General features: G+C 42.0%; 50 protein-coding genes, 1 rRNA gene and 1 other annotated feature (1 of these 52 running past the window's edge). Of the genes, 30 read left to right on the top strand and 21 right to left on the bottom strand.

The features are described from left to right. The 4 genes from prfB to L4C54_RS18420 all read left to right on the top strand — a co-directional run. Positions 1 to 409 (top strand): peptide chain release factor 2 gene (gene prfB, locus L4C54_RS18435; protein WP_428803266.1) (it extends 690 nt beyond the left edge of the window). Within the gene, positions 1 to 409 belong to an annotated coding region that runs on past the window's edge; the region does not span the whole gene. A gap of 30 nt (positions 410 to 439) precedes the next feature. After that, positions 440 to 1,972 (top strand): lysine--tRNA ligase, encoded by a 1,533-nt coding sequence (gene lysS, locus L4C54_RS18430; RefSeq protein WP_428809310.1) that lies wholly within the window; start codon positions 440 to 442, stop codon positions 1,970 to 1,972. Between the two features lie 327 nt (positions 1,973 to 2,299). Further along, positions 2,300 to 3,637: a cyclic-di-GMP-binding transcriptional regulator VpsR gene (gene vpsR, locus L4C54_RS18425; protein ID WP_428809309.1), complete on the top strand. Its 1,338-nt coding sequence runs from the start codon at positions 2,300 to 2,302 to the stop codon at positions 3,635 to 3,637. A gap of 510 nt (positions 3,638 to 4,147) precedes the next feature. After that, positions 4,148 to 4,399 carry a DUF1127 domain-containing protein gene (locus L4C54_RS18420; protein ID WP_428803269.1) on the top strand — a complete coding sequence of 84 codons (252 nt, stop codon included), beginning with the start codon at positions 4,148 to 4,150 and terminating at the stop codon, positions 4,397 to 4,399. A 41-nt stretch (positions 4,400 to 4,440) separates the two neighbouring features. On the opposite strand, the gene L4C54_RS18415 is transcribed toward L4C54_RS18420, so the two are convergent. Then, positions 4,441 to 5,475: an NADP(H)-dependent aldo-keto reductase gene (locus tag L4C54_RS18415; RefSeq protein ID WP_428809308.1), complete on the bottom strand. Its 1,035-nt coding sequence runs from the start codon at positions 5,473 to 5,475 to the stop codon at positions 4,441 to 4,443. A 144-nt stretch (positions 5,476 to 5,619) separates the two neighbouring features. Here L4C54_RS18415 and L4C54_RS18410 point away from each other — a divergent pair, with 144 nt between their 5' ends. Continuing rightward, complete coding sequence (locus L4C54_RS18410; RefSeq protein ID WP_428803271.1) at positions 5,620 to 5,931, top strand: DUF6482 family protein; 312 nt, start codon at positions 5,620 to 5,622, stop codon at positions 5,929 to 5,931. 8 nt (positions 5,932 to 5,939) lie between these two features. Here L4C54_RS18410 and mutH read toward each other — a convergent pair whose 3' ends face one another. Continuing rightward, positions 5,940 to 6,605 carry a DNA mismatch repair endonuclease MutH gene (gene mutH, locus L4C54_RS18405; protein ID WP_428809307.1) on the bottom strand — a complete coding sequence of 222 codons (666 nt, stop codon included), beginning with the start codon at positions 6,603 to 6,605 and terminating at the stop codon, positions 5,940 to 5,942. Between the two features lie 622 nt (positions 6,606 to 7,227). Here mutH and rppH point away from each other — a divergent pair. From rppH to L4C54_RS18380, 5 genes are all read left to right on the top strand, one after another. Beyond that, positions 7,228 to 7,746 (top strand): RNA pyrophosphohydrolase, encoded by a 519-nt coding sequence (gene rppH / locus L4C54_RS18400; RefSeq protein ID WP_428803273.1) that lies wholly within the window; start codon positions 7,228 to 7,230, stop codon positions 7,744 to 7,746. A 7-nt stretch (positions 7,747 to 7,753) separates the two neighbouring features. Next, positions 7,754 to 10,000 (top strand): phosphoenolpyruvate--protein phosphotransferase, encoded by a 2,247-nt coding sequence (ptsP, locus tag L4C54_RS18395; protein WP_428809306.1) that lies wholly within the window; start codon positions 7,754 to 7,756, stop codon positions 9,998 to 10,000. Between the two features lie 8 nt (positions 10,001 to 10,008). Then, positions 10,009 to 10,800, top strand: coding sequence for a sulfite exporter TauE/SafE family protein (locus L4C54_RS18390; protein WP_428809305.1), 792 nt, complete (start codon positions 10,009 to 10,011; stop codon positions 10,798 to 10,800). An 81-nt stretch (positions 10,801 to 10,881) separates the two neighbouring features. Continuing rightward, the gene (gene lgt, locus L4C54_RS18385) at positions 10,882 to 11,697 is read left to right on the top strand and encodes a prolipoprotein diacylglyceryl transferase (protein WP_428809304.1); all 816 of its coding nucleotides are present in this window, start codon (positions 10,882 to 10,884) and stop codon (positions 11,695 to 11,697) included. A 9-nt stretch (positions 11,698 to 11,706) separates the two neighbouring features. Further along, positions 11,707 to 12,558, top strand: a complete 852-nt coding sequence (locus L4C54_RS18380; RefSeq protein ID WP_428809303.1) for a thymidylate synthase — start codon at positions 11,707 to 11,709, stop codon at positions 12,556 to 12,558. Between the two features lie 200 nt (positions 12,559 to 12,758). Here L4C54_RS18380 and L4C54_RS18375 read toward each other — a convergent pair whose 3' ends face one another. After that, a complete protein-coding gene (locus L4C54_RS18375; RefSeq protein WP_428803316.1) occupies positions 12,759 to 13,904 on the bottom strand; it encodes a Na/Pi symporter in 1,146 nt (381 codons plus the stop codon). Between the two features lie 401 nt (positions 13,905 to 14,305). Here L4C54_RS18375 and nhaR point away from each other — a divergent pair, with 401 nt between their 5' ends. Together nhaR and L4C54_RS18365 are read left to right on the top strand one after the other, a co-directional pair. After that, positions 14,306 to 15,193 carry a transcriptional activator NhaR gene (gene nhaR, locus L4C54_RS18370; protein WP_428809302.1) on the top strand — a complete coding sequence of 296 codons (888 nt, stop codon included), beginning with the start codon at positions 14,306 to 14,308 and terminating at the stop codon, positions 15,191 to 15,193. Between the two features lie 147 nt (positions 15,194 to 15,340). Then, positions 15,341 to 15,643 carry an ArsR/SmtB family transcription factor gene (locus tag L4C54_RS18365; RefSeq protein ID WP_428809301.1) on the top strand — a complete coding sequence of 101 codons (303 nt, stop codon included), beginning with the start codon at positions 15,341 to 15,343 and terminating at the stop codon, positions 15,641 to 15,643. Positions 15,644 to 15,799: 156 nt separating this feature from the next. Here the strand turns inward: L4C54_RS18365 and rpsT are convergent, their stop codons facing one another. Continuing rightward, a complete protein-coding gene (gene rpsT, locus L4C54_RS18360) occupies positions 15,800 to 16,060 on the bottom strand; it encodes a 30S ribosomal protein S20 (RefSeq protein ID WP_248009945.1) in 261 nt (86 codons plus the stop codon). 257 nt (positions 16,061 to 16,317) lie between these two features. Here rpsT and murJ point away from each other — a divergent pair, with 257 nt between their 5' ends. The 6 genes from murJ (at position 16,318) to ispH (ending at position 23,950) form a co-directional block, all read left to right on the top strand. Further along, positions 16,318 to 17,880 (top strand): murein biosynthesis integral membrane protein MurJ, encoded by a 1,563-nt coding sequence (murJ, locus tag L4C54_RS18355; protein ID WP_428809383.1) that lies wholly within the window; start codon positions 16,318 to 16,320, stop codon positions 17,878 to 17,880. A gap of 68 nt (positions 17,881 to 17,948) precedes the next feature. After that, positions 17,949 to 18,884, top strand: coding sequence for a bifunctional riboflavin kinase/FAD synthetase (gene ribF / locus L4C54_RS18350; RefSeq protein WP_428809300.1), 936 nt, complete (start codon positions 17,949 to 17,951; stop codon positions 18,882 to 18,884). Between the two features lie 63 nt (positions 18,885 to 18,947). Next, on the top strand, positions 18,948 to 21,788 hold the full coding sequence (gene ileS / locus L4C54_RS18345; RefSeq protein WP_428809299.1) for an isoleucine--tRNA ligase: 2,841 nt from the start codon (positions 18,948 to 18,950) through the stop codon (positions 21,786 to 21,788). A gap of 81 nt (positions 21,789 to 21,869) precedes the next feature. Further along, positions 21,870 to 22,391 carry a signal peptidase II gene (gene lspA / locus L4C54_RS18340; protein WP_428809298.1) on the top strand — a complete coding sequence of 174 codons (522 nt, stop codon included), beginning with the start codon at positions 21,870 to 21,872 and terminating at the stop codon, positions 22,389 to 22,391. Between the two features lie 128 nt (positions 22,392 to 22,519). After that, entirely contained in the window at positions 22,520 to 22,951 is a 432-nt protein-coding gene (gene fkpB, locus L4C54_RS18335) for an FKBP-type peptidyl-prolyl cis-trans isomerase (protein WP_428809297.1), read from the top strand. A gap of 36 nt (positions 22,952 to 22,987) precedes the next feature. Then, positions 22,988 to 23,950 (top strand): 4-hydroxy-3-methylbut-2-enyl diphosphate reductase, encoded by a 963-nt coding sequence (gene ispH, locus L4C54_RS18330; RefSeq protein ID WP_428803284.1) that lies wholly within the window; start codon positions 22,988 to 22,990, stop codon positions 23,948 to 23,950. 82 nt (positions 23,951 to 24,032) lie between these two features. Here ispH and L4C54_RS18325 read toward each other — a convergent pair whose 3' ends face one another. Further along, a complete protein-coding gene (locus L4C54_RS18325) occupies positions 24,033 to 24,464 on the bottom strand; it encodes a DoxX family protein (RefSeq protein ID WP_428809296.1) in 432 nt (143 codons plus the stop codon). Positions 24,465 to 24,640: 176 nt separating this feature from the next. On the opposite strand from L4C54_RS18325, the gene L4C54_RS18320 reads away from it, so the two are divergent. Continuing rightward, a complete protein-coding gene (locus tag L4C54_RS18320) occupies positions 24,641 to 25,522 on the top strand; it encodes a LysR family transcriptional regulator (RefSeq protein WP_428809295.1) in 882 nt (293 codons plus the stop codon). 35 nt (positions 25,523 to 25,557) lie between these two features. Here the strand turns inward: L4C54_RS18320 and L4C54_RS18315 are convergent, their stop codons facing one another. Both L4C54_RS18315 and L4C54_RS18310 read right to left on the bottom strand, forming a co-directional pair. Beyond that, complete coding sequence (locus L4C54_RS18315; protein ID WP_428809294.1) at positions 25,558 to 25,860, bottom strand: hypothetical protein; 303 nt, start codon at positions 25,858 to 25,860, stop codon at positions 25,558 to 25,560. Positions 25,861 to 26,053: 193 nt separating this feature from the next. Next, complete coding sequence (locus L4C54_RS18310) at positions 26,054 to 27,538, bottom strand: carbon starvation CstA family protein (protein ID WP_428809293.1); 1,485 nt, start codon at positions 27,536 to 27,538, stop codon at positions 26,054 to 26,056. A 280-nt stretch (positions 27,539 to 27,818) separates the two neighbouring features. Here L4C54_RS18310 and L4C54_RS18305 point away from each other — a divergent pair, with 280 nt between their 5' ends. Beyond that, entirely contained in the window at positions 27,819 to 28,160 is a 342-nt protein-coding gene (locus L4C54_RS18305) for a DUF2799 domain-containing protein (protein WP_428809292.1), read from the top strand. A 124-nt stretch (positions 28,161 to 28,284) separates the two neighbouring features. Here L4C54_RS18305 and murQ read toward each other — a convergent pair whose 3' ends face one another. The 4 genes from murQ to L4C54_RS18285 are packed head-to-tail and all read right to left on the bottom strand — an operon-like array spanning position 28,285 to position 32,828. Beyond that, positions 28,285 to 29,220 carry an N-acetylmuramic acid 6-phosphate etherase gene (gene murQ, locus L4C54_RS18300; protein ID WP_428809291.1) on the bottom strand — a complete coding sequence of 312 codons (936 nt, stop codon included), beginning with the start codon at positions 29,218 to 29,220 and terminating at the stop codon, positions 28,285 to 28,287. 18 nt (positions 29,221 to 29,238) lie between these two features. Then, the gene (locus L4C54_RS18295) at positions 29,239 to 30,351 is read right to left on the bottom strand and encodes an anhydro-N-acetylmuramic acid kinase (RefSeq protein WP_428809290.1); all 1,113 of its coding nucleotides are present in this window, start codon (positions 30,349 to 30,351) and stop codon (positions 29,239 to 29,241) included. Beyond that, positions 30,348 to 31,232 carry a glucosamine kinase nucleotide-binding domain-containing protein gene (locus L4C54_RS18290; RefSeq protein WP_428809289.1) on the bottom strand — a complete coding sequence of 295 codons (885 nt, stop codon included), beginning with the start codon at positions 31,230 to 31,232 and terminating at the stop codon, positions 30,348 to 30,350. Before L4C54_RS18290 ends, L4C54_RS18295 begins: the two co-directional genes overlap by 4 nt. 3 nt (positions 31,233 to 31,235) lie before the next feature. After that, positions 31,236 to 32,828 carry a sodium:solute symporter gene (locus L4C54_RS18285; RefSeq protein ID WP_428809288.1) on the bottom strand — a complete coding sequence of 531 codons (1,593 nt, stop codon included), beginning with the start codon at positions 32,826 to 32,828 and terminating at the stop codon, positions 31,236 to 31,238. A 274-nt stretch (positions 32,829 to 33,102) separates the two neighbouring features. Between L4C54_RS18285 and L4C54_RS18280 the strand changes: the two genes are divergently transcribed. After that, a complete protein-coding gene (locus tag L4C54_RS18280) occupies positions 33,103 to 33,951 on the top strand; it encodes a MurR/RpiR family transcriptional regulator (RefSeq protein WP_428809287.1) in 849 nt (282 codons plus the stop codon). 12 nt (positions 33,952 to 33,963) lie between these two features. Next, positions 33,964 to 34,947, top strand: a complete 984-nt coding sequence (gene nagZ, locus L4C54_RS18275; RefSeq protein WP_428809286.1) for a beta-N-acetylhexosaminidase — start codon at positions 33,964 to 33,966, stop codon at positions 34,945 to 34,947. A gap of 99 nt (positions 34,948 to 35,046) precedes the next feature. Here nagZ and btsR read toward each other — a convergent pair whose 3' ends face one another. Beyond that, on the bottom strand, positions 35,047 to 35,766 hold the full coding sequence (gene btsR, locus L4C54_RS18270; RefSeq protein ID WP_428809285.1) for a two-component system response regulator BtsR: 720 nt from the start codon (positions 35,764 to 35,766) through the stop codon (positions 35,047 to 35,049). A 9-nt stretch (positions 35,767 to 35,775) separates the two neighbouring features. Next, positions 35,776 to 37,452: a LytS/YhcK type 5TM receptor domain-containing protein gene (locus L4C54_RS18265; RefSeq protein WP_428809284.1), complete on the bottom strand. Its 1,677-nt coding sequence runs from the start codon at positions 37,450 to 37,452 to the stop codon at positions 35,776 to 35,778. Between the two features lie 236 nt (positions 37,453 to 37,688). Between L4C54_RS18265 and L4C54_RS18260 the strand changes: the two genes are divergently transcribed. Continuing rightward, complete coding sequence (locus tag L4C54_RS18260) at positions 37,689 to 38,762, top strand: 3-deoxy-7-phosphoheptulonate synthase (protein ID WP_428809283.1); 1,074 nt, start codon at positions 37,689 to 37,691, stop codon at positions 38,760 to 38,762. 13 nt (positions 38,763 to 38,775) lie between these two features. After that, positions 38,776 to 39,903, top strand: coding sequence for a bifunctional chorismate mutase/prephenate dehydrogenase (gene tyrA / locus L4C54_RS18255; protein WP_428809282.1), 1,128 nt, complete (start codon positions 38,776 to 38,778; stop codon positions 39,901 to 39,903). A 114-nt stretch (positions 39,904 to 40,017) separates the two neighbouring features. On the opposite strand, the gene L4C54_RS18250 is transcribed toward tyrA, so the two are convergent. After that, complete coding sequence (locus L4C54_RS18250) at positions 40,018 to 40,392, bottom strand: PilZ domain-containing protein (RefSeq protein ID WP_428809281.1); 375 nt, start codon at positions 40,390 to 40,392, stop codon at positions 40,018 to 40,020. A 222-nt stretch (positions 40,393 to 40,614) separates the two neighbouring features. Continuing rightward, positions 40,615 to 42,282, bottom strand: coding sequence for an energy-dependent translational throttle protein EttA (gene ettA, locus L4C54_RS18245; RefSeq protein ID WP_428809280.1), 1,668 nt, complete (start codon positions 42,280 to 42,282; stop codon positions 40,615 to 40,617). Positions 42,283 to 42,538: 256 nt separating this feature from the next. Between ettA and sltY the strand changes: the two genes are divergently transcribed. After that, entirely contained in the window at positions 42,539 to 44,488 is a 1,950-nt protein-coding gene (gene sltY, locus L4C54_RS18240; protein ID WP_428809279.1) for a murein transglycosylase, read from the top strand. Positions 44,489 to 44,546: 58 nt separating this feature from the next. After that, positions 44,547 to 44,840: a trp operon repressor gene (trpR, locus tag L4C54_RS18235; protein ID WP_428809278.1), complete on the top strand. Its 294-nt coding sequence runs from the start codon at positions 44,547 to 44,549 to the stop codon at positions 44,838 to 44,840. Between the two features lie 112 nt (positions 44,841 to 44,952). Here trpR and yjjX read toward each other — a convergent pair whose 3' ends face one another. From yjjX to L4C54_RS18205, 6 genes are all read right to left on the bottom strand, one after another. Then, positions 44,953 to 45,489 carry an inosine/xanthosine triphosphatase gene (gene yjjX, locus L4C54_RS18230; protein WP_428809277.1) on the bottom strand — a complete coding sequence of 179 codons (537 nt, stop codon included), beginning with the start codon at positions 45,487 to 45,489 and terminating at the stop codon, positions 44,953 to 44,955. Continuing rightward, positions 45,452 to 47,836, bottom strand: coding sequence for a putative bifunctional diguanylate cyclase/phosphodiesterase (locus tag L4C54_RS18225; RefSeq protein WP_428809276.1), 2,385 nt, complete (start codon positions 47,834 to 47,836; stop codon positions 45,452 to 45,454). Before L4C54_RS18225 ends, yjjX begins: the two co-directional genes overlap by 38 nt. A 250-nt stretch (positions 47,837 to 48,086) precedes the next feature. Further along, positions 48,087 to 49,262: a prephenate dehydratase gene (gene pheA, locus L4C54_RS18220; RefSeq protein WP_428809275.1), complete on the bottom strand. Its 1,176-nt coding sequence runs from the start codon at positions 49,260 to 49,262 to the stop codon at positions 48,087 to 48,089. A gap of 11 nt (positions 49,263 to 49,273) precedes the next feature. Further along, positions 49,274 to 49,396: a sequence feature (Phe leader region), on the bottom strand. Between the two features lie 108 nt (positions 49,397 to 49,504). Next, complete coding sequence (hpf, locus tag L4C54_RS18215) at positions 49,505 to 49,831, bottom strand: ribosome hibernation-promoting factor, HPF/YfiA family (RefSeq protein ID WP_428803304.1); 327 nt, start codon at positions 49,829 to 49,831, stop codon at positions 49,505 to 49,507. Between the two features lie 329 nt (positions 49,832 to 50,160). Beyond that, a complete protein-coding gene (locus tag L4C54_RS18210) occupies positions 50,161 to 51,609 on the bottom strand; it encodes an MltF family protein (protein WP_428809274.1) in 1,449 nt (482 codons plus the stop codon). Positions 51,610 to 51,726: 117 nt separating this feature from the next. Next, positions 51,727 to 52,449, bottom strand: coding sequence for an outer membrane protein assembly factor BamD (locus L4C54_RS18205; RefSeq protein ID WP_428809273.1), 723 nt, complete (start codon positions 52,447 to 52,449; stop codon positions 51,727 to 51,729). 129 nt (positions 52,450 to 52,578) lie between these two features. On the opposite strand from L4C54_RS18205, the gene rluD reads away from it, so the two are divergent. The 4 genes from rluD to L4C54_RS18185 form a co-directional block, all read left to right on the top strand. Beyond that, positions 52,579 to 53,556 (top strand): 23S rRNA pseudouridine(1911/1915/1917) synthase RluD, encoded by a 978-nt coding sequence (rluD, locus tag L4C54_RS18200; protein ID WP_428803307.1) that lies wholly within the window; start codon positions 52,579 to 52,581, stop codon positions 53,554 to 53,556. Then, entirely contained in the window at positions 53,556 to 54,293 is a 738-nt protein-coding gene (pgeF, locus tag L4C54_RS18195) for a peptidoglycan editing factor PgeF (protein WP_428809272.1), read from the top strand. The genes rluD and pgeF overlap by 1 nt, the downstream gene beginning before the upstream one ends. A 151-nt stretch (positions 54,294 to 54,444) precedes the next feature. Next, positions 54,445 to 57,018, top strand: coding sequence for an ATP-dependent chaperone ClpB (gene clpB / locus L4C54_RS18190; RefSeq protein WP_428809271.1), 2,574 nt, complete (start codon positions 54,445 to 54,447; stop codon positions 57,016 to 57,018). A 555-nt stretch (positions 57,019 to 57,573) separates the two neighbouring features. Next, positions 57,574 to 57,671 (top strand): 16S ribosomal RNA (locus tag L4C54_RS18185); the annotation flags it as partial.

The raw sequence follows: 57,671 nt of genomic DNA, 5'->3' as shown, positions 1-57,671 counted from the left end.
TACGATCGATATTAACCCATCTGATTTACGTATTGATGTTTACCGAGCTTCAGGCGCGGGTGGTCAACACGTAAACACGACTGAATCGGCGGTACGTATTACTCACGTCCCGACAAATACAGTCGTTCAGTGTCAGAATGATCGTTCTCAGCATAAGAACAAAGACCAAGCGATGAAGCAGCTGCGTGCTAAGCTTTTTGAACTTGAAATCCAAAAGCAAAATGCTGAAAAACAAGCAAGCGAAGAAACAAAATCAGACATCGGGTGGGGCAGCCAAATCCGCTCTTATGTGTTAGATGATTCTCGCATTAAAGATTTACGTACAGGCGTTGAAAACCGTAACACTCAAGCGGTTCTTGACGGTGACTTAGACAAATTTATTGAAGCTAGCCTGAAATCAGGTTTATAAGCTTACACCGACAGATAGGGTCCTTTGAAAATGACTGATGCTACTCAAAACGAAAGCACACAAGAAGCTTCTTCACCTGAAGAAAACAAACTCATTGCAGAGCGTCGTGGAAAATTAGATCACATCCGCCAGAACTGTAGTGCTAACGGTCACCCGAATGATTTCCGTCGTGACAGCCTTGCTGGCGATCTGCAAGCTGAGTTTGGTGAAAAGAGCAAAGAAGAGCTAGAAGAGCTTAACCACATTGTTGCCATTGCTGGTCGTGTAATGGCTAAGCGTGGCCCATTCCTAGCGATTCAAGAAACATCTGGCCGTATTCAAGCATACGCAGCGAAAGACGTACAAAAAGTACTGAAAGAGAAGTACCAAGGTCTTGATATCGGTGACATCATTGGTGTTAAAGGTGCACTTCATAAATCAGGTAAAGGCGATCTTTACGTGAACATGGAAGAGTTTGAACTGCTGACTAAAGCACTTCGTCCTTTACCAGAGAAGTTCCACGGTTTAACTGACCAAGAGATGCGTTACCGTCAGCGTTACGTTGACCTAATCGTTAACGAAGATTCTCGTAACGCATTCATCGTGCGCTCGAAGCTTGTCTCTTCAATTCGTAACTTCATGAGCTCAAAAGGCTACCTAGAAGTTGAAACGCCAATGATGCACGTGATCCCAGGTGGTGCGACAGCGCGTCCATTCATCACTCACCACAATGCACTAGACATCGACATGTACCTACGTGTTGCACCAGAGCTTTACCTTAAGCGTTTAGTCGTTGGTGGTTTTGATCGTGTATTCGAGATCAACCGTAACTTCCGTAACGAAGGTCTGTCTCCACGTCACAACCCAGAATTCACAATGATGGAATTCTACCAAGCGTACTCTGACTACAAAGATCTAATGGATCTGACAGAAGAGATGCTAAGCACGGCTGCAATGGACGTTCTAGGCTCTACTTCAATGCCTTACGGCGACGAAACTGTTGAGTTTGGTGGCACTTACGCTCGTATGAGCATGTTCGATGCAATCAAGCACTACAACCCTGAGCATGCTGAGATTCAAGCACTAACAGAAGCCGATCTGCAAGACCGTGAGAAGATGGTAGCTATCGCTAAATCTGTACACGTAGACGTAGAAACGTTCTGGACATGTGGTCAACTTCTTGAAGAGATCTTTGGTGAAACGGCAGAACCTCAGCTAATTCAACCAACGTTTATCACTGGTTACCCTGCGGATATTTCACCACTGGCACGTCGTAGCGACAACAACCCATTCTTCACTGACCGTTTTGAGTTCTTCATCGGTGGTCGTGAAGTAGCGAATGGTTTCTCTGAGCTTAACGATGCACAAGACCAAGACGAGCGTTTCAAAGCGCAAGTGAACGCAAAAGATGCAGGTGATGATGAGGCAATGTACTACGATGCTGACTACATTACAGCACTAGAGCACGGCCTACCGCCAACAGCAGGTCAAGGTATTGGTATCGACCGTCTAGCGATGCTATTTACAAACACGCACACAATCCGTGACGTGATCTTGTTCCCGGCAATGCGTCCTCAAGCATAGAGTGATGTTTGCTAGAGTAATACTGATTAAGTAGTGCTTTGGGTAAGAAAATCTAATTGATGAAACCACCTTCATGGTGGTTTTTTTGTATCTGATTCTTATCACATTATTGAGTAAGAACGGTGTCTTATGAGTCTGGTTTTATAGTTTGTTTGAATGTATATTGAGTAAATAGTTGTATGATTGATTATTCGAGACCTAGTCTTAGTATTGAGACAGATTATCTCATCAAGTCTCGATAATGTAGCGGTTGATGTAGATTGATATGTGTTGCAGGGCTCACATGCGTGCAACTATAAATAAGAAATCAATATAAGGAACATAGTAATGGGTAGTCAATTCCGAATGGATTCTGTCCCTGGTTCACTTGTCGTTGTTGGTGGGACATACGAACCTTGGCTTTCAGTGTTGGAGCAAGTCGGATGGCGTTGCACTTTATGTGCAGATTTACGTAAGGCTGATGTACTCTTTAGTGAGACTGGACCATGTATTGGTATCGTAGATTTAAGTCATGATGAATTTAGCCTTAATGGTATTGCTAATCTAGTAAGTAAGCATAAGCAAGTTCGTTGGCTAGCGTTTATACGCGAATCTCAACTCAGTTCAGACACCATTTGCCAGTTCATTGTTAACTTTTGCATTGATTTCTTTACCTCTCCCATTCCTGACGCTCAGTTAATGAGTACGATTGGCCATCAGTTGGGGATGCTCAAGCTTGAGAAGAAAGTGTGGCCTAATTATGGTTCAACCAATGATATGGGCTTAATTGGGGATTCAATACCAATGAAGCGACTTCGCGATCAAATCAAGCGTATTGGTCCAACAGATGTATCCATTCTTATCTATGGTGAAAGTGGAACAGGGAAAGAGACCGTTGCTAGAGCCGTCCATAAAACGTCGGCTCGCTCTCAAAAAGAGTTCATCTCTGTTAACTGTCGTGCCATGTCAGAAAGGCGCATAGAGTGCGACCTTTTCGGTATTGATCAGGAAGATAACACTCAAATTTCAATGCTTGAGAAAGCTAACGGTGGAACAATTCTGCTCAATGATATTTTGACCTTACCTAAAAGTCAGCAGCTTAATCTATTACGATTTTTACAAGATGGAATGGTTGATACCCTGAAAGGGCAAAAAGAGGTTGATGTACGGATCTTGGCTGCAAACTCATCAGATATTGAGAAGGCGCTTATCGATGGTGACTTTAATGAAGAGCTCTATCATTACATCAATGTGTTACGTATTAATGTGCCAAGCATGAAAGAGAGGGCGGGCGATGTGGCCATTTTAGCTCGTCATTTCTTACAAGAGTACTCAAAAGAATTCAATGCTCAAGCCCGTAGCTTTTCTGAAGACGCTATCCGAGATTTAACACGTTATCATTGGCCTGGAAATATTAGAGAGCTGATGAATCAGGTTAAACGTATTGTATTGATGTCTGATAATGTCATGATTGGTGAGGCCCAGCTTGAACTGCCAAAACGAAACGATGGTAAACGAAGCTTAAAGAGTATTCGAGAGCGAAGTGAGCGAGATGCTCTGCTGCTGGTTTTAGAGTCTCATTCAGGGCAGGTATCAATTGCAGCTAAAGAGTTGGGCGTATCTCGTGCGACGATGTATCGTTTGTTAAACAAACACAATCTAATTACAGAAGATGCTGTGACTTAATAATAGTTCTCTCACTATAAATGCTGTAGATACAGCATCCTACTGAAGCCACGCTATAATCGCGTGGTTTTTTAATACCAATTATTATGTTGGTAAATTGTTATTGGTTTGGTGAATGTGTTGTTTTTGCCCCGACTCCTTTTAGAATATTAGAGTAATAAAATGTTTTTCGTTTAATTTATAAACAGCTGTTGAATTATTATCTCAATTGCATAGAATTTAACCGTGAGCAATAGCTTCACACCACACATTTCTTTGGATTTATTATTTAGTTAGGAGGTACAGATGAAACATTTATCAATCATTCATTTTGTTTGTACTTCTGTTGATCAAAATATGGCGATGGCCATAGATGCCTGTAATTTCATGATGGCATCAGATCGAACCAAATCAACTAAATAACGAATCCGTAACCTTGTTTTGGCTGCGGGAAATGGCAGCAAAACAGGGATCATTATATTCTCCCCAAGGCCACTTCCCCAGTTACGTTTATTAAACTGGAGAATTACTATGCGTCATTCAATTTATCTAAAACTTGCTACTTTACTTGTACGTGCTGATCTTCGTCGAGAAGAGCAAACGTGGAAGCGAAAACTGCGTCGAAGCACCTACGATATTCCATGGGAAAACACACATCTGTTACGTGATATTGGCCTAGAGTCTGATGGTCGCCCAATTGGTTTTACAGAGCCGGATGCAGTCAAAGCGGAACGTCGTGTTCGTCATCTTCGCCGAGTTTTAAGTGCGCGAATAGCGACGTAATCGATAGGGGTAGGCGCTTCACCTACCCCTAGCTATCAATGTTAAGGACAAGGGTTGGAATAAGTCGTACCAACCTCTTGTAAACCCTGAAGCAATTCATCACTAAGAACGACATCTAAACTATCAATATTCATTTTCAACTGTTCCATATTTGTTGCGCCAATAATGTTGGAGGCAACAAATGGGCGTTGATTTACGAAAGCCAGAGCCATCTGAGCAGGATCAACGGAGTGTTTGTTGGCAAGATCAACATACGCTTGAGTCGCCGCAATTCCTTGTGGTGTGAAATAGCGAACAAAACGTTCAAATAGGCTACAACGGGCATCTTTTGGCTTTTGGTTATTGAGGTACTTTCCACTTAAGCAACCAAACGCAAGTGGTGAGTAGGCAAGTAACTTCACACCTTCATAGTGGCTAACCTCTGATAAGCCGACTTCAAAACTGCGGTTGAGCAGGTTATAGGGGTTTTGTATGGACACTATTCTTGGCAAGTCGTGTTTTTCCGCAAGTCTAAGTAAGCTCATTACACCCCATGGTGTCTCATTAGAGACTCCGATATAACGAATTTTTCCTGCTTTCACCAGTTCTGTCATCGCTTCGAGTGTTTCGATAAGAGTTACTTCTTGTTGCTCAGGTGTGTCTGGGTAGTTTAATTGGCCGAAACAGTTTGTTTGTCGCTGAGGCCAGTGTAATTGATAGAGATCGATATAGTCTGTTTTTAGTCGTTTTAAGCTATCATCAATGGCTTGATGAATGTTTCTTCTATCGAGACTCATATTGTCTCGAATATAAGGTACGTTGCGCGGGCCTGCCACTTTAGTTGCCAAGACAACCTTTTCTCGTTTACCTGATTTATCAAGCCAGTTTCCTATATAGCTTTCAGTCAACCCTTGTGTCTTCGCCTTTGGGGGAACAGGGTACATCTCTGCGGTATCAATGAAGTTGATGCCTCTTTCAAGAGCATAATCTAATTGATTTGAAGCATCTGCTTGGCTGTTTTGTTCACCAAATGTCATGGTGCCTAAGCAGATCTTGCTCACTTCTAAGCTTGAGTGTGGCAATTTAGTGTATTGCATTGTACGTCCTTGTGAATCTTATCGGCATGCATCCAATATAAGTGAAACCAACTTAGGATCAAACGTATTGATGTAAGAATTCGCAAAAGTGAAGTCTTTGTCTAGAATGGTAATTGGAGTCTAGAAAAGTAAATGGAGTTACATATGCAAAAAAGACAATTAGATAAATGGATTCATGGCTTTCATAAAGACTCGTCTCAGACACCAAAGGTGTTTGTCATAGGATGTTCCGACCTCTCTCAATACCAAATTGCGGTGGAGTATAAGCACAAGCTTGAGCCGATAAAGCTTGATGAAGAGCCAATACACTTTGATTCTTTGGAGAAGGTGAAAGAGGAGTTAGTTAGACTCGGCGTGGATAAGGCATTTCTACGTTTACATAATGCGTATGATGAATTCGGTAGTGAAAATGGCCCCTTATACAATGATGAAGAGTTATCTTTAGCTACGCATTAAAGATGTCGTTAAATAAAGTACTGTTCAAGTAGGCTAGCTGTAAATTGGGTTCGTAGATAGAACCCTCTTGGGCGTGTTTTAATCGGTTTACCACTCGCTCCAAAGGCATCGGTTAAAACGCGACTATTAGCGGCTTTTGGTCTTAACTGTAAAACTTCTCCGTGTCTGGCGGTAATTTGCTCTACTTGACCTAAGACTATTAGTTCCATTAACTCTTCCCAATCGGCTTTTAGTTGCTGTTCTTCTTGTTCAGATGGAGACCAGATAAGAGGTGAACCTACTTTTCTATCCGCTAACGGGATCTCTCTTTCTCCTTCAACGGGTACCCAAAGCACGCGAGAAAGCTTATTTTTTACGTGACTATTTTCCCAACATAGCCCGTGCACGCCAATCAAAGGAGCGACGCAAACAAAGGTTGTTTCCAGTGGCTTGCCATTGTATCCGATAGGAATGCTCTTAAGTTCAATACCCAGATCTTCAAAATCTTGCTGAGGTTTGCTGCCAGCAGTTGCCCCTAAATGCCACTCTAGTAATTGACCTACCCAGCCTTTATCGCGCTTTAGGTTTTCAGGAACAGTTATATTGGCTTCTTCTGCAAGCTCTTGAAGAGAGAGCCCAGCAATCGCTTTAGCTCGGTCAAGTAGTTCGGGTTCTGAGGAGGGTTCGGGCTTCATAAAAAGTAAATAATAATGAATTTGGAGTCAGTAATGATATCAAATGTTATGACATTCGTAATGGAGAATAAATGATCATTAAGGTTGAAAGATCGTCGCTTGGTTACTTATCCACAGGTAAAAAGTGAATATACGGCAATAATTATGTTCATGTATAAAAAAACAGTGCTTTTTTGTTGCTAAAATGCTTGAAAAATTAAATTAACACCAAGTTTTAGATTGTTGATGTGGATAAGGTTGCTATTGGTTGATCTTTAACCATATTTGTTTTTGTGTGAAAATAGTAACAAAGGTGACATGGGATATATTGCGCGGTTATCTTTAACTTGTTGTTTTTCTGTGTTTATTTGTTGGTTTTGTATCGATGTTGATTGTTTTATAAGTTATGCTGAATGTTAAATGATCTGTTTCTAAAACTTTCTGCACATAGTTATTCACAGAAAAGGTGAATAAATGTGGCTTAGGTCTCATTGTTGTGTTGATAACTAGTTCTTTGCTTAATAGTTATCCATGTTCTCTGTTGTTACCAATAAATCACGTGCTAATCACACTAGTAAGTTTGCTCCCGTTGGGGATATGTGGAAAAATCACTGTTATTAAAGATTTTATTTGAGGTTGGCCAGTGATAGATGGCGATGGTTACCGCTTAAATGTGGGAATTGTAATCTGTAACAACCATGGTCAGGTCTTCTGGGCTAAACGATACGGACAACACTCATGGCAGTTCCCTCAAGGGGGAATTGATGAGGGTGAAACAGCTGAACAAGCCATGTTTAGAGAGCTGTACGAAGAGGTCGGTCTTACTAAAAAGGACGTGAAAATTGTAGCGACGAGTCGTCATTGGCTAAGATATAAATTGCCAAAGCGCCTAGTTCGTTGGGATTCAAAGCCTGTCTGTATCGGACAAAAACAGAAATGGTTTTTATTGCGCTTAGATTGTGATGAATCACAAATTAATATGCAGCGTGGTAACACCCCTGAATTTGATGGTTGGCGTTGGGTGAGTTATTGGTACCCAGTACGACAAGTAGTTTCTTTCAAACGAGACGTATATCGCCGAGCGATGAAGGAATTCGCCTCGATGGCTATGCCATTTAAAGAGCGAAAATTGAAAGGTAAACGAAAATTCCAAAGAGGGTAGAATAGACATGCTTTCTCAACTAAGGGAAATAGTTGAACAGGTTTCAAAAGTTGATGATGTTTATCAAGCATTTGATATTTTAGTTAAGCAAACATGCAGCGCTATGGAGACGGAGTGCTGTACTATCTATCTTGCCAATGAAGAACAAAATCGTCTGGAGCTCATGGCCACTCAAGGGCTAGAGTTTTCAGGCGATAAAATTCATATTCAATTCAATGAAGGGCTCGTAGGTTTAGTCAAGCGTAGCGCTGAGCCTATCAATATCGCCCATGCTTCTAAACATCCTGATTTCAAGCTCTTTCCTGAGTTAGGCGAACAGGTCTATCACAGCTTTCTTGGCACACCCGTTATTCACCGAAAAAAAGTCCTTGGCGTTTTAGTCGTTCAACAAAAATCCCCTAGACTATTCAATGAAATCGAAGAATCTTTCCTTGTTACCTTAGCTGCACAACTCGCGGTCATTATTGCTCATGCTCAAACGCAAGGGCACTGGAGCCTTTCTAAGAAGCAGCTAGCAACCGTTGGAATACCAGCATCTTCTGGTGTCGCAATTGGTGAGTTCTGGTGGGATGATGCTCAGCCACAGTTATCGGATGTACGACCTGCCTCCACCATCAATATCAGCCAAGAGCAAGAGTGGCTAATGTTAGCGATTGAAGATGCGCGTAATGATTTTGGTCGCATGAGAAAAAAGTTGCGTGGCGAAATCAATAAAGAAACACTCGCCATCTTTGATTTGTTTACCCACCTGTTAAATGACCCTATGTTGCGTAAAGATCTCAAAGCACAGGTTCAAAAAGGTGATAGATCTGACTGGGCACTGCGTCAGGTTGTGGAGTCGTATTCTAACCGCTTTGCTCGAATGTCTGATGTGTACCTAAGAGAACGAGCACAAGATATTCGTGAGCTTGGTCAGCGGTTATTGTATTTTTTGTACAACACCCAAAAAGAGCAGCAACAGTTAGATAGACCGGTGATATTAGTTGTAAGAGAACTTACCGCGTCGATTCTTGCCTCCATACCGAAAGATAAGTTATTAGCCGTCGTAGCACTTGAAGGTGCGGCAAACTCACACGCAGCTATTTTGTCTCGAGCCTTAGGTATTCCTGCTGTTATGGGGATTAACCTTAACCTTAAGGAGATTAACGGCAAGCGTGGCGTTGTAGATGGTTATAGCGGCAAAGTGTTAGTCTCGCCGAATCGACACTTATTAAAAGAGTACCGAGCACTCGCAAATGAAGAGCGCGAATTGACCTCAATGGTAAGTAAGAGGTCAGAAGAACCAGCAATAACGGCAGATGGGCAGCGGATTGAAATGTTTCTCAATGCCGGGTTAAGTGCCGATACTAATATTGCAATTAACCAAGGCGTTGATGGTGTTGGGTTGTATCGCACAGAGATCTCTTTTTTGCTTCAGCACCGTTTCCCCTCTGAAGACGAACAAATTCAACAGTATCGAAGTGTGTTAAATACATACCAGAATAAACGTGTTGTTATGCGGACTTTAGATGTTGGTGGAGATAAAGCCTTACCTTACTTGCCTATAGAAGAAGATAATCCGTTTTTAGGCTGGCGCGGTATTCGATTTACTTTGGACCATCCCGATATATTTCTAATCCAGCTCCGAGCGATGATGAGAGCAAGTTCTGATCACCATAATCTAAGTATTTTATTGCCAATGATTGCGAGCGCTCAAGAACTGGATGACGCATTACTACTCATTAATCAAGCCTACGAAGAAGTATCAAAAATTGACCCTAGTCTATCCATGCCCGAGGTAGGCATTATGATAGAAGTCCCTTCGATGTTGTATTTACTTCCTCTTATTGCGAATAAGATAGATTTTGTATCGGTTGGGACTAACGATTTAACTCAGTACTTACTGGCAGTTGACCGAAATAACTCGCACGTTGCTGATGTGTATGAGTCTATACATCCAGCCGTCATCATGGCGCTAAAGCATATCCATGATACGTGTCAGAATCTCAATCTTCCTGTTTGTGTATGCGGTGAGTTGGCCGGAGACCCGATAGGTTCTTTGCTATTAGTGGGGTTGGGTTACACCTCGTTAAGTATGAATACCTCGAATGTGGCTAAAGTGAAGTACTTGCTACGCCACTCTGATACAAACGAATTACAGCAATTTGCTAACAAAGCCTTGAAACATGCGTATGGCAAGGACATCTATACTATGATGTCGTCTCATTTTGAAGATAAAGGCTTTGCTGGGTTCATTAGAGCAGGCAAAAAATAGAGGTTGCTGTGCATATCGAGTTGTTGTTTTTATTAGTTTTGCTTGGTGCGTTTGTTGGCGTAATGGCGGGGTTACTAGGTATCGGCGGTGGGCTTATAGTTGTCCCTGCACTGCTCTATTTGCTTCCTTCTATTGGTATCGGTCCTGAAAGTGTCATGCTGGTTTCATTGGCAACGTCACTCGCTACTATCATTTTAACCTCTGGTTCTTCGGCTGTTAATCATTTAAAACTCGGCAACGTCGACATGGATATTATTAAGTGGTTGATGCCAGGCGTGGTTGTTGGTGGTTTTGTGGGAAGTTACATTGCTGACTGGGTACCTTCTGAATACCTACCAAGAATTTTTGCCGCTATCGTTACGCTCCTTGCTATTCAAATGTTGATATCAGTTAAGTCGACTCGTGTGAGAGAGATGCCCAGTAACCCTGTGACACTATTGTGTGGCTCATGCATTGGTGTGGTTTCAAGTCTTGCTGGAATTGGTGGGGGATCGTTGTCTGTTCCATTTTTGAGTCGCTATGGCGTCCAAATGCGTAAAGCGGTTGGTTCATCATCGGTATGTGGTTGTATGATTGCGATATCAGGAATGACAGGCTTCATTTTGCATGGCTATAGAGCAGAAGGCTTGCCAAGTTACAGTGTTGGTTATGTGTATCTTCCTGCCCTAATTGCGATAGCGTCGACTTCTATGTTTACCACCAAAATAGGTGCAAGACTCGCAAGCACTCTACCAACAGCGATGTTAAAAAAGGTATTTGCCTTATTTTTAATGTTTGTCGCTGGAACTATGCTGCTGTAATCTCGTCTCAACCTATAACTTATAACACTTTAGCGGACTAATACTTTTAGTTTACTAACTTCAATTAAAGAGTAATCGTTTATGTCTCAGGGGCTCATTCAATTTCCCAATATCGATCCTGTTCTTATTTCATTAGGTCCGATCTCAATCCGATGGTATGGGCTTATGTACCTAGTTGGCTTTGCCTTTGCTATGTGGCTTGCAAACCGTCGTGCAGATAAGCCAAACAGTGGTTGGACTCGTGAACAAGTATCTGACTTATTGTTTGCTGGTTTTTTAGGGGTAGTGATTGGTGGCCGAGTTGGCTATGTTCTTTTCTATAACTTTGAGATATTTCTACAAGATCCTCTCTATCTTTTTAAAGTTTGGACCGGAGGCATGTCCTTCCATGGCGGGCTTCTTGGCGTGATTAGTGCCATGTTCTGGTACGCGAAAAAGAATGGTCGAACATTTTTTGGTGTCGCAGACTTTATTGCACCATTGGTTCCATTTGGGCTAGGCATGGGGCGTCTTGGTAACTTTATGAATAGCGAATTGTGGGGAAGAGTGACAGATGCTCCTTGGGGGATCGTCTTCCCAAATGGCGGCCCTCTGCCACGTCATCCATCTCAGTTATATGAGATGGCTTTAGAAGGGATCGTGTTGTTCTTTATCCTGAACTGGTTCATTAAAAAACCACGCCCACTCGGTTCTGTATCAGGGTTATTCTTGGCCGGATATGGTACATTCCGCTTCCTTGTTGAATACGTCCGTGAACCTGATGCGCATCTTGGTTTATTCGGTGATTTCATTTCAATGGGACAAATTTTGTCACTTCCAATGATCATAGGTGGTGTTTTGATGATGCTTTGGTCTTACAAGCGTGGTCAATTCAACGATAGAACAGAAGTAAAGTAAGGATAAATCGTGAAACAGTATTTAGATCTTTGTCATCGCATTGTTGATAGTGGCACTTGGATTGAAAACGAGAGAACAGGGAAACGTTGTTTAACCGTGATTAACGCGGATCTTCACTATGACGTTGCCAATAACCAATTTCCTTTAGTGACGACTCGTAAAAGCTTTTGGAAGTCGGCTGTTGCTGAGTTGCTAGGTTATATTCGCGGCTATGATAATGCTGAAGATTTTAGAAAGTTGGGCACCAAAACGTGGGATGCTAACTCGAATTTAAATCAAGTTTGGTTAAACAATGAATACCGCAAAGGCGAAGACGACATGGGTCGTGTTTATGGTGTTCAAGGTCGCTCTTGGGCGAAACCAGATGGCGGGCATATCGATCAGCTACGAAAGATTGTTGATGATTTAACAAGTGGTGTGGATGATCGAGGTGAGATCTTAAACTTCTACAATCCGGGTGAGTTTCACATGGGCTGTCTACGTCCATGCATGTATAGCCATCACTTCTCTTTACTTGGTGACACACTGTACTTAAACAGCACTCAACGCTCTTGTGACGTGCCGCTTGGTTTGAATTTCAATATGGTTCAGGTCTATGTGTTTTTAGCACTAATGGCTCAAATCACAGGTAAGAAAGCGGGTGTGGCTTATCATAAAATTGTTAACGCGCACATCTATGAAGATCAGCTAGCCCCTATGCGAGATATTCAGCTTACTCGTGAACCTTTGAAAGCCGCGACATTTCATATCAATCCTAAAATCTCTTCACTAGAAGACCTTGAAACATGGGTAACGCTAGACGATTTTTGGGTCGAAGGTTATGAATGCCATGAAGCGATTAAGTACCCGTTTTCAGTATAAAGATACTTTGTCCTAAAGCCTGCTGTTGGTTTGATTTATAAAGCTTGATTGAATTAACCAAGCTTTGCTTTCAACAACAGGATGAGACGTAGATTGTCAGGACAGAGTAGATACAAAAAGGCCGCTAAACTGGTTAAAGTTTAGCGGCCTTTTTATTGAATGTGCTTTTGGTTTGTACCGATTATTTCTTACTATTCACTTTAAGCAGTTAGCGCAAGAACAGTACCAGGCATAACAATAAACACGCTTGCTAGGTAACCCGCAACAACCCATTTATTTTTCACTGCCATCTCTGCAATGAACTCTGAACCTTTAACCGGTAGCTCGCGAAGGAATGGAATACCGTAGATAAATACCGTAGCTAGAATATTGAATACTAGGTGTACTAAGGCAATTTGTAGTGCAAACACCGCAAACTCACCAGATACCGCTGTCGCAGCTAATAGAGCGGTAATACAAGTGCCGATGTTAGAACCCAAAGTGAATGGGTAAATATCGCGAACTTTTAGAACACCAGAGCCTACAAGTGGAACCATTAGGCTTGTCGTTGTTGAAGATGACTGTACTAAGATTGTTACGATTGAACCTGAAGCGATGCCATGTAGTGGACCACGACCTATTGCATTCTTTAGGATTTCACGCGCACGGCCAACCATCAGGCTCTTCATCAGTTTACCCATTACAGTAATAGCAACGACGATAGTAACAATACCTAGGATAATCAACATAACGCCAGCGGTGACATCACTGAATGTAGACAGCGGGCCTTTAATCGCACCAACAACGGGTTTAGTGATAGGGCTGATAAAGTTCAAGCCTTTAATGCTCATATCACCAGTGGCTAGGAAAGGAGAAACTAACCAGTGAGAAATCTTATCGAGAATGCCAAACATCATTTCTAACGGTAAGAAAATAGCAACTGCAAGCAAGTTAAAGAAGTCATGAATCGTGGCACTTGCGAAAGCGCGCTTAAACTCTACCTTACAACGAACATGACCTAAGCTAACAATGGTATTCGTTACGGTTGTGCCTATGTTAGCACCCATAACCATAGGAATTGCTGTTTCTACTGGTAGTCCACCAGCAACTAAGCCAACGATGATTGACGTAACTGTACTAGATGATTGAATTAACGCGGTTGCGATAAGACCGATCATTAGGCCCGCAATTGGGTGAGAGGCAAATTCAAATAAAACCTTTGCGTGCTCGCCTGTTGCCCATTTGAAACCGCTTCCTACCATTGATACTGCTAAAAGAAGTAGGTACAGCATGAATGCCAAGTTAGCCCAGCGTAACCATTGGGATCTTCCCACTGTTGGTGCCGCTGTAGAAGTAGCTTGGTTCATCATAGTTTTCTCCGTTGACCGTTTTAGTTAGTTTTGGTCTGTAGTTGAATCTGATAGCGATACTAGACCGCAAATATTTCACTATTATTACAATTCACTCAGTGGCTGTGATTTTTGTGATTCTGCTAGTTTGTAATAAATTCTGTACACTTTGCTTTTGTGTAAGTTAATGAATTTAAATTGTTTTATTGGTTTGTGGTGGAGGTGTGAACAAAGAGGGTTTATACAACTTTTTCATTGGTTTCTACCGTAAAGATGTCATATCTGTAATATTTAAAAACCACGAAATCGGAAAAACTAAGGGTAAGGTTTGCTAATTGGTGTTTTTTCCGAAATGACTATTTAACTTGTGGAATATAGTGATTAAAATAGACTGAACTGATTTTTAATTTGGTGAAGCGATGTACCATTTAAACTACAACCACCTTTATTACTTTTGGATGGTGTGCAAACAAGGTTCGGTGACAAAAGCAGCTGATGCACTTTTTTTAACGCCTCAAACGGTAACTGGCCAGATTAAAGCACTTGAAGAGCGTATGGATGGAAAGCTAACTAAGCGTAATGGCCGTAGTGTTGAGCCGACAGAACTTGGCCAGTTAGTATTTAAGTATGCCGATAGAATGTTTGGTCTAAGCTATGAAATGATTGATATCGTTAATTACAGCCAGCGATCAAATATGTTGTTTGAAGTTGGTGTTGCGGATTCTTTATCGAAGAATTTAGTGAGTAAAATCCTACTTAGTGCTGTCCCACAAGATAACAGTATCCATCTACGCTGTTATGAGTCGACTCACGAGCTACTGCTAGAGCAGTTATCTCAACATAAGCTAGATATGATCTTATCGGATTGCCCCGTAGACTCTAGCCAAAGCCCCGGCTTATACAGTAAAAGATTGTGTGAGTTCGATATGAGCTTCTTTAGCTATGGTGATAAAGGGATCTCATTACCAGAAGGGCTTGAGCAGTCAAAGCTATTAATCCCAAGTGGTCAAACAGCAATGGGGCGTAAAGTATTTCAATGGTTTGATCAGCATGGAATAAAGCCAGATATTTTAGGTGAGTTTGACGACATCGCTCTTATGAAGGCATTCTTTCATCAGCATAAAGATGTCGTTTTATTAGCGCCAACTATCTATATGAACGAAGTCGATGAGCATTCACCACTAACCTTAATCGGCACAATAGAAGATTTAAAAGAAGAGTATTACATCATTTTCGCTGAGAGAATGATTCAACATCCGGCAGTGAAAAATATATTTGATGCAGACTTCAATAGTCTATTCAAATAAGCCAATGTTATATGTGTAATGTCATACTTAATGAAATGTGATATTCGATATGGCTTGTAAGTTGTTGATAAGGCGATATCGTTATATTATTTATTGAATAGTGAACGATATGTGTATCACTGATCTTTATGAATGTGGAAGTATCTAATGAACTTAGAAGACATGGATAAAAACTCAGCTCAGGCAGTTGTATTGCTTAAAGCAATGGCAAACGAAAAACGATTGCAGATTTTATGTTTACTGCATACTCGTGAGCTATCTGTCGGTGAGTTAGGTTCCCAATTAGCATTAAGCCAATCCGCATTGTCTCAGCATTTGGCTTGGTTACGTCGCGATGGGCTAGTGAATACGAGAAAAGAAGCGCAAACTGTTTTCTATTCACTTAGTAGTGATGAAGTGAAAGCGATGATTAAATTACTCTATGGTTTGTATTGCGAGACAGACAGCTAACTTTAAGTTAGTTGTCCCATTCAATAAATGTAGTGCGCAGTAGTAGACTAAATAAGTAATGACTGTTTTTGAGTAAAAAGCCAGATAAGAAAATTTGGATATAAAAAAACCGGCAGAAGCCGGTTTTTTTTGTTCTCAAAGAAATCTAAGTTCTAATTAAAGAGCTTTGATTGCAGCAGAGAAACGAGCCTTATGACGTGCAGCTTTATTCTTATGAATAAGGCCTTTAGTCGCCATACGGTCTAGAAGTGGTGTTACTTCTACTAGAGCAGCAGCTGCTGCTTCTTTATTGCCTGCTTCAATAGCTGCAATAGTTTTTTTCATGTAAGTGCGCATCATAGAGCGACGGCTAGCGTTATGCTGACGACGTTTCTCAGCTTGGATAGCGCGCTTCTTAGCAGATTTACTGTTTGCCAAGGTCTAACTCCCAAAAACATAGTTCGGTGACAATTTAAGGGCGAGGAATATCCTCTATTTGCGCTTAAATGTCAAATAATTTGTGCAAAAACCAATCGAAGCCAAACAAGTTTGGTATGAAAAGGTTATCACGGTTAAGATGGCGTGGATTCTAACAGTATTTTTATACCATTGCTAATACTTATCTTCCGTTACTTTAGCATTCGTTAATTGTGATTGAAGATACAGCTGTATTGAACGTGGTGATTGAGGTTATTTTGAGTAAACGTCTTCTAAAATCAGGCATGATTGTCAGCGCAATGACGTTGATTTCACGAGTGTTAGGCTTAGTTCGTGATGTTGTTGTTGCTAATCTAATGGGCGCTGGAGCCAGCGCTGATGTTTTTTTCTTTGCAAATAAAATCCCTAACTTTCTACGTCGACTATTTGCAGAAGGTGCGTTTTCACAAGCCTTTGTACCGGTTCTAACTGAGTATCATGCTAAAGGTGATATGAATGAAACTCGACAACTCATCGCTAAGGCATCAGGTACGTTAGGCGTTATTGTATCTATTGTAACAGTACTGGGCGTATTAGGCTCAGGTGTTATTACTGCGCTGTTTGGTGCGGGCTGGTTTCTCGACTGGTTAAATGGCGGGCCGTCAGCAGAGAAGTTCGAATTAGCCAGCTTTATGCTAAAAATCACGTTCCCTTACCTGTGGTTTATTACTTTTGTTGCTTTATCTGGAGCCATTCTTAATACCCTAGGAAAATTTGCTGTCTCTTCGTTTACTCCTGTTTTCCTCAATGTGATGATCATAGGATCTGCTTGGTTTATCTCTCCAATAATGAGTACGCCAGAGATCGGTCTAGCGATTGGCGTCTTTCTTGGCGGTCTGGTTCAGTTTTTGTTTCAACTGCCTTTTCTTATTAAAGCAGGAGTATTGGTCAAGCCTAAATGGGGTTGGAAAGATCCTGGTGTCGTTAAAATTCGAACATTAATGATTCCTGCGTTATTTGGTGTTTCTGTCAGTCAGATTAATTTGTTGTTTGATACTTTTATTGCGAGTTTCCTTGCTACAGGTTCGATCAGTTGGCTCTATTACTCGGATCGCTTGCTTGAGTTTCCATTAGGGCTTTTTGGAATAGCGATTGCTACTGTGATTTTGCCGGCCCTATCAAGAAAACATGTGGATGCTCAAAGTGATGGCTTTGCCCAAACGATGGACTGGGGCGTTCGTATGGTGACACTGCTTGGTGTGCCCGCAATGCTTGGTTTGATGGTGCTAGCTAAGCCCATGCTGATGGTGCTATTTATGCGTGGTGAATTTACCCCTCATGATGTACACCAAGCATCATTGTCACTGTTTGCTTACGCTTCAGGGCTGCTTAACTTTATGCTGATTAAAGTATTAGCACCGGGCTACTATTCTAGGCAAGATACAAAGACTCCCGTGAAGTACGGGATCATAGCGATGGTCACTAACATGGTATTTAATGCTATTTTTGCTTGGCACTACGGTTACGTCGGATTAGCGATGGCGACGGCTCTGTCCGCTTTTGTCAATATGGCACTGCTTTATCGTGGTCTTCATATATCCAATGTTTATAAAGTTACGAAAAAAACCATAGTCTTTATGAGCAAGCTAGTGGTGGCAGGAACAGCCATGGTCGCTGTTTTATTATGGCACCTTGAAGATATGTCATTGTGGTTAACTTGGGCATTTAGTGAACGGGTGATGATGTTAGCGCTGGCTATTGCTATAGGAGCAAGCGTATATGTTTTTGTGTTACTCGCATTAGGCATTCGCTTAAAAGATGTAAAAGCAGCGACAGAGTGAACTTGATTAGTATATAATCCGTCGGTTTCACGCATAGTAATTGATAAATAGGTATTTAGTTAATCCCAATGGAATTAATTCGTGGTATTCACAATATTAAGCCTCAACATAAAGGTTGTGTCTTAACGATTGGTAACTTTGATGGTGTTCATTTAGGCCATCAACAAGTCTTAGAGCAAGTGAGCAAAAAAGCGAACGCTCTCGATCTACCCTCTGTTGTGATGACATTTGAACCACAGCCAATGGAGTTGTTTAGTAAAGACAGAGCGCCAGCTCGTTTAACTCGTTTAAGAGATAAATTTGTTCAGCTAAGCAAGCTAAATATAGATCGATTACTGTGTGTTAATTTTAACGACTACTTTGCATCATTGTCTGCAGAAGCATTTATTCGAGACTTACTGGTTGCCAAGCTTGGTGTTAAATACTTAGTTGTTGGTGATGACTTTTGCTTTGGGAAAGGGCGCACTGGCGACTTTGCTATGTTGCAAAAAGCAGGTCAACAATTTGGTTTTGATGTTGTAAGCACGAATAGTTTCTGTGTGCAGCAACAACGTGTAAGCAGCACCGCAATTCGTAATGCACTGGCTGATGATTCATTAGATGCCGCCAGTCATATGTTAGGGCGTGATTACAGTATTAGTGGTCGAGTGTCGCACGGACGAAAGCTAGGGAGAACGATTGGTTTCCCTACTGCCAATATTCCACTTAAGCGATGCGTATCACCAGTTTCAGGCGTTTATGTTGTCGAAGCATTAGGTCTGGGAAATAAAAAAATTGGTGGTGTGGCGAATATCGGTCAAAGACCTACGGTTAATGGTATTCGTCAGCAATTAGAAGTGCACTTGTTTGACTTTAATGGCAATTTATATGGCCAGCAGTTAGAAGTGTTACTGTTACACAAGCTCAGAAATGAGCATAAGTTTGAGTCATTTGAACAGCTCAAACAACAAATAGAATTGGATGCTGAAGCCGCAAGGGTGTGGTTGCTTCAGCTCAATCGTTAATCGGTTTATTCCACCGAATAACATAATGTCTAACTTCGCCCAATATAACGGAATTAAGAATCGATGAGTGATTACAAAAATACCCTGAACTTACCAGAAACAGGGTTTCCAATGCGCGGTAATCTAGCAAACCGCGAACCTGAAATGCTAAAGCGTTGGTATAAAGAAGATCTTTACGGTGAGATTCGTAAAGCTAAGAAAGGCAAAAAGTCGTTCATTTTGCATGACGGCCCTCCGTACGCTAACGGTGACATTCATATTGGTCATGCACTAAATAAGATTCTTAAAGACATTATTGTTAAATCAAAAACACTGTCTGGCTTTGATGCACCATATATTCCTGGTTGGGACTGTCACGGTCTACCAATCGAGCTGATGGTAGAGAAAAAGAAAGGCAAGCCTGGTCAAAAGATCTCTGCTTCAGATTTCCGCGAAGAGTGTCGTAAATACGCAGCTAAGCAAGTTGAAGGTCAAAAAGAGAGCTTCAAGCGTCTTGGCATCATGGGCGAATGGGAAAAACCCTACCGCACTATGGATTTCGGCACTGAAGCGAACATCATTCGTGCATTAGGTAAAATTGCAGACAACGGTCACCTGCTAAAAGGTTTCAAACCTGTTCACTGGTGTACAGACTGTGGAAGTGCACTTGCTGAAGCGGAAGTTGAATACAAAGACAAAGTATCACCATCGATTGATGTGAAATTTGCAGCGGCTGATGAAGCGGCTCTAATTAACAAGTTCACATTGGCAAACGAACACGTAGGCCAAGGTGATATTTCAGTCGTGATCTGGACAACAACACCTTGGACACTACCAGCAAACCGTGCGGTGTGTTTACGTGATGACCTAGAATACGTTTTAATTCAAGTAGAAGCGAAAGGCGAGCAACAAGAACAGCGTCTTATCGTTGCTTCTGAGCTAGCTAAAGATGTTATGGATCGTGCAGGTATCGAGCATTACCACAATCTTGGTTTTGCATCAGGTGCTGAACTTGAGTTGATGCAATTCAACCATCCGTTCTATGATTTTACAGTGCCAGCTATTTTAGGCGAGCATGTAACAACAGATGCAGGTACAGGTGTTGTTCATACAGCTCCGGGCCACGGTCAAGAAGATTTCGTGGTTGGTAAACAGTACGATCTTGAAGTTGCAAACCCAGTTGGCTCTAATGGTGTCTACTTACCAGATACTGAGCTATTTGCAGGTCAACACGTATTTAAAGCGAACGACTCTGTACTTGAGGTATTGAAAGAAAAAGGTGCGCTTTTACATCATCACGCGTACGAGCACAGCTACCCACATTGCTGGAGACACAAAACGCCAATCATCTTCCGCGCGACACCACAGTGGTTCATCTCAATGGATCAAGCTGGCCTACGTGCAAAAGCACTTGAGTCAATCAAGAGTGTTGAATGGATGCCTGAGTGGGGCCAAAGCCGCATCGAAGGTATGATTGAAGGTCGTCCTGAGTGGTGTGTTTCTCGTCAACGTACTTGGGGTGTACCAATTGCTCTGTTCGTTCACAAAGAGACGTCAGATCTTCACCCAGACAGCCCTGCTCTTATCGAAAAAGTAGCAAAGCTTGTTGAAGAAAAAGGCATTCAAGCGTGGTGGGATGTTGATGCCGCTGAGCTTATGGGCGACGCTGATGCTGAGAAATACGAAAAAGTACTAGATACGCTAGATGTATGGTTCGACTCTGGTGTGACTCACTACTCAGTTGTTGATGCTCGTGAAGAGTACAACGGCAACAGCGCCGATCTTTACCTTGAAGGTTCAGATCAACACCGTGGTTGGTTCCAGTCTTCTCTAATTTCATCTATTGCGATGAAAGATGAAGCGCCATACAAGCAAGTGCTTACACACGGTTTCGTTGTAGATGGCAATGGCCGCAAAATGTCTAAGTCTATCGGTAACGTTGTTGCGCCAAAAGATGTGACTAACAAGCTAGGTGCTGACATTCTTCGTCTATGGGTTGCTTCTACCGACTACACGGGTGAAGTTGCGGTTTCTGATGAAATCCTAAAACGTTCTGCTGACGCTTACCGCCGTATTCGTAATACAGCGCGTTTCTTCCTTGCTAACCTTAATGGTTTCAACCCAGAAACAGATTTAGTACCTGTTGAAGAGATGGTTGCACTGGATCGCTGGGCTGTTGGTCGTGCATTTGCTGCGCAAGAAGAGATTGTTAAAGCATACGATGAGTACAACACGCACGCGGTAACTCAACGCTTAATGCAGTTCTGTTCAATTGAAATGGGTTCTTTTTACCTAGACGTAATTAAAGATCGTCAGTACACAGCAAAACTGGGCGGCCACGCTCAACGCAGCTGTCAATCTGCGCTTTACTACATCGTAGAAGCTCTAGTTCGCTGGATGGCTCCAATCATGTCTTTCACTGCCGATGAAATCTGGAACGAAATGCCAGGTGCTCGTGATAAGTTCGTCTTCACTGGCGAATGGTATCAAGGTCTAGTTGATCTTGCTGAAGGTGAAGAGTTGAACAACGAATTCTGGACTGAGATCCAAGCGGTTCGTGGCGCAGTGAACAAGTTGCTAGAAGAAGCTCGTAAAGAGAAAACCATTGGTGGCTCACTACAAGCTGAAGTAACACTGTATGCAGACGATGCTCTAGTGGCTAAAATCAACAAGCTTGAAGATGAACTGCGATTTGTTCTTCTTACTTCTAAAGTTGAAATTAAACCTCTGACTGAAAAAACAGATACGGCTCATACAACAGAAGTTGAAGGTCTATTTGTTGAAGTAGCCGCAACCGAAGCTGAGAAGTGTGACCGTTGCTGGCACCACACTCCAGACGTTGGCACCATCGAAGGTCACGAGAAAGTGTGTGGTCGCTGTGTGTCGAATGTTGAAGGTGAAGGCGAAGTTCGTAAATTCGCTTAATTTGACTTCGTTCTGAGTATTAGTGAACTTTTTATCGTTATCATAGCCCCAGTATTAGCTGGGGTTATTTTTAGGAAGATTATGAGCGAACAAACGCTAACATTGAAACAATCTGGGGTTCGCTGGCTTTGGCTTGCGGTCTTAGTGTTTATTGCTGATATTGCTATCAAGTTATTTGTGATGGACGCCATGGGTTATGGTTGGGCAAATCGTATCGAGGTTTTGCCATTCTTTAACTTTCTCTATGTACATAACTACGGCGCAGCATTTAGCTTTCTAGCTGATCAGCCGGGTTGGCAACGATGGTTTTTCAGTGGCATCGCTTTCTTGGTGACAGGAATGCTGACTTACTGGATGAGTAAGTTACCTTCTACCGATAAATGGAATAACATCGCTTACGCAGCCATTATTGGCGGAGCACTAGGTAATGTTTTTGATCGTGTGGTTCATGGCTTTGTTGTGGATTACCTAGATTTCTTTTGGGGTAGCTACCACTGGCCAGCGTTTAACTTAGCGGATGCTGCTATTTGTATTGGTGCTGCGATGATTATCTTGGATGGCTTTCGTAAGAAAGACGAAGCTAAGAAATCAGAATCGAAATAGCTTGAGCTAAAGTTAATCTAACTGGTTCAGCCCTTCAAAATTGAAATAACCCTAAGCGCTATCTGTTGTTCAGTTAGCGCTTTTTGTTTACCCTGCATTTACATCACACACCAAGGAAGACACGAATCGTGGCAAGCATACAAAAAGACTCCGCAGTAACGCTTCATTTTACAATAAAACTTAATGACGGCTCAGTCGCTGACAGCACTCATAATATGGGTAAACCAGCCAAGCTAATTATTGGAGATGGTAGCCTAAGTGATAATTTTGAGCAGTGCTTGATAGGGTTATCTTCAGGTGAAAAGCGATCTATTGAACTAAAAGCGCAAGACGCATTTGGTATGCCTAATCCTGATAATGTTCATTACATGGATAGAGCGAAATTTGTTGGAGACTCTGAAGTTGAAGTCGGTACAGTCATGGCTTTTGCTGGACCTGATGGCGTTGAGATCCCTGGAATTATTACCGACATTGCCGGTGACTCAGTGACGGTTGATTTTAATCATCCATTAGCTGGGCAAGATGTGACCTTCGACGTAGATATTTTGTCTGTCGAGTAACTTGTGTAGAATAGCGACCAATTAAGAAGAACTCGCATGAGTAATGACATGAAAATCCTTTTAGCTAACCCTCGCGGTTTTTGTGCTGGTGTCGATCGCGCTATCAGTATCGTTGAGCGTGCGCTTGAAATGTACCAGCCTCCTATTTATGTTCGTCATGAAGTCGTTCATAACCGATTTGTTGTTGAGGGGCTTAAACAGCGCGGTGCTGTGTTTGTCGAAGAACTTGATGAAGTGCCAGACGGTCAGATTGTTATTTTCTCTGCGCACGGTGTATCTCAAGCTGTTCGACAGCAAGCAAAAAAACGTGAGCTGACCGTCTTTGATGCAACTTGCCCATTGGTAACGAAAGTTCATATGGAAGTGGCGAGAGCAAGCCGAAAACATATGGAAGTCGTGTTGATTGGTCATGCTGGTCACCCTGAAGTCGAAGGCACAATGGGTCAGTATGCGAGTGACGAAGGTGGCATGTACCTCGTAGAAGTCCCTGCTGATGTTGAGATATTAAAGAGCAAAGTAAAAGATGCGTCTCATCTTCACTATGTAAGCCAAACAACGCTTTCGGTTGATGAAACCGCTGACGTTATTGATGAGCTTCGCCGTGTATTCCCAGACATTCAGGGGCCACGTAAAGATGATATCTGCTACGCCACTCAAAACCGCCAAGATGCGGTTCGAGAACTGGCTAACGATGTCGATGTTGTCGTTGTTGTTGGATCAAAGAACTCCTCCAATTCTACGCGTCTTAAAGAGTTAGCAGAAAAACTCGGTACACCTGGCTATCTAACTGATTGTCCCGAAGATATTAAACCGGAATGGTTTGACGGCAAAGTGAAGGTAGGGGTTACGGCGGGAGCTTCTGCACCTGAAGAGCTTGTGGACCAGATATTAGGTCGTATCCAAGAGCTTGGGGCTACGTCAATTGAGAATGTGTTAGGAAGAGAAGAGAATATGTTCTTTGAAGTTCCTAAAGAGCTTCAAATAAAACAGATCGATTGATTTCAATATAAAGACTTAAGAAAACCCACTGAATTCAGTGGGTTTTTTATTACCAACTAGTAACTAGCAATAACCCGATCGGCTAGCTAAACAGTACCTCTAGGTTCTTGCGTTTGATTATAGGGAGTGCTCGAAGGTGAAAATCTAAGCTCCATTTTATTGGGTCAATTTGACAGAGCGCTAAGAAACCACCGGCTAGTGCAACGTTTTTATAAAAGTGAATCATTTGCCCTGATGAGTTTGGGTCAAAGTGAAATATGAATCCCGAGACGACTGAAAAAATTGACAAAATAGCCGCGATAGCGCGAGTCGAGAAGCCTAACAGTATTGCAAGACCGCCCCCCAGTTCTAGTAAAATCACCGCTGGTAACAAAATCCCGGGAATCGACATCGACTCCATGAAACCTTGCGTGGCTGAAAAGTTGTGTAGCTTTCCCCAGCCCGCCTGAATAAAAATAATGCTAAGTAATAACCTAGATACCAAGGTGGCAATATATCTGAGCTGTGTATTCATAATGATCTCCTAAAAATTTCTAGTAGCCTAGCGGAGGCGGTTTCTAGAAGATATTCTGAAAATCAGGACAGGTTATTTTGAATTTTAGTAGACACAGATTTACACAATTTTATCTCCTATTATCCCTCGTTCTACTGCTACCCTGATGGCACTTTAGTCAAAGAGTCTGAGTTATTGTGTTAAAAAAGACGCTTCCATTAGATACGTTACAGATATTAGATGCTCTCGATCGTGAGGGGTCTTTTGCGACAGCTGCTGTACGCGTTAATCGTTCTATTTCGGCGATAAGTTACCAGATCCAGAAATTGGAGGATGAGTTAGACGTATTGCTTCTCGACCGTTCTGGACATCGCGCAACCTTTACCAAGGCTGGAGAGTTTCTATTAGATAGGGGACGATTATTACTGAAGGCATCCGATGATACCGTGTCAGCCCTTAAGGAAGTGGCATCTGGCTGGGAAGAAACGCTATCAATATCTTACGATGGGATTGTTGGCCAAGAGCAGATACTAAAACTGGTAAAGATACTGAGCGATACATGTATTACTCAGCTTAAAACCAAAGAAGAGATACTGGTTGGAGGGTGGGAAGCATTAATACAAGAACGGACTGATATATTGATATCTTCACATCCGAGTATAGAACTTCCCGGTTCGATAAAGGTTAAAAAAGTAGGTGAGATAGAGATGATTTGGGTAGCTTCCAATTTAAGCCCTATATTGTCTGAATTAGCCCCGACTAATGATGCAGTAAGGAAGCAATACAAAGTCGTTGCGGTCGCTGACTCCGCCGTTGACGCGCCAAAAGCGACGAAAAATATCTTATACAATCAGCCGGTATTTACCGTCGGCTCGATGCAAGATAAATTGAGTGCTATTAAAGCCAACATAGGGATTGGCACCCTACCTAGAAACTTGATTAAACATGAACTTAATTCAGGGGAATTGATCGAATTTTGTTTGGCGAAGAAGGTCGATCTTGTCGTTGCTTGGAAACGCGCAGAGATGGGGAGAGCCAAGTCACTGTGTATAAAAACGCTCGAGTCTATTGCCGTTTAGAAAGAAAGGGCTCTACTTAGTAGAGCCCTTATTATTTATCGATTTCTAGCAATGAATTTTGAGGCTTCAGCTTGCTTACCTTCCTCTGTGGTAGCAGTAAACTTATGAACTCTCTGGCTATTCTTTTTATAAAAAAATGCTCTTCCGTTCTTATCGGTAATCTTATTTTTTTGCCCCAATAGTGAGCTCTCTATTTGAGCATTCTCAACAGGTTGACCATTTTCAGTGACCGTGACTCTCACTTTGTTGTGAAAGTCTTCAAAAGACATCGCGAGCTGCGCATGAGCTGTAAAACTGATTGAAGTGAGCAGCGCGATAACTAATGGATATTTTTTCATTTTCATTCTCTTAGAGTGTTTGGGAATGAAATGAATATACGTTTCCGCAGAGTGGTTTGATAACGCAAAGAATATAACGAGTTGTTCTAAAGTTTAGGATAGCTAAACAAATAAAATTTATTGATAGAAATGACGTAAAAAAGCCAGTCTGGTAAGACTGGCTTTCTAAACAAGAAGTACTTAAGTGGTAATATTATACCGTGTCAGTTACTGCTTTTGGTTTTTCTTCATCTGCTAAATCTGTATCACCTTTGCCTTTTGAAATCTTAATTACATAAGCAGCAACAGCGAGTGCGAATAGAACACCAGTAACGGTTGAAACTGGCATTGCTAGACCGAAGCCAAGCGTGCTGTTGTTTAGGATGAAAGTCACGACAACACTGGTCATAAAGATTGCAGGAACTGTTGTTACCCAGTGTAGTTTGTTGTGGCGTAGTAGGAATGCAGAAGCTGTCCAAAGCATCATTACTGCTGTTGTTTGGTTAGCAAAGCCGAAGTAGCGCCAGATGATACCGAAATCAACTTGAGTTAGGATGCCACCAAGAACGAACAGTGGTAGAGCCATCAGTAGACGGTTACGCAATGTTTTCTGTTCCATGTTGAAGTACTCAGCAAGGATCAGACGGCTTGAACGGAAAGCTGTATCGCCAGAAGTGATTGGTAGAATAACCACGCCTAGGAACGCTAAGATACCGCCAAATACGCCCAGAAGACCAAATGAAGCGCTGTAAACAACCGCACCAGGACCGCCATTTGCCACTGCATCACCAAGTGACTCAACTGAACCAAAGAATGACAGAGCAAGTGCACACCAGATTAGAGCGATAATACCTTCACCGATCATTGCTCCGTAGAATACAAAGCGGCCATTCTTTTCATTTTCCATACAACGAGCCATTAGTGGAGACTGAGTTGCGTGGAAGCCAGAGATAGCACCACAAGCGATGGTGATAAATAGTGCAGGCCAAAGTGGCATATCGTTAGGGTTCATGTTGTTGAACATGTCGCTAACTTCAAATCCACCAAGAACAGTGTGCTCACTTGATACGGCAACCGCTGTGATTAGGCCAACAGACATGAAGATCAGTAGTGCGCCGAACAGTGGGTAGAAGCGACCAATGATTTTATCAACAGGTACAATCGTTGCGATAACGTAGTAACCAAAGATGATAGCAACCAAGGTTGTCATGCTAACGTTCAAGTCAGTTTGATCGTTGATTAGGTTAGTAATCATTCCTGCAGGTGCAGATACGAATACGACACCAACAAGCAGCAACAAGACAATGGCAAAAATGTTCATAAAATGTTTGGCGCCTTTGCCTAAGTAGCGGCCTGTGATTGTTGGTACAGAAGCACCACCATTACGCACAGAAAGCATACCTGAGAAGTAGTCATGAGTTGCACCAGCAAAGATACAACCGATAACAATCCAAAGCATCGCGGCTGGGCCATAAAGCGCACCCATGATAGGTCCGAAAATTGGGCCAACACCAGCAATGTTTAGCAGTTGAACTAGGTAAACTTTAGGGGTAGACATTGGAACATAGTCAACGCCGTCAGTTTTAGTGTGAGCTGGGGTTTGACGTTTTTCATTGATGCCGAATACTTTCTCAATGAAAGCGCCGTAAATAAAGTAGCCGCCGATTAGAGCCGCAACACAAGTTAGAAACCACAACATAGGGTCGTCCTTTGGATTAAATTATCAGTTCAGTTTGTATATTAACCAGCCCTATTGATAGAAACATCCACTAAAGCACTCAGTGGTCATATCGTGTTTTTAATGGTGTTTTATACAATTAAGTGGTTCTGGAGCAAACTCAATGGATGAAGTGTTGTATCGAGTGGTCGATAAGCAAAATAAAAGGTGGGACGATAAAATTAAGTGGCAGGATAGTAAAATAACTGGCATGTTGGCCTACAGTAAATAGAGATATGACGTCATAAGCGAAAGGAAAATAATGAAAAAAATTATCGCATTAGCATTAGTTAGCTCTTTAGTTGGTTGCGTAAGCAGTACCGAGCAGTTAGCTGAAAGTGGTGACTGGTATCAAATAGGATACCAAGATGGAGTTAAAGGACACACAGAGCGCTCATACAAAGACTTAGCCAAACTGGGTGGAGCAAAGCAATCAGAATACACTGAAGGTTATACGGAAGGTGTTACTGAGTACTGCAACCCAAATTTTGCGTATCAGATGGGAATATCTGGTCAGTACTATGAAGGCGTATGTGAAGGTATGCCAGATTCACAAAAATTTCGTATGGAATGGCAACGAGGTTGGGCTGAATACAGTAATTAGTTTTGGCGATATAATTGCCTTAGTAAGTTACTTTATGGTGATAGATCTTGATAAAAACAGTGATTAGGTTTAAGAACGTAATCACTGTTTTTGACCTTATATATTTTGAAAGTAATCGTTTGGATTACTCTTTTAATGCAGTTTGATTCTCTTCAACTGCTTTTCTCAAGAAGCCATCTTGATGACAAAGTTGTTGCTTCGCACTCTTTAAATCTAATCCCGTCAGTATCATTAGAATAGCCAGTTTTACATCGTAGTCTGTCTGTTTAAGCGTTTCAGTAGCTTGGGTGGTATTACACTCTGTGGCTTGAGTGACGATGCGAGCGGCACGAGCGACTAGTTTTTTGTTGGTTGCTTTTACATCAACCATTAGGTTTTGATAGCTCTTCCCAAGTCGAATCATACTGGCCGTGGTTAGCATATTGAGGACAAGCTTTTGCGCCGTTCCTGATTTTAATCGAGTCGAGCCAGTTAATGCTTCTGGGCCAACGACTGGGCTTATTGCAATTTTGGCAATATCGGCAATGGGTGAGTCAGGGTTACATGACAACGCAACTGTCGCGGCTCCCATATCATTCGCATATTCTAGAGCGCCAATAACGTAAGGGGTACGGCCACTTGCTGCTATTCCAACCACCACATCTCGGCTTGTGAAATTGATGTTTTTAAGGTCGTCGACGCCAAGTGTTAGCGAGTCTTCAGCTCCTTCTTTTGCTTTCAGTATTGCTTCTGGTCCACCAGCGATGAGGCCAATGACCATTTGGTCTGAAACACCAAAAGTCGGAGGGCATTCGGATGCGTCTAATACACCGAGTCGCCCACTTGTACCGGCACCCATATAGATAAGACGGCCGCCAACTTTAAACGCTTCGGTGATGGTATCTACTGCGTTGGCTATATTCGGCAGTTCTTTTTCCACCGCAATAGGCACTTGCATGTCTTGTTGATTAAGGCGCTGTACGATTTGCTCCGCTGAGAGCAGATCAATATCCATTGTTTCTGGATTACGCCCTTCAGACACAAGGTGAGAAAGTGCAGAAATGAGAGCATCGTTAGTCATGGTTATCCTTAGGAAAAATCATTGAGCAAAATACAAGACGCCGAGTGAAGCCGATTGACTGGCTCCAGTGACTTCAGGAAGGTTGCTCGGTAAATTGTGAATACGGCGCTGTGCTAGCCATGCAAATGCGATGGCTTCCATAAAATCAGCATCGACGCCTTTTGAGGAAGTTGAAGCGACGTGCCATTGTGGCAATAGCGTCGCTAATCTAGCCATGAGCAGTGGGTTATGAACACCGCCGCCACAAACAAGAAGTTCAGGAGAATCACCAAATTGATAACGCGTCACTTCTTCTACGATGGTGACGACAGTAAATTCGCACAGCGTTCTCTGAACATCTTCTGGTGTTAAATGAGAAAAGGGTATTAGCTTTTCTTCCAACCAAGGTAGGTTAAATAATTCACGACCAGTGCTTTTAGGTGGTGTTAGCGACAGATAAGGCTCTTCTAATAAATTCGCTAACAATGCTTGGCTAACATTCCCCTTCATTGCGAACTGCGCATCTTTGTCGAACTTAAACCCTGTATGTTTATAGCTCCAGGCATCCATCAACATGTTCCCTGGGCCAGTATCGTAGCCGAGTGCTTTTTTCTCAGGGCGTAATACTGAGATATTTGAAATGCCACCTATATTCAGAGCCACAACTGTACTGTTCTTCGCTTTAAAAATCGTGTTGTGAAAGGCAGGCACTAATGGAGCACCTTGCCCGCCAAGGGCCATGTCTTTTCGCCTAAAATCGGCAACAGTATTGATACCGGTTTTAGTAGCGATAATATTGGCGTCACCAAGTTGCATGGTAAAAGGGTGAGTGCCCGTTGGTTGATGAAATACCGTTTGGCCATGATTACCGATAGCAGTGATGTCTGATGCTTTTAGATTAGCTTTCTCTAGCAACTGCAGAATAGCATCGGAAAATAAGTGCCCAAGCTGATGATCGAGTTGCCCAATGTTGATCAGACTTGTCTTCTGGCCAATGCACACGTCTAAAAGATCTTGCTTTAATACGTCCGGCATCGGGAATTCATCGTGAACGATCAGCTCTACTTTTTCGTCAGTAATACTCACAAGCGCAGTATCAACTCCGTCCATACTGGTTCCGGACATAACACCAATATAAAGCTCTGAGTTCATTTTATTTCTCCTAAGCTGAAAGCTTGAATTCGATTGCTGGCGATAACGTCAGCACCATCTAAGGCATTGCCTTGAACTGGTATGCAACGAGATTGAATATCCGATGATAACCTATCTTGATAGTACTTCCCTAAACTTCCCAGAAAAGCGATAGGCAAGGTGTTTTGGCTACTGCAAATTCGTGTCAGTTGCTCTACATGTACTATCCCACTGTTTGCAATTTTTAGTGCAGTAGGGCAATGACCTACCAAATTGGTGATCTCACGAGCGAAATACGCATAGCTGGTCGCGTTGGCATTTTTTACCCAATTTAATATCTGGCTACGTTCTGAGCCAATTGCAGACATTATATAAGTGGTTAATTGAGATGTAGATCTAGTGTCTATAGATCTAAGGGTTTCCTGAACGGCTTGAAAGCCAAGCCATGCTCCTCCTGCTTCATCCCCAATAGGAAACCCCCAACCGCCATATTGATGGGTATGTTGATTGTCGTCTAATTGTAACGCGACTGACCCTGTGCCTATCGCAATACAATTGACGGCTTTTCCTAAGTTAGCACCATAAACGGATATCTCAGCATCAGACGTTACATAACGATGAGGATAATGCCCTAATGCTTTATTTAATATTGCCTTTAGATGCTCATTACCAGCCCCGGCAACCCCAATAACCACATAACATTGCTGCGAGGAAATTTGATGCTTTTCCAGTGTGTGGTTAATGTTGTTAACAAGCAGATCAATGCCTTGTTTCCCATACAAGGTTAACGAGCTTGATGGCACTATTAGTTCATCAATTTTTTCTGCGACTGGACTAATACGACCGAGTCTGATGGCGGTTTTAGTCCCGCCACCATCAATTGAGAGAATGTGCGTGATCATTGGCTATGCCGTTTGCAATTCATCAACGTGTTGAGGTTGTTTTTTTCCAGCAACACAAATGATAAGAGAGACAAAGGTACCGACACATAATTGATATGGGAATGCTAAATGTGTACCAACCCAATCAGGGTAGATAACCCCAAAAACAGCATCCCATACGTAGGCCTGCATCAGTAGCGTCGTTAGAAAGCCAGCTATTAATGCTAGAGCTACAGATGTTTCATTACCACGACTGGTAAAGAGGGCAGTGAAATAAACACCTAATAGACCAGTGTAGGCAAATACCATCACACTTAGAGCAAATGACAATAGAGGCATGTCGGTGTGTTGTTGCCAGTAATAACATAGGATGCCCATGCTTCCTAAGGCAAGCGCGGCGACTGCCATACCAAAACGTCCCGCTTTAACGTAATGAAGATCGTCTTGCTGGCCTTTTCGTGCTTCTAACCAAGGTTTATAGATGTCTTGAACGGCGACGGAGGACATTGAGTTTAAGCCTGAGTTTAATGTTGAAAGAGCGGCAGCTACAACGCCTACAGTCACTAAACCACGCAGGCCAGCAGGCATTTCATTAAGGACGTAATACATGAAAATAGTCACGTTTTCGCCATTAAAGTTTTGTACGACCTCTTTGCCTTCTATCCCCATTAAGTCAGGTCGTTGATAAAACACATAAAGCAGCAAGCCGATAGACATAAATAGTAGAACAACAGGAATAGAGAAAATAATCGAGTTGATCATCGCTTGCGAGCCTTGCTTGGCATCTTTACAAGTTAATACTCGCTGAGTCATATCTTGATCTAAGCCAAATGCACCGATATTTAGCAATACAAAACCTGTAATACAAGCCCAAAAACTGAACGTACCTGCGGGGCTAAAGTCGAGACTGAAGTCGAGCAAGGTTAGCTTTGACGATTGACCTTCACCCGGGTTCGCTAATACCTGTGTGATTTGGCTAAAGTCGGCTGGAATCTGGCTAAGTAGATAAATGATGACAGCGATAGCAGCCCCGACATACACAACGAGCTGAATGAGGTCACTCCAAATAACTGAGCGAATTCCACCCATGTAAGTGTAGGCAAGCCCGATTGCAACGAGTATGACAACGGAACTTATCACGCTACTAGGGTCTATATTGGTAAACAATATCATCGATACTGCGATAGCAGCCATGTATAGACGAGAACCAGAAGCAAACACTCGCCCTACAAGGTACATGATGCCTGCTCGTTGTTTGGTCTTTTCACCAAAGCGCACTTTTAATAGCTCGTAAACCGTTGATACTTTGTTTTTATAAAAACGAGGGATCAGTACCAATGCAACAAATATAGCGCCAATGATGCCGCCGATATTGGTCGCCAAATAGGTCAGATCTCCCCGGTAGCTAGATTCAGGACCACCTAAAAAAGTAGCGGCTGACTGGGACGTCGCAAGAACAGAAATTGCTACGACCCACATAGGCATAGTATTACCACCTAAGAAATAGTCCTTTGTACTGGTGATTTTTGTTCGGCTGAAATGCCAACCCGTATAGGCGATAACGGCGAAATATATCGCAAATACGGCCCAGTCAAGCGAGGTAAATAGTGAATTCATAGCAACTCCATAGCATGAATAGATGTGAGGGTACTTATTATTATCTTTTCAGAATGCCTGCTTGAATAACGAGTTTCAAAATCTATTCCGTGGTGGAATAATCACCAGTTGTTTTTTATGACAACGCTCCCAGAAGGTGTGATTAACTATTCCTAATTGATGGAGTGATAGGAATAATTATTCCTTATTAAGTGTTTTACTCGCTATGATGTTTGAAGATAAACAATGAGCCATATTTTTGTTATGAATTCAGAATACTTAGGAAATAAATAGCATGAAAGGGATAGCTAAAGTAAGGGCGCTATTACCAAAGCTGTCTCCATCAGATACGTTGGTGGCACGTTATGTATTGGAACACCCTCAACAAGTTAAACAGTATTCTTCTCCTGAACTGGCAAAAGCGATTGGTGTTAGCCAATCAACAATTGTGAAGTTTGCCCAAAAGCTTGGGTATAAAGGGTTCTCGGAAATGAAGGTGAAGTTGTATCAGCATGATATTTCTTATCAACCGATCTCACAGCGTGGTATCCACGGCACTATTACTAGGCAAGATGATCCAGACAAAGTAATGGAGAAGCTCCTTTCTAGCAAAACCGTCTCTCTAGAGCGAACTGTGTTATTAAATGAAGGCGATCAGGTAAAATATGCGGCTGATGCTTTACATTTAGCGAGTAAGGTACAAATCTCAGGGGTTGGCTCATCTTCGCTGGTGGCAAAAGATCTCGCCTATAAATTGATGAAGATTGGGCATTCGGTCAGCGCCGAACAAGATGCACACATTCAAATTGCCAATGCAGCTTCTCTTTCTGAAAATGACGTCCTGATAGCGATCTCTTACTCAGGAAAAACAAAAGAAGTTGTTAAAGTTGCACAATTAGCAAAGTCTAAGGGTTCAAAAGTAATCGTAGTGAGTCAGCTATCACCGTCACCTCTGGATAAATATGCGGATATCAAATTAGTGACGGCGGCGGATGAAGATCATATTCGCAGCTCGTCTATTACGGCACGAGACAGCCAGCTATTTATAACGGACTTGTTGTTTATTGCATTAACACAGCAAGAAGAGCAAGCCGACCAATTAATCGAACAAAGCAAATCCGCAGTAGCGGCTTTTAAGCAATAAAAGGAAAAGAGTATGGGACCGTTATGGGTAGATGTCGCGGGTTATGAACTGACAGCAGAAGATAAAGAAATTCTTGAGCACCCAACTGTGGGAGGCTTGATCCTATTCTCTCGAAATTATCATGACAGTAAACAGCTTCTTGCTCTTAATAAAGAGATTCGCAAAGCCGCTAAACGCCCAATATTAATTGGTGTCGATCAAGAAGGTGGCCGTGTCCAACGCTTCCGAGACGGTTTTTCCATTATTCCAGCCGCCCAAGAATTCGCTAAACATAAGCAAGGCGAAGAGCTGGCGCAACAAGCAGGTTGGTTGATGGCGGCTGAACTTATTGCTCACGATATTGACCTGAGTTTCGCTCCTGTGCTGGATAAAGGGCATGACTGTAAAGCAATCGGAAGCCGTGCTTTTGGTGAAACGGATGACGTGATTATTCGTCACAGTAGTGCTTATATGAAAGGGATGAAATCAGTTGGAATGGCGACGACGGGTAAGCATTTTCCTGGTCACGGTGGTGTGATTGCCGATTCGCATTTGGAGACGCCATACGATCATCGAGAAGATATCTTCCAATCAGACATGGCGATCTTTAAAGCTCAGATTGAATCGGGTATTTTGGATGCGATGATGCCTGCACACGTTATTTACCCTCATTATGATGCTCAACCAGCAAGTGGTTCTGAGTATTGGCTTAAACAGATCCTACGCCAAGAGCTTGGCTTCAAAGGGCTAGTTTTTTCAGATGACTTAACGATGGAAGGCGCTTCTATTATGGGAAGTCCAGCAGAGCGTGCACATCAGTCATTGGTTGCGGGGTGTGACATGCTGTTGGTATGTAACAAGCGAGATGCCCAAGTGGAAGTATTAGATCACTTGCCAATTATGGATGTACCAACTGCCGATGCGTTACTCAAGAAGCAGTCATTCAATTTATCTCAACTGCACAGCTCTAGTGAATGGAAACAGGCGTCGGAAGCAATGAAAGTGGCGCTTGGTTAGTTTCTACTTTCTAGTTTAAAAGCTGAGTTGATTAAAAGCCGCAGGAATGTGGCTTTTTTAATTTGCGCTTTCAGTATTATTAATCAATAGGTACAAGGGTTAATGAAAGCCAAGCATCTCTTTCAGATTCTTTAAGTAACGTCGGCTTACTGGAACTTGATGATCGGAAGAGGTAATGATCTCGGCTAAACCATTTTCTAGAAGTTTAATCTCTTTAATCGATTTGGTATTCACTAGGTACTGTCTATGACAACGAACCAGTGGCGTTTTTTCTTCCAATACCTTTAGCGTCAGCTGACAAGTTGCAGTTTGGTCTGTCGTCTGCACCTGAACACCGCTAATATCTGTGCAAGCGAACTCTACCTCAGCCGTGGGAATGATCATGATTCGATTCAACCCGATACAAGGGACCTGTTCAAGTGTTTGTGGCGCGATGGCTGATATATTTTGTGGTAATGGGCTTGTGTGTTTTTGCAGTCGAGCTATTGTCTTATTGAGGCGAGAAGTGTCGACAGGCTTAAGTAAATAATCAAACGCATTGTCTTCAAAGGCCTGAATGGCATATTCATCATACGCGGTGACAAACACGACGTGTGGCATGGTATCAGGATCGAGCATACCCAGTAATTCAATCCCCGTAATCTGGGGCATTTGAATATCTAGAAACACCACATCAGGTTTTAATTGATTGATTTTTTTCAACCCTTCAATCGCATTGCTTGCGGTATCAAGTACAGTCACTTTGCCTGTCTCTTCTAGAAGCTCTGATAGCTCTTCTCGAGCAAACAATTCATCATCAATCACCAAAGCTGAAAGCATGTTCATTCCTTAATGGTTTTCTTGAGAGGGGATAATAAAGCTCATTCGAGTGTATTGATTCTCTTCAACTTCAATTTTTAGTGCTGCGTCACGGCCAAATTTATTGGTTAAACGTTTATCAACAATCGACATCCCCAAACCGGAGTGATCTTCATCCGGTGTTTGGTAGCTACCAGCGTTATCTTCGACCACAATGCGTTGACCTTTCAATACCGGTTGATTGTAAATACGAACTCGACCGCCTTCTAAAAGCTGAGATGTGCCGTGTTTTATCGCATTTTCAACCAAAGGCTGGAGTGTAAAGCTTGGTAATCTGCGTGCTAGCAGGGTGTCATCAATATTAACATCAACATCTAGCCGGTCACTAAAACGAGCTTTTTCAATGGTTAGATAAGAGTTCACGTGCGCTAGTTCTTCTTTGACGGTGACGGTCTCTATGTTCTGCTTCAGGTTGCTTCGAAAGAATTGAGATAGGTGCTGAATGAGATCACGCGCTTTATCCGGATTACGGCGAATGACGGCATTAATGGTATTGAGCGCATTAAATAGAAAGTGTGGGTTAACTTGAGCATGCAGTAGCTTGATCTCTGCCTGCGATAGCAACATCTGCTTTCTTTGATAGTCACCAAAAAGGATCTGGCTTGATAGCAGCTGTGCAATGCCTTCTCCCATCGACATATTGATTGTTGAAAACAGTTTTCGTTTTGGTTCGTAAAGCTTAATGGTGCCGATCACTTCATCGCCAGCTCGCAGCGGAATGATCAATGCCGAGCCTAACTTACAGTTCGCAGAGAGTGAGCATTGATAGGGGGCTTCTTTTCCATCAAGGTACTTGATCTTATTTTCTTTTATCGCATCCAGCGTGCTTGTTGAGGAGATTGGAGTATTTGGTTCATGGTGATCATCGCCAATGCCAACAAAGGCCAGTATCTTTTTGTCATCGGTAATGGAAACCGCGCCAACATTGGTTTCTTCATACACGATACGGGCGATTTTTTCTGCATTTTGACTATTAAAGCCAAGAGCTAGAATTCCTACAGAACGTTCCGCTATATTTAGTGCTCTGCGTGAAAAGGTAGCTGAGTATTCTTCAAAAATGGTTTTTCTATCTTGTAAGATACTCATAAACAGAGCAGCACCAAAAGAATTGGCAATGATCATCGGCGCAGCAATATCTGAGACTAGGGCATACGCTTGCACAAACGGCTTTGCGACAACCAAAATAATCAGCATCTGTACTATTTCAGCAAATAGAGTGACACCAAATACAACGGTAGGGCTAAATAATAGGCTTATTTTGTTTTTTCTAACAAAGTATATATGCAGTAACCCGCCAATAAGACCTTCTGCTGTTGTTGAAATCGCGCAAGCGACATCGGTAAACCCACCTAAAGAGTAGCGATGCATTCCTCCCGTTAGACCAACAAAGAATCCGACAACAGGTCCACCGAATAACCCTCCCATTACCGCACCAATGGCACGCGTATTAGCGATAGCATCATTGATTTGGAGGCCGAAATAGGTACCCAAAATACAGAACAATGAAAAAAGTATATAGACGCTAACTTTATGGCTGAGTCGATTTGAAATACTCAAGAGTGGTAGAAAAATCGGGGTCTTACTGAGCATGTAAGCTAAAACAAGGTAGACACACATCTGTTGAAGCAAGGAGAGGATAAGATCCATAATGACATCCAGTAATAGTCTTAGTCATATTTTAGATAAGAAAAAGGCAAGAAAATACCGTTTAGTTGTGATTTTTTAATTTAGCGCTGATAATGATGTGGTGTAAATATTTATTTACGATCAATGTTTTTTATAGTTTACACTTGAAATCTAAATACATCCTGTTAAGTTATCAATTAAGATTGTTGTGAGAGGTGTTTCTCACTGTTTGTAAATATAAATGTACAGGTGTAGTTATGCAGAAAAGTGAGTTAAGTAATATTAATATTAGCGATGAGCAGGTGTTAATTACGCCTGAAGAGCTAAAGATAAAACTACCTTTAAGTGATAACGCACGCCGATTTATACAAGAATCACGTCAAACAATCGCTGATATTATTCATAAAAAAGATCACCGTTTATTAGTCGTATGTGGTCCGTGCTCTATTCACGATCTAGATGCAGCAAGAGAGTATGCAAAGAGACTAAAAGCGCTTTCTGAGCAACTGAGTGATCAAATATACCTTGTTATGCGTGTTTACTTTGAAAAACCACGTACAACCGTTGGTTGGAAAGGGCTTATTAATGACCCTCATCTAGATGGTTCATTTGATATTGAGCATGGTCTTCATGTTGGCCGTGAGCTATTAGTTGAATTAGCCGAGATGGAGATTCCATTGGCAACCGAAGCGCTTGATCCTATTAGCCCTCAATATCTTGCTGATACATTCAGTTGGGCAGCAATTGGCGCTCGTACCACAGAATCACAAACTCACCGTGAAATGGCTAGCGGACTTTCTATGCCTATCGGCTTTAAGAATGGCACGGATGGCAGTTTATCTACTGCGATTAATGCGATGCAAGCTGCTTCATCGAGTCACCGTTTTATGGGAATTAACCGAGAAGGTCAGGTCGCACTTTTAACGACACAAGGCAACCCAAATGGCCACGTTATTCTTCGTGGTGGTAAGCAGACAAACTACGATTCAGTATCCGTTACTGAGTGCGAGCAGGACATGGCTAAGTATGGGTTAGATGCTTCTCTGATGGTTGACTGTAGTCATGCTAATTCACGTAAAGATTACCGTCGTCAGCCATTGGTTGCAGAAGATGTTATCCATCAAATTCGTGAGGGTAATCAGTCGATTATCGGCCTTATGATTGAAAGTCATATCAATGAAGGTAGCCAGTCATCGGATCTCGCTCTTGATGAGATGGAATATGGTATTTCCATCACGGATGCGTGTATCAATTGGCAATCAACTGAGGCACTATTAAGACACGCGCACACAGAATTAGTGCCGTTTTTGGAAAATCGCCTAAAAGGGTAATAAAGGAATTAGAATGGCCGTTGAGTTAAACGAGTTACGTGATCAAATTGATGCAGTAGATAAACAAATCTTGGATCTACTCGCGCAACGTTTGTCATTGGTAGAGAAAGTCGGTGAAGTAAAAAGCGAACATGGATTACCTATTTATGCACCAGACAGAGAAGCGGCAATGCTGGCATCTCGTCGTTTGGAGGCAGAAAAGAAAGGTGTACCACCTCAGCTTATCGAAGATATATTACGCCGTACAATGCGTGAATCTTACGCCAGTGAAAAAGACTCCGGCTTTAAATGTCTAAACCCTGAATTACGTTCTGTTGTGATTGTTGGTGGTAAAGGCCAATTAGGTGGCCTGTTCGGTCGCATGTTTACTTTGTCTGGCTACCAAGTAAAAGTGTTGGGTAGTCAAGATTGGGACCGAGCGGATGAAATTCTAGGCAATGCAGGGCTTGTTGTTGTCACGGTTCCAATTCATTTAACTCAAGGCGTAATTGAAAAGCTATCGAACTTGCCTTCAGATTGTATCTTATGCGACTTAACGTCCATTAAGTCTAAGCCACTACAATCAATGCTTGAGGTTCACCAAGGTCCAGTTGTTGGTTTGCACCCAATGTTTGGTCCTGATGTTGCGAGCTTAGCTAAACAGGTAATTGTTTACTGTAACGGCCGTGGTGAAGATAGTTACCAATGGTTGTTGAAACAGTTCTCTATCTGGGGAGCGTCTTTATGCCCAATCGACGCCAGTGAACATGATCATGGCATGACTCTGATTCAAGCACTGCGTCACTTTACTTCTTTTGCATACGGTCTGCATTTAAGTAAAGAAAACCCAAACATTGACCAATTATTGCAGTTAAGCTCTCCGATTTATCGCCTTGAACTGGCAATGGTTGGGCGTCTATTTGGCCAAGATCCGAACCTTTATGGTGACATTATTTTCTCTTCGCAAGAAAATATAGACATGATTAAGCGATTCCATCAGTGCTTTGGTGAAGCTTTAGAAATATTAGAAGGCCAAGACAAAGCCGGCTTTATCGAGAGCTTTAATGGGGTAAGTGGTTGGTTTGGTGATTACTCATCACAGTTTATGAATGAAAGCCAAAACTTGCTAAAACAAGCAAATGACGCAATTCATCGTGGTTAATTTATTCCATCACTAGTTTATTTCGTCGCTAACTTACACGGCAGACGTTAATTTCTAAAAGAGCAGCTTACTTAAAGCTGCTCTTTTTGTTTACTGGTCTTTTAGTTGATCAAGCTACAGGTGCTCACCCAAATCAGATAGATGCTCAATATCGCGATGAAGTAAGCTGTCATCACCGACATTCAATTCAATTAATCGTTTTAGGTGGCTAATACTTTCGATATCGATGTGATCGATACTGGCATGAATTATGTTGTTATTTATGTTGACCAAGTTAACCACCATATCAATAACAATATCACTGTCTGGAAGGGAAAACTGGATGTCGGCCATCATGTTTAGGTCAAGATCTTCACAGCTTGCTTCTGCACTCAATAGTACCCCATGCAGTGATAGGTCTTGAATACTAGCATCTACCGCTATGTGTCCTTGCGTTATAGCTGCTGGTGCTTGGTATATAACTCTTGAAAATCGACGTTTTTCAACCATAGTAAACTCTCTTCTTTTTTAAGTACTCATTTAATGCATGCGTACTCTAAATACATATTGTCTTATCATAACAAAGTGACCGTACAATCAATGTGTTGTAGCTCGTAGAACAACTTTTACGCAATAGGCTTTGAATAAAAGAGCTATGGAGCGGAAACAACAAAGGCCGCAGAGTATAGCGGCCTTTGATTACTGTGCTATCAGAGTATTAATAACTACGAGTTACTTAGTAATACGCTTGTACTTGATACGATGTGGCTCTACTGCCGCAGCACCAAGTGTCTTCTTCAGCCACTCACTGTATTCAGTATAGTTGCCTTCGTAGAAGTTAACCTGTCCTTCATCGCGGTAATCTAGAATGTGTGTTGCGATACGGTCTAGGAACCAACGGTCATGCGAGATAACCATGGCACAACCAGGGAACTCAAGCAGCGCTTCTTCTAAAGCACGCAGTGTTTCAACATCAAGGTCATTGGTTGGCTCATCGAGTAGAAGCACGTTGCCGCCTGTTTTTAATAACTTAGCTAGGTGAACACGGTTACGTTCACCACCAGACAAATCACCAATAATTTTCTGTTGATCATTGCCTTTGAAGTTGAAACGAGAGCAGTATGCGCGAGCAGGGATTTCGAAGTTGTTGATCTTAATAATATCAGCTCCTTCAGAGATCTCTTGGAATACTGTTTTCTTATCATCCATGCTGTCACGGAATTGATCAACAGAAGCCAGTTTAACGGTTTCACCAAGCTCAACGGTTCCTGAATCTGGTTGCTCTGCACCACTTAACATCTTGAATAGTGTTGATTTACCAGCACCGTTGGCACCCACGATACCCACGATGGCACCTTTAGGCATGCTAAACGATAGGTCATCAATAAGAACGCGATCACCGAAAGACTTAGTTAAGTTGTTTACTTCAAGAACTTTGTCACCTAAGCGCTCACCTGGTGGAATGAACAGTTCATTGGTTTCATTTCGTTTTTGGTAATCGTTAGTTGTCAGCTCTTCAAAACGTGCCATACGTGCTTTAGATTTAGCTTGACGGCCTTTAGGATTTTGACGAACCCACTCAAGTTCTTTCTCAATGGTCTTCTGACGAGCACTTTCACCCGATTTCTCTTGCTTTAGACGCTCATCTTTCTGCTCTAGCCAAGAAGTGTAGTTACCTTCCCATGGGATACCTTCACCACGGTCTAGTTCAAGAATCCAGCCGGCTGCATTATCAAGGAAGTAACGGTCGTGGGTAATCGCCACAACAGTACCGTTGTAATCAACGAGGAAGTGCTCAAGCCATGCAACAGATTCTGCATCCAAGTGGTTGGTTGGTTCATCAAGTAGCAACATGTCAGGCTTTTCAAGAAGTAAGCGACAGATAGCGACACGGCGGCGTTCACCACCTGATAAGAATTCAACCTTTGCATCCCACTCAGGAAGACGTAGTGCATCAGCAGCGCGTTCTAGTGCGTTATCTAGGTTGTGCCCATCTTTTGCTTGAATTAACGCCTCTAGCTCGCCTTGCTCTTTCGCTAGCGCATCAAAGTCTGCATCAGGTTCTGCATAAGCAGCATAAACCGCATCTAAGCGAGTTAGAGCTCCTGCAACATCAGAAACGGCTTCTTCAACGATTTCTCGAACCGTTTTCGACTCATCAAGAACAGGTTCTTGAGGTAGGTAACCGACTTTTAGACCTGGTTGTGCACGTGCTTCACCATCAATATCAGTATCGATGCCTGCCATAATACGCAGTAAGGTTGATTTACCAGAACCGTTAAGACCTAAAACACCAATTTTGGCACCAGGAAAAAAGCTTAATGAGATGTCTTTTAGAATCTGACGTTTAGGTGGCACAGTTTTGCTCACCCGAGACATGGTATATACGTATTCAGCCATTGCCGATCGTTCCTAATTTTAAGGGTACAAAGGAGTTATTTTATACCAATTGAGATGGTTTTGTTACTGAGGACGCATCTTTTATCCAAGGAATAATATGAACAAGTCTCAAAGAAAAAAGGGATTCAGATAAACTTAAATAAATTTGTCGCAATTTTATTAAATTATCTATTTTTGTGAACAAAGGCTTTACATTTGAGACTAGAATTAGCGTAATTAAGTCTTACCTAAACTCATCTCAACAGGAAGAGAGCTAATGAAGTTTACGCTATTCACTCCGCCGCAGCGCCTTCTAACGTCAATGATCGCAGTTAGCTCATTGATTTGCGGTACTTCGTATGCACAATCATCGTCCGATTTATCTAGTCAACGCGAATTCTATCAACAGGCGCAAGAGCTATTAGACAACTATCAAGTTGACCAATTTCGCCTGATGCGCTCTAAAATAGCATCTTATCCACTGACTCCTTATGTGGACTATCGTGCCTTCTTTTCTGAGTTAGACTCTAAGAGCCCTACGCAAGTTAATGACTTCATCGAGAGCTATGAAAGCTTTCCATTCTCTTATCGAATAAGAGCACCCTATTTAGATTTACTCGCCAAACAGGGAAATTGGAAAACTCTTTTGGAATTTCAAACTAAGCCGCCAAAAGGGGTGACCTATTTATGTCATTACTACAATGCTCATTCGCAAGTAGGGGATAAAGAGATAGCTTTTGAAGGTGCTAAAAAGCTTTGGTTGAGTGGAGGGAGTGTCGCAGACGCCTGTGACCCTTTATTTGATGCATGGGATACTGCGGGTCTAAAAACAGAACAATTAGTCTTAGAGCGTATGTTACTCGCCTTTAAAGAGAGAAATAGCAGTCTTATGGGCTATCTGATGAAGCAGTTGAATAGCTCATCAGCCATTAATCAAGCAAAGCAGATGAAGTCACTGTATCGCAACCCTGAATCTGTCGGTGTCTTTGCTAAAAAGCAGAAAGTAAACAGTTACAATCAACAGCTAAGTGAATACGCATTAAAAAAGCTAGCTCGAAAAGATGTGGAAAAAGCTCAAAAAGTGTTTGATAAGGTTGTTGAAGGGCAGCACTACACTTTAGATAATAAACAAGAATTGGCTGATTTCATCGCTTTTCGTTTGATAAATACTGACTCTGAAGAGCTTGCTAAGTGGCGTGACAAAGCGATAAAAACAACGAAAAATCGTTCGTTAATCGAACGAAGAATCAGACTTGCTATTCAGCATGTCGACTGGCAAGGGGTCCAGAGTTGGGCCGCGCTGTTACCTAAATCTTATCAGCAAGACCCACGTTGGCAGTATTGGTTGGGCCGCTCTGAAATTGAATTGGGTGACGCCTATAGCGGACATAACCGTCTTGAGAAAATTGTTGGTCTTAGAAACTTTTATAGTGTCGCAGCCGCAAAGGAGATGAAGCAATCTATTCAATATCCAGTCACAACGATAACGTTAGATAAAAACCGAATTCAACACCACAAAGCAGCATTGGCTCGAATTCAGGAGTTGATTGAACTTGATAAGATCACCGCAGCTAAGAGTGAGTGGCGCTGGTTATTACAACGCAGTGGAAGCAAGGAGAAGGAGATGCTTGCTGCATATGCGTCAATTCAACGTTGGCACCATTTATCGGTAACTGCCTCAATATCAGCCAAGATGTGGGATAACACCAGCATTCGTTTTCCTATTGCTCACCAGCAATGGTTTAATCTCTATGCCAATAAACATGATATAGATCCCATCACCTTGATGTCACTGGCACGTCAAGAGAGTGCATTAGACAGTGAAGCTCGTTCACCAGTTGGGGCTCGAGGCATCATGCAGATTATGCCTTCGACCGCGAAGTACACGGCTAAAAAATACCAATTAAGCTATCAAGGGAAAAACGATCTTTATGAAGTGGGTAAAAATATTGAAATAGGAAGCCACTATCTAGATGGACTACTTGAGCGGTATGACAATAATCGAATTTTTGCATTAGCAGCGTATAACGCTGGGCCACATCGTGTGACACAGTGGCGTAAACGAACCGATGAAAAGCTGGACGCTTATGCGTTTATCGAATCTATTCCTTTTAAAGAGACGCGCGGATACGTGCAAAATATATTGATGTTTGAAACCTATTACCGAGATTTAATGGGCGTTGATGGTGCATTTCTCAACGAACATGAAGTGAAAACAAAATATTGATTCCAATGGCGTTTGAAGGCTCTACAATAGAGTCATTAATCTTGAATCGAGTGGTAATATGTCATTAGAGCCTCAATACCGTGATTGGCAACAATTAATGGATTTAGTTAAACATGCAGCAGATACGCAGCAACATGAGTTGCTGCTGACGATGTTAATGACATCTGATGAAAGAGATGCACTGTTAGCTCGAGCCAATATTGTTTGTGAACTATTAAAAGGTGAAATATCACAAAGACAAGTGAGTCAAATGCTTGGGGTAGGTGTAGCAACGATTACTCGCGGATCGAATGAGCTTAAAGCCAAATCTGAAGAAGAAAGAGAGCAGATTGAGAAGTTACTACTGAAGTAAACTTAGGCTATCGATGACTAGATAGCCTAGTTTTCTTTCGGGGTATAAGCTTAAGGAAAAAGCTACAGAGTTGATTTGTAAGGTGTTGAACTGAACTTAGTGTGACATTTGATTATAAATTGCTAGGGAAGTGGCTTGGGTTTACAAATGGTATTAATGCCAAGATTAATGCCTGGTGGTAAACACCGCTTCGGCTGAGTTGATTTTTAGTGAGTAACCCAATAGCACCACCTTGCTGCTTTATGTTCTGAGTACCAAATACTTCATCCATCACATCACCTAACTCGTTAGCTGTTGCGAGCTTTTTAATGACTTCTGGTGGCAACATTAAACTTGCAGAGCGAGATTCTCCACGTTGATGCTGGGACTCTATTACCATCCATGCAAAGGTAATGTTATCTTCTATACCAGCTTCTAGTCCAACGTAGTAATCAGCATCAGGTTGTTCAAGCTTGGCATTTTTTACTCGATTTAGTGCGCCTAGATGCGTCTCCTGGTTCGACATCGGCTGATCATCGACTTCGCTAGCAACAGATACTCCTAAAAATTCAAAAGAAATTTCCGGAAATGTTTCGCTAAATGCACTCTCAACCGCTCGTATCTTAGCGGGGTTAAGCGAAGCTATGACGACTTTGTTCTTTACGCTCATGTTCTAAAGTTCCTTCAATCAAGTTCTCACACCATATTCTAAGTTCATCTAATGAAAGAGGATGGGCAAAGTGAAAGCCTTGCATATAATCACATTGATACGCTGAGAGCCAGTAATGCATCTCCTCGTTTTCAATCCCTTCGGCCGTGACAACCATTGATTGTGAATGACAAAGGTCAATTAGTGGCTTGATGACTTTTTCATTGCCTGTTTTTATCAGAGTTTCTAAGAAAAAGCGATCAAGTTTAATTTTTTGGACTGGGTATTGAACCAAGTGAGTAATAGACGTGTAGCCAGAACCAAAATCATCAATAGCCAAACGGTAGCCTTGAATCGTTAGCTCATGAAGTAATGGGAAGCTTTGTGAGTCACCAGCAAAGGTTTCAGTGATTTCAAAATCGATTAGATTCGGTCTTACGTTTCTCTTTTGAGCATGTTGTTGAATGTAATTAGCCAACTGGAGAGAGTCTAATTCTGCCGATGAGAGGTTAATAGCGAGTTGGACATCATAATCAAATAAGTCTTGTAAGGCGTTAAAATCAGCAAATGCGGCTTGAATGACCCAGCGATCAATCTTACCAAATAGCCCTGTTTGCTCCGCAATAGGAATAAACTCGCTAGGAGGAACGATACCTAATTTTACTGAGTTCCAACGAAGCAGTGCTTCTACTCCAGCCACATTCTTGCCTTGTCGGTCAAAGTAGGGTTGATAGACTAAGTGGAATTCTTTTTCAATGTCGCCATTTCTTAACGCGCGTTCAATTTGAGTGCGACGTTTGACCACTAGGTCCATCTCTTTGGAGTAGTAGCCAATTTGATTTTTACCCGCTCTTTTAGCTTGATACATAGCGGTATCGGCTCTAGATATAAGGGAGTGAATGTCTTGCCCATCTTTAGGGTAAGTTGCGATTCCGACACTTGCGGTTACAGGGAAGCTACCTAGTAACGAGTCGTGATTCTTTTGAATAGGCTCAAGCAGTTTATCAGTAAAGGTCTTAATAATATGCCCATCACTATCATGGTGTTTTGATGAGATGAAAATGGCAAATTCATCACCAGATAATCGAGAGGCAAGGCATTTCACTTTGTGTTTTTTATGGAACTCATTACTTAACGCTTGAATATGATGAGCGAAATTCACAAGCAACTTATCACCTACGGTATGGCCGTATTTATCATTTACATACTTGAAATTATCCAAATCGATATAAAGGATCCAAACCTGTTTGTTGGAACGCTTATATGACAACGCACGTTCGGCAAGTTGATGGAATTGATGACGATTTGCCAATTGGGTCAGGTGATCATTTTCAGCGAGTGCTTTGGTTTTTTGATAGGTGGTATTTAACTCTTGATACATTTCATGAAAGCGTCGAGAAAGGTGGGCAATCTCATCGTCCCCTTCTAGTAACTCTATATTTTTTCTCTGGTTATTTTCGACTTCACTCAATTGCTTATCTAAACGAGATATGGGACTAATCACGTGTCGATAGAGCAAAAATGTCAGAATGAAAACAGTCAATAACGACGAAATCCCGAAGGCGGCAGCCAAGTTTTTTCCCATAGCATAGATTTTATTGTTAATGATGAAATGCGCCGGATCGAGTGTTGCGTAGAAATCGTTTTTAAGCTTAACCGTTTGAGTTAACTCAGAGGGTTCAGGAACAAGCAGTTCAGGGATGACTGAGTCTTCGGTAAAGAAAATACTGCTTTTGGTATCAAACTCGATCTGCTGACGAAGTTGATTGAATGCATTAAGGGAGACAGAAACTACTACGAAAAAGGCATCTTCATTTTTAAAATCCGTTGGTGGTTTTAAACTGTCTCTATTAAGAACATCGTAACGGACCAGAACGCCTTCCCCTTGAGAGTTTTGTGTATAGCCAATGTGAGTTACGCTTTTTGTCGTGGTAAAAATATGGTCAGCGTAAGTTCGTATTTTAGGGTCCAAAGTGTCTAAGCTATCTCTTCTGCTGTCGACGTAGAACTTTGTCTTACGATTCTTATCCAAAATAGCCAGTCGACCATTTACATCGACACCTGACTGTAAGGAAGTAATCGATCGTTTAAGATTGTCGATTAACTCCAAGTCTCTATAGGGGCTATTCTCATTGTGGAAGTAGTATCGAATGATGTCACTTTTAGTCAAGGTATAGGAGTAACTGTTTAATACAGAGACAGAATGACGAAAGTGGCCAGCAAGCTTTTCCATATTGAGTTGCAGATAGCTCTCTTCTCGTTTAAGTAGTGCATCCTTTTGGCTTTCAAAAATAGAATAGCCCGAGAGAGCAGCGCTTAAAGCTATAACGGGAGCGACAAGCAGTAAAATTCGAGTATTGAGCTTCATAGTGTCCTAGCCATAAGTAATACGATAGCCATAGTCAGACCTACATTAGCCCAATATTTTGGTGTCATCCTTAACATCATAATAGTGAGTTAAACCTTGAGTTATTAACTTTTCAATATATCGATAAAGGTCAGCTCTTTTTACATATAAAAAAGCTGACCTTTATTACGAATCCATTTGAATTGAACATTCTACGGGTTGCGTATTAAAGTGTCAGCTAGTTACGACTAATTATTAGACAGATGTAGAGTTATTGAAGCTTGACTTGAGTTGGTTTCACGTTCTCAGTCGGATAGCAGCCTAATACCTTGAGGTGTTTAGTGATTTTTGTCAGCTCTTGAATCGCTGATTGCATGAGTTCTGAGTCTAAATGCGCTTGTAAATCAACATAGAACATCTCTTCCCAAGGGTTGCCCATAATTGGACGAGATTCTAATTTCGTCATATTAATCCCATAGCGCTGCAGTATCAGTAGCGTTTCAACCAGTGAACCTGCTTTTTGGGATGTTGACATGATGAGTGTTGTTTTAGCTGGTATTTGTTGTGACACTTCTACAGGCTTACGAGCCACTACGATAAAACGTGTGTGATTCTCTGTTTGGTTGGCAATGTTGCCTTGAATTGGCTGCAAGCCATAAATCTTACCGCTTGATGCATTGCCAATGGCTGCGACGTCACGGCGATTCAATTGCTTAACCTTTTGCATTGCATCAGCAGTACTTGCACAAGACTCTAACGTCACCCCTTTTAAGTGATTAAGGAACTCACTGCACTGCTGGTGGGGTTGAGGGTGTGAATAAAGCGTTTTAATTTCTTCGATACGAATTTCATCGGTCGCAACTAAGCAATGTTCAATACGTTGAGTGAGCTCACCGACGATATAAAGCGTAGTGTGTTGCAGTAAGTCGTACACTTCGTTGATGGAACCTGAGCTTGTGTTCTCAATAGGCAGGACACCGTAATCGGCATGGCCTGATTCAACAGTGCTTGCAATATCTCTGAAGCTCTCGCAATTTAGCTCAACCAGTTCCGTATTCTTACGGCTGAAAAACTCGCGACTTGCAAGATGTGAATAAGATCCTTGTGAGCCAAGAAATGCGACTCGTGCTAGCGGTTTACGGCTCTGAGGGTTCGCTAAGTTTTGCAGGTAAGCTTGCTGAAGTAACACTGAATCTTCGATGATGGTATGAAAGAGTTTTGTAATGTATGGAGCATCAAGGTCGTATTTACTCTGGCCATTGTTAATTAGCTTAACGAGAAGCTGTTGCTCTCGGTCTGCATCACGAACTGGCTTTGAGGTTTCAACTTTACTTTTTGCTACCTCAATACTCATTTTTCGTCGCTCAGAGATCAGGCTGAGTAATTGATCATCTAATTCGTTGAGGCGATTACGAATTTCTTCAAGTGAGTATTGTCTGTCGGTCATTATATTTCCTTTATAAAAAAGCCTCCCACTTGGGAGGCTTTCTGTTCGTTTTTGACTTATCTTCTACAAACGGTCTAGCCTCCAAAAATTATTGGAGAAAAAAGAAGTCGAAAAAAAACAGCTGAATTTGCATAGTGGTCACGGGCAAGTGAATATTTAACCACAATAAGCAAGCAAGCTTAGAGCGTCAAGCAAAAAAATAGCGCTTTTCAGCGCTATTTTTACTTTCGTTCAATTTGGGTTTATTCGACTTCTTCTTCTAGCTCAGGTTTTTCAGCTCGGCGAGCTTCCGGCTTGTGACGTAACTTGTTCAACTGACGTTCAATTTTCTGTTCGACCTCATTAACGGCAGTGTATAAATCTTCATGGGTTGCTGAAGCGACTAGCTGGCCTTTTGGTACAGTAAGGACTGCTTCAAATTTCTTTTGTTTGTTAGGCTCTTCGCTAAAGCTTGTTTGGCATTTAATGATATCGACTTGCCACTTTTCTAGTTTGCTAAATTTACTTTCTATATGCTCACGGATAGCAGAGGTGATTTCAATATTTTTACCAGTGATGTTTACTTTCATAGATGCTTTCCTCTGTGTCGTCCCTTATGGGTTAACTCCAGATTACTTATCTGAGGAGAAAAAAATGTGATCTTTGTCATTATTTATTGCCGATTATTACTAATGAAAACTAAATGTGATCTTACGCAAAGAGTCTTGTTGTTCGACTAAAGAAAAGCTTGTTATTTAACGAAATATAATTAAATTGAGTAAGGTAGCACGCAAAATATTATCCGACTTTTGGGGCCTTTCTACAGCCTAATAAATCTCCCTGTCTATTTTACAATCAGCAACTGACGTGACGATGATCACACCCGTTTCTCACCTTATGACTAGAACAGCTTTTTAGCTTACTTAGCCTCTATCGGCAGAAGATCTGTTTGGGTTACGCTCGCGTTTCTTTCTGCTCTAAGTTGCTCCAATGCGGAAAGCTGCTTATAGACTACATAGTAGCGATTTATATTAGCGACATAGGTGACAGGCTCTCTGCCAATATTTCTTCTGGTGATAATTTCGACATTTTTAAACCAAACATTTGGGTCATAGCCGTGTTTCTTGGCCAGCCGTCTCATTTTTCTGATATTAGCGGGCCCTGCATTATAAGCTGCCAAAGTGAAGTAAACTTGATCGTCTTCGGTAATATCATCGTTGGTAAAGTAACGATCTTGAATAAAGCGCATGTACTTCACACCTGCATGGATATTGTTGTCGACCTTTTTAATGTTTGGAATATTAACGTTTGGGTCCTTGGCGGTACTTGGGAGTACTTGCATTACCCCAACAGCGCCTTTATGAGAAACTTTGCTTTGGTCTAAACCTGATTCTTGAAAGCCTTGTGCAGACATCATGAGAGGATCAAATTCATACTGTTCAGAATAGAGTTCAAAAATAGAATACAAGGACTCCAGTCGTTCTATCTTTTTGGGATTTAGCAGGCGAGCCAGCCAGCGGGTATCGTCGATATATTTATTGTAAATGACATTGCCTAATAGCGTTCCTGAGCGAGAAGAGCGAAGAAACTGGTCGGTGATTTTTTTTAGCTGGGGGCTATTCTTTCTCATTGCCCATGCTATTTCACCATTTTCACGTAATGGTAAAGCATGGTGAACTTGCAAATTTTCGAGCGTATTCATCCATAGCTCAGCTTTGTGGCTATCGAGAACAGTTGCTTTAATATGGCCTAAATTAATCATCTCCATCAATTCATAATCTTGCAGAGTCTCTTCGATGAATTGAATAAACACCGGTGGTTCATCGATTGAATTTAAGTGGTTGTTGATCGCTTGGAGACTCTCAAAATAACTAGAGCTAGCACGAACCCAAATTTCTTTACCGCTAAGCTGCTCAAAAGAGGTGAGTTCGGCTTCTGATTGCTGGGTAACGATTAGCTCACTGACGTTTTTGATCACTGGAGAGCTAAAATCAACGCGCTGTTTGCGTTTATCCGTAATGGTTAGGTTCGCAACCGCAAGGTCACCATAGCCATTTTCAATCGATTGTAATAAATCATCTCGATGGATAGGGATAACTTGCAGGTTCAAGTAAGGTGAGGTTTTCTTTAGCTGTTTTTCAAAATGATAAAGCAGCTCCGCAATTATTCCTTTTGGACGCCCGCCCTCTATATAGTAAAACCCCAAGTCCGCGGCGACTAAGACGCGAATAACGCCTTTATCTTTGAGAGCGTCGAAATCTCCCTTATAAGGTGTTTTTTGTAGTGGAGATAATTCTAACGCGGAAGCTATTGGTATGCTTATAACGAAAATTATCAATAAAAGCCAGTGGCGGTATTTGAGCTGCACAATAAGTCATCCTTTACTAATTGATACTGTAAGGGTAAGACTAAATGGGCACATGAGCAAATATGGTCATAAAAAAACCGCCTCTAAGAAGCGGTTTTAAATCAAAAGCTTAATTGTTTACTTATTTAATTCAATGAGCTCTTTTGTTCTAGCGACAGAGTCCTCAAGGCCTAACTTTTCGTAAGCTTCTAGCTGAATCTTAAGTGATTTGCGAGCGGCTTCAGTATTTGGATAGGTTTTCTGCAATTCTTGGCTTCGGTTAATCGCTGCAATCCATGCTTCACGTCGTAAATAGAAATCAGCGGTTGCTAAATCATAGTCAGCTAAGCGGTTTTTTAACGCATGCATACGTTTTTTAGCATCATTAGCATACTGGCTATCAGGGTAGCGTTGAAGAAGCTTACTAAAGTCAGCAAATGCTGATTTAACTGGCTCAGGATCTCGATCACTTCGATCAACATTAAATATGTCATGCATGAAATTACGATCTTGGGCCATATGCGTTAGGCCACGCATATATAGCACCCAGTCCAATCTATCATGAGTTGGATTTAAGCGACTAAAGCGTTCAATGGTTGCAAGACCCAACGCCAAATCATCATTTTTGTAATACGCATAGATGAGGTCGAGTTGAACTTGCTCAGAGTAAGCACCGAAAGGGTAACGAGAATCAAGCGCTTCTAGTTGGTCTATTGCTGTTAACCAGTTTCCAGAGCGTAATGACAATTGAGCTTCTGAGTAAAGCTCTGATGGCGGAACGTCTGGAACGATTTCATCGCTGCTAGAGCAACCAACCAGTAATGTGAGAGCGAGTAAACCGGATAAAGTATAGTGTTTCATGTCAGGAGCTGATTCCTTGAATTAAATATTTCTTAAGCTTCCGTTACTTTCTTCGTCGTAACAGATACAATGGCGCTTATTTTTCCACAGTAGTGAGCATTAGTCTCACAGTTTTTGAAAAAGTTCGATATGGCCCAGCAGATAGAATTAACAAATACAGTAAAAGATAGCCAGCTCGGTCAAAGATTAGACCAAGCAGTTGCGGAATTATTCGCCGATTTCTCACGCTCTCGGATTAAAGAGTGGATTTTGGCCAGTAAAATTCAAGTTGATGGTGTAGTGGTTACCGTACCCCGCGTAAAAGTGATGGGTGGTGAAGTGATCACAGTTCAAGCCGAGCTTGAAGATGAACAACGTTGGGAAGCGCAAGATATTCCTCTTGATATTGTCTATGAAGATGATGATCTTTTGGTTATCAATAAGCCTATTGGCTTTGTTGTTCACCCAGGAGCTGGAACTCCAGATCGCACAGTGCTAAACGCTTTGCTTTTTCATTACCCTGATATCGCAGAAGTTCCGCGTGCAGGAATCGTGCACCGTCTAGATAAAGACACAACCGGTTTAATGGTTGTAGCTAAAACGGTACCGGCTCAAACGCGATTGGTTCGTGCGCTGCAAAAGCGTAAGATTACTCGTGAATATGAAGCAATCGCGATTGGTAAAATGACCGCTGGTGGTAAAGTTGATCAGCCTATTGGCCGTCACTCTACAAAGCGTACTCTAATGGCTGTTGCTCCAATGGGTAAACCTGCCGTTACTCACTACCGCGTTGCTGAACATTTTAGAGAGCATACTCGTATCCGTTTACGCCTTGAATCTGGTCGTACTCACCAAATCCGTGTTCATATGTCTTACCTGCAACATCCACTCTTGGGTGATACTGCATACGGTGGCCGAGCGCGTATTCCTAGAGATGCAAGTGAAGAAGTGACAGAGATGATTCGTGGCTTTCAACGCCAAGCACTACACGCTGTAATGCTGCGCTTTGAGCATCCAGTAACAGGCGAAACAATGGAATTCCATGCCCCTGTGCCTGATGACATGGTTGCGATAACAGACGCATTACGTGAAGATGCAAAAGAAAACCATTCTGAAGACGATTATTGATGAATGTTCTCGTTCCTAACTGGAATGTTCCTAGCTGTGTAAAATCAGTAGCTTCGACGCGTATAGGTGGTTTTTCAATATCACCCTATGAAGCGTTAAATCTAGGAACCCATGTTGGGGATGAACAATCGCTTGTTGAGAAAAATAGAGCTCTATTTTCTCAACAAGCTGCAATGCCCAGCAATCCTGTCTGGCTAAATCAAACTCACTCTACAACTGTTATCGAAGTATCTCATGCGACGAATCAAGTATTAGATGCAGATGGTACAACTACTCGTTCACCGAATGTTGTATGTAGCGCTATGACAGCAGATTGTCTTCCTGTTTTATTAACTAATTCATCGGGTAGCCAAGTGGCGGCTGTTCATGCGGGTTGGCGTGGGTTAGCGGATGGTATTCTAGAGAATGCGATTGCTCAGTTTGATAGCAGTAGTGATGTCATTGCGTGGTTAGGTCCAGCGATAGGCGCCGAGGTATTTGAAGTTGGTGAGGATGTGCTAACCGCGTTTACTTCATTTGATGAACAAGCAGAGCTGGCTTTTATACCAGCATTAGATGACAATAAATGGCTAGCGAATATGACAATGTTAGCAACACAACGTCTAAATCAATTGGGCGTAAATAATATTTATTCCAGCAATTTGTGTACTTATCAGCAGAAAGAACAATTCTTTTCGTATCGACGCGACGGTATTACAGGCCGCCAAGCTGTATTTATTTGGATCGAGCCGTCTTAGTGTAAAGCTCTATATAATCACTAATAACTCTCTATAGCACTGTAAGTATCACCTTTTCGATCAGTTCATTACCTTTCCCCTTGAAAATCTAGCCGCCAGTAGCCATCTTTCTAGTAAATAGTCACTCAATTATTAGGTTAGGAACATTGGCATGCGCTTAGATAGGTTTACGAGCAAATTTCAAATCGCCATTTCGGATGCGCAGTCATTAGCGCTTGGGCGTGATCATCAATATATTGAACCTGTTCATTTAATGGTCTCTTTGCTTGATCAAAACGGTAGCCCAATTCGTCCTTTATTCACCATGCTAGATGTAGATGTTCCTCATTTAAGATCTAAGTTGAGTGAAATCCTTGATCGCTTACCAAAAGTCAGTGGTATTGGAGGTGATGTTCAATTATCAGGTGCAATGGGCACACTGTTTAACATGTGTGACAAAGTTGCTCAAAAACGTCAAGACTCATTTATTTCTTCTGAAGTATTTCTACTCGCAGCTCTAGAAGATAACGGTGCGCTTGGTACGTTATTGAAAGAAGTTGGGCTGACAGAAAAGAAGGTCAGTGGAGCAATTGACAAAATTCGCGGTGGGCAAAAAGTAAATGACCAAAATGCAGAAGAGTTAAGACAGGCATTGGAAAAGTTTACCATCGATCTGACTGAACGAGCCGAGCAAGGGAAATTAGATCCTGTTATTGGCCGTGACGATGAAATTCGTCGCACGATCCAAGTCTTACAACGCCGTACCAAAAATAACCCTGTCATTATCGGTGAGCCGGGTGTTGGTAAAACAGCAATTGTTGAAGGTCTTGCACAAAGAATCATTAATGGTGAAGTACCCGAAGGTCTAAGAGGCCGACGTGTACTCTCTCTTGATATGGGTTCGCTTGTTGCTGGTGCCAAGTACCGAGGTGAGTTTGAAGAGCGCTTGAAGTCAGTACTTAATGAACTTGCGAAAGAAGAGGGAAATGTCATTCTCTTCATTGATGAACTTCACACCATGGTCGGCGCAGGCAAGGGTGAGGGCTCCATGGATGCTGGCAATATGTTAAAGCCAGCGCTTGCTCGCGGAGAACTTCATTGCGTTGGTGCCACAACACTTGATGAATACCGTCGATACCTTGAGAAAGATCCAGCCTTAGAGCGCCGTTTTCAAAAAGTGATTGTCGAAGAACCAACGGTCGAAGATACCGTGGCTATTTTACGTGGTCTTAAAGAGCGTTATGAGCTTCACCATCATGTCGAGATTACCGATCCCGCCATTGTTGCCGCTGCGAGTTTATCTCATCGCTATGTATCGGATCGTCAGTTACCAGATAAAGCCATTGATCTCATCGATGAAGCAGCTTCTAGCATACGAATGCAAATAGACTCCAAACCTGAATCGCTTGATAAATTAGAGCGGAAAATTATTCAGTTAAAAATCGAGCAACAGGCCCTTATTAACGAACATGATGATGGCAGTACTAAGCGCCTACTTGTTATAGAGGAAGAGCTTCAAGAGAAAGGGCGTGCATTTTCGGAGCTTGAAGAAGTGTGGAATGCAGAAAAAGCGGCATTATCAGGTACGCAACATATAAAATCTGAACTAGAACAGTCCAGAATGGACATGGACTTTGCTCGTCGCGCTGGCGATTTAAGCCGAATGTCTGAACTCCAATACGGACGAATTCCTGAGTTAGAAAAACAGTTGGATCTTGCCACTCAAGCTGAAATGCAAGAAATGACACTGTTACGTAATAAAGTTACCAATAATGAGATCGCGGAAGTCCTTTCCAAACAAACAGGCATACCTGTTTCCAAAATGTTAGAGGCAGAGAAAGAAAAATTACTGCAAATGGAAGACGTGTTACATAACCGAGTTATTGGACAAACAGAAGCAGTAGAAGTTGTATCTAATGCAATTCGCAGGAGTAGGGCGGGTTTATCGGATCCAAATAAACCGATTGGTTCGTTTCTGTTTCTAGGGCCTACTGGTGTAGGGAAAACCGAGCTTTGTAAAACACTGGCAAACTTTATGTTTGATAGCGAAGACGCAATGGTTCGCATCGATATGTCAGAGTTTATGGAAAAACATTCTGTAGCTAGGTTAGTTGGTGCTCCCCCTGGCTATGTCGGTTATGAAGAAGGTGGCTATATAACGGAGGCTGTTCGTCGTAAACCTTATTCCGTCATCCTACTTGATGAAGTAGAGAAAGCGCATCCGGATGTATTTAACATTCTTCTACAAGTATTAGATGATGGTCGCTTAACCGATGGACAAGGTCGTACTGTTGATTTTCGTAATACAGTTGTAATTATGACATCCAATTTAGGTTCTACGAGAATTCAAGAAAACTTTGCGTCTCTTGATTACCAAGGAATCAAAGATGCCGTCATGGAGGTGGTAAATAAACACTTCAGGCCTGAATTTCTCAATCGCGTCGATGAAAGTGTCGTATTCCATCCTTTAGGTAAAGAGCACATTAAATCCATAGCTTCGATACAGCTTGATCGTTTAGGTCAACGTATGGACGAGAGTGGATACCAATTAGAGGTATCCGATGAAGCGTTAGAATTCATTGCAAAAGTTGGGTTTGATCCTGTGTACGGTGCAAGACCATTAAAACGAGCAATACAGCAAAGTGTGGAAAACCCTTTGGCGAAAGCAATATTGGCAGGGAAAGTCGATCCAGATAAAAAAGTACAGTTACTTGTTAATGATGAACGAATTATTGCTCACCAATAGTTTGCTTTGATGATAGAAAAAAGGAGTTAAACATATTGTTTCGGTCCTTTTTTGTGCGTATCGATGCTTTGTTGTGCTAACGAAGCGGAAAAGCCAACTTTTATTGAATTTAGGCTTGCGTAGGAATCGAATAACTCTATAATGCGCAACCACTGAGACGGCAGACGCCATAAGGCTTCAGCGGTAATCAGTTAGACGGAAAGTCAGAAAGAATTAAATTTCAAAAAGTGTTTGACACTGAAACTTAAATCGATAGAATGGCCGTCCGCTTAGAGAAGAAGACTTCGATAAGCAAAGCTCTTTAACAATTTAAACCTATCAATCTGTGTGGGCACTCGTTGATGAAAATCCAAAATGTTTTACCTTGGTAAAACAGTTTCTTCGGAAACACTTGGGCTTCAATGAACTGAGTGACCAATACGAATAACTGCTTGCAGTTATTTGGCACAGTCAATTCATTACCATTCTGTTGGAATGGTAATAGCTTTAAAGTTACATATTTACTTCGGTAAATATTAGTTTTGAAGTCAGTATTCATTGAGCCGACAAAATCTTAAATTGAAGAGTTTGATCATGGCTCAGATTGAACGCTGGCGGCAGGCCTAACACATGCAAGTCGAGCGGAAACGAGAAGTAGCTTGCTACTTCGGCGT

This window comes from Vibrio lamellibrachiae, assembly GCF_050337265.1.
Classification (GTDB): Bacteria; Pseudomonadota; Gammaproteobacteria; order Enterobacterales; family Vibrionaceae; genus Vibrio; species Vibrio kyushuensis.
This window is presented reverse-complemented; position numbering and strand designations above follow the sequence as displayed.

Bases quoted from the DNA above. Each gene is read 5' to 3' on its own strand.
- lysS (WP_428809310.1), top strand. From the start codon at position 440: ATGACTGATGCTACTCAAAACGAAAGCACACAAGAAGCTTCTTCACCT.
- vpsR (WP_428809309.1), top strand. From the start codon at position 2,300: ATGGGTAGTCAATTCCGAATGGATTCTGTCCCTGGTTCACTTGTCGTT.
- L4C54_RS18420 (WP_428803269.1), top strand. From the start codon at position 4,148: ATGCGTCATTCAATTTATCTAAAACTTGCTACTTTACTTGTACGTGCT.
- L4C54_RS18415 (WP_428809308.1), bottom strand. From the start codon at position 5,475: ATGCAATACACTAAATTGCCACACTCAAGCTTAGAAGTGAGCAAGATC.
- L4C54_RS18410 (WP_428803271.1), top strand. From the start codon at position 5,620: ATGCAAAAAAGACAATTAGATAAATGGATTCATGGCTTTCATAAAGAC.
- mutH (WP_428809307.1), bottom strand. From the start codon at position 6,605: ATGAAGCCCGAACCCTCCTCAGAACCCGAACTACTTGACCGAGCTAAA.
- ptsP (WP_428809306.1), top strand. From the start codon at position 7,754: ATGCTTTCTCAACTAAGGGAAATAGTTGAACAGGTTTCAAAAGTTGAT.
- lgt (WP_428809304.1), top strand. From the start codon at position 10,882: ATGTCTCAGGGGCTCATTCAATTTCCCAATATCGATCCTGTTCTTATT.
- L4C54_RS18375 (WP_428803316.1), bottom strand. From the start codon at position 13,904: ATGAACCAAGCTACTTCTACAGCGGCACCAACAGTGGGAAGATCCCAA.
- nhaR (WP_428809302.1), top strand. From the start codon at position 14,306: ATGTACCATTTAAACTACAACCACCTTTATTACTTTTGGATGGTGTGC.
- L4C54_RS18365 (WP_428809301.1), top strand. From the start codon at position 15,341: ATGAACTTAGAAGACATGGATAAAAACTCAGCTCAGGCAGTTGTATTG.
- ribF (WP_428809300.1), top strand. From the start codon at position 17,949: ATGGAATTAATTCGTGGTATTCACAATATTAAGCCTCAACATAAAGGT.
- ileS (WP_428809299.1), top strand. From the start codon at position 18,948: ATGAGTGATTACAAAAATACCCTGAACTTACCAGAAACAGGGTTTCCA.
- lspA (WP_428809298.1), top strand. From the start codon at position 21,870: ATGAGCGAACAAACGCTAACATTGAAACAATCTGGGGTTCGCTGGCTT.
- ispH (WP_428803284.1), top strand. From the start codon at position 22,988: ATGAGTAATGACATGAAAATCCTTTTAGCTAACCCTCGCGGTTTTTGT.
- L4C54_RS18325 (WP_428809296.1), bottom strand. From the start codon at position 24,464: ATGAATACACAGCTCAGATATATTGCCACCTTGGTATCTAGGTTATTA.
- L4C54_RS18315 (WP_428809294.1), bottom strand. From the start codon at position 25,860: ATGAAAAAATATCCATTAGTTATCGCGCTGCTCACTTCAATCAGTTTT.
- L4C54_RS18310 (WP_428809293.1), bottom strand. From the start codon at position 27,538: ATGTTGTGGTTTCTAACTTGTGTTGCGGCTCTAATCGGCGGCTACTTT.
- L4C54_RS18305 (WP_428809292.1), top strand. From the start codon at position 27,819: ATGAAAAAAATTATCGCATTAGCATTAGTTAGCTCTTTAGTTGGTTGC.
- murQ (WP_428809291.1), bottom strand. From the start codon at position 29,220: ATGACTAACGATGCTCTCATTTCTGCACTTTCTCACCTTGTGTCTGAA.
- L4C54_RS18295 (WP_428809290.1), bottom strand. From the start codon at position 30,351: ATGAACTCAGAGCTTTATATTGGTGTTATGTCCGGAACCAGTATGGAC.
- L4C54_RS18290 (WP_428809289.1), bottom strand. From the start codon at position 31,232: ATGATCACGCACATTCTCTCAATTGATGGTGGCGGGACTAAAACCGCC.
- L4C54_RS18285 (WP_428809288.1), bottom strand. From the start codon at position 32,828: ATGAATTCACTATTTACCTCGCTTGACTGGGCCGTATTTGCGATATAT.
- L4C54_RS18280 (WP_428809287.1), top strand. From the start codon at position 33,103: ATGAAAGGGATAGCTAAAGTAAGGGCGCTATTACCAAAGCTGTCTCCA.
- nagZ (WP_428809286.1), top strand. From the start codon at position 33,964: ATGGGACCGTTATGGGTAGATGTCGCGGGTTATGAACTGACAGCAGAA.
- btsR (WP_428809285.1), bottom strand. From the start codon at position 35,766: ATGCTTTCAGCTTTGGTGATTGATGATGAATTGTTTGCTCGAGAAGAG.
- L4C54_RS18265 (WP_428809284.1), bottom strand. From the start codon at position 37,452: ATGGATCTTATCCTCTCCTTGCTTCAACAGATGTGTGTCTACCTTGTT.
- L4C54_RS18260 (WP_428809283.1), top strand. From the start codon at position 37,689: ATGCAGAAAAGTGAGTTAAGTAATATTAATATTAGCGATGAGCAGGTG.
- tyrA (WP_428809282.1), top strand. From the start codon at position 38,776: ATGGCCGTTGAGTTAAACGAGTTACGTGATCAAATTGATGCAGTAGAT.
- L4C54_RS18250 (WP_428809281.1), bottom strand. From the start codon at position 40,392: ATGGTTGAAAAACGTCGATTTTCAAGAGTTATATACCAAGCACCAGCA.
- ettA (WP_428809280.1), bottom strand. From the start codon at position 42,282: ATGGCTGAATACGTATATACCATGTCTCGGGTGAGCAAAACTGTGCCA.
- sltY (WP_428809279.1), top strand. From the start codon at position 42,539: ATGAAGTTTACGCTATTCACTCCGCCGCAGCGCCTTCTAACGTCAATG.
- trpR (WP_428809278.1), top strand. From the start codon at position 44,547: ATGTCATTAGAGCCTCAATACCGTGATTGGCAACAATTAATGGATTTA.
- yjjX (WP_428809277.1), bottom strand. From the start codon at position 45,489: ATGAGCGTAAAGAACAAAGTCGTCATAGCTTCGCTTAACCCCGCTAAG.
- L4C54_RS18225 (WP_428809276.1), bottom strand. From the start codon at position 47,836: ATGAAGCTCAATACTCGAATTTTACTGCTTGTCGCTCCCGTTATAGCT.
- pheA (WP_428809275.1), bottom strand. From the start codon at position 49,262: ATGACCGACAGACAATACTCACTTGAAGAAATTCGTAATCGCCTCAAC.
- hpf (WP_428803304.1), bottom strand. From the start codon at position 49,831: ATGAAAGTAAACATCACTGGTAAAAATATTGAAATCACCTCTGCTATC.
- L4C54_RS18205 (WP_428809273.1), bottom strand. From the start codon at position 52,449: ATGAAACACTATACTTTATCCGGTTTACTCGCTCTCACATTACTGGTT.
- rluD (WP_428803307.1), top strand. From the start codon at position 52,579: ATGGCCCAGCAGATAGAATTAACAAATACAGTAAAAGATAGCCAGCTC.
- pgeF (WP_428809272.1), top strand. From the start codon at position 53,556: ATGAATGTTCTCGTTCCTAACTGGAATGTTCCTAGCTGTGTAAAATCA.
- clpB (WP_428809271.1), top strand. From the start codon at position 54,445: ATGCGCTTAGATAGGTTTACGAGCAAATTTCAAATCGCCATTTCGGAT.